Raw genomic sequence first — 53132 nt, forward strand, 5'->3', positions numbered from 1 at the left:
CTCCTCGCCCCCGCGCGCGCCTCGGGCCCTCCCTTGCCGCTCCTGTATACCGGGCCCGCCCCCCGCCCCCCCCCCCCCCGCGGCGGGGGGGGGGGGGCCCCCCCCCCCCCCCAACGCCACATTGGGGCGCTGGGGGCCGGGACCGCGCGGTCGCGCCGGCCCGGCCAGGTTCGCGTGAACGCTCGCGGGGGCTGCGGGCAACAGGGGGCATGCAGGTGATCCAAGAAGGCGCCGAGGTCTGGGGCGACGACCGTCCCGACCTCGGCGGCCTCGATCCCGGGCCGGCGTTCGCCCGGCTCTTCGACGTCCACGCCCCGCAGCTGCGCCGGTACCTCGCACGGCGCGTCGGGCCCGAAACCGCGAACGACCTCGTCGCCGAGACGTTCCTCGTGGCCCTGCGCCGCCGGGAGAGCTACCGGCCCGAGCTCGGCACGGCCCGCTCGTGGCTCTACGGCATCGCGACCAACCTGGTGCGTCACCAGGTGCGTTCCGAGCTGCGGGGCCTGCAGGCCACCGCGCGGCTCGCGCACGCCGGCGAGCTGAGCCACGCGGCACACGACGGCCGCGTCGCCGAGCAGGTCGACGCGCAGACGCGGGCGGCGCAGCTGGCCGGGGCGCTGGCGCAGCTCAGCCCGGCCGACCGCGACACGCTGCTGCTGGTGTCGTGGGCCGGGCTCGACCCCGCCGAGGTCGCGCAGGTCCTCGGCATCCCGCCGGGGACCGTCCGGTCCCGGCTGCACCGGATCCGGCGCTGGCTGCGGACCAATGCTCCGGCTCAGAACACGAAGGAGGCGCAGACCCCGTGACCGAGAAGAACGTCCACCCGATCTGGTCCGACGCCGAGCTGGACGCGGCCCTCGCGGACCTCCACGCCGACCCGGGTCCCGCCGACGGCCTCGCCTTCGCGCGGGCGTCGCTGGTGGCGGCGGCCGGCACGCCGCTCGACCAAGCACCCTTTCAGCAGGCACCGCCGGCACCGCGGAAGTCCCGTGGCTCGTGGCGCTGGATCTCGGTGGCGGCCGCCGTCGCCGCGCTGACCGCCGGCCTGATCGTCGTCACCGACCACAGCTCCACCCCGGTCAGCCCGGCCGCCACGGCTCAGGCCCCGGGGCTCGACCAGCTGAAGGGCGTCGACCTGCCGGTCGGCTCGGCCGGTTTCTTCCACACGGTCATCTCCTTCTGGGGCGTCAGCGACCGGACACCCGACGGGAAGCCGACCCGCTACCTGGGCACGCAGACCGACACGTGGGTGGCGGTCGACACGGCCGCGAAGTGGCGCCGGCATTCCTGGTTCACGAACAGCCCGGCCGGCCTGCAGGTCCCCGCGCCGCACCAGGAGCCGGTGCCGTCGAAGACGACCGACGAGACCGGCCCCGGCGGGATGTTCCCCGCGGTCGAGGACCACTACAAAGGCCAGAACTTCCAGGGCTCGTGGGAGACCCCGACCGCACCGTTCCTCGCCGCCCTGCCCGCCGACGTCAAGGTGCTGCGCGAGCGGCTCGTCAACGACCAGGGCTCGATGTCGAGCGAGCTGTACCCGGGCAAGCCGAACAGCCCGGGCACGGCGATCCAGATGGTGCGGCAGGTGCTGGAACTCGGCGTGCTCCGCGGCAATGTCCGGGTCGCGCTCTGGCGCGCGCTGGCCCAGGTGCCCGGCATCGTGACCACCCCGGGCAAAGCGGGCCCGGACGGCCGGATCGGCATCGGGTTCACGGCGGACGGCACCGGCGAGACGCTCATCGCCGACCCGGAGTCGGCCCAGCTCATCGGTTACACACTGCCCCAGAAATCGTCGATCAAGCCGAAGGCGACGACCACCACGAGCCCGTCGAGCACGACCGGCTCCAGCACGATGACCACCCAGGCGGCTCCGGAACCCACCGGATCACCGCAGAACGAACTCGAGACGATCTACAAGTACTCGTGGACCCAGACCGACCGATGACCTGCCGGCCGGAGGGCGCTCCTGGGGGTGCGTCCTCCGGTCATCGGGCGTGGCTGGCCGCGTTCAGCGCGTCGGCGACGTTCGACACCTCCAGCACCCGGATCCCCGCCGGCGGCTTGCCCGAATCCGGCGGCACCAGCGCGTGTGTGAACCCCAGCCGCGCCGCCTCGGCGAGGCGCCGTCCCACGCTCGGCACCCGCCGGATCTCCCCGGCCAGCCCGACCTCGCCCACCGACACCAGCCGCGGCGACAGGGCGACGTCCTCGAAGCTCGACGTCAGCGCCAGCACCAGGGCCAGGTCGATGCCCGGTTCGGTGATCTTCATGCCGCCGACCGTGGCCGCGTAGACGTCCTTGTCGCCGAGCTTCAGCCCGCCGCGCTTCTCCAGCACCGCCAGGACCATCGCCACCCGCGCGGAGTCGAGGCCGCTGACCGCCCGCCGCGGCTGGGGCGCCGACGTCGCCGACACCAGCGCCTGGACCTCGCCGAGCAACGGCCGCTTGCCTTCCAGCGACACCGTGATCGCCGTGCCGGACACCGCCTCCTCCGTGCGGCTGATGAACAGCCCGGACGGGTCCGGTACCCCGACGATGCCTTCTTCCTGCAGCTCGAAGCAGCCGATCTCGTCGGCGGCGCCGAAGCGGTTCTTGATGCCGCGGACCATCCGCAGCGTCGAGTGCTTGTCGCCCTCGAACTGCAGCACGACGTCCACCAGGTGCTCAAGCACGCGCGGGCCGGCGACCGAACCGTCCTTCGTGACGTGCCCCACGAGCACGACCGGCAGCCCGCGCTCCTTCGCCAGCGCGACCAGCCCGGAGGTCACCGCGCGGACCTGCGTCACGCCGCCTGGTGAGCCGTCGACCTGCGGGGACGCCATCGTCTGCACCGAGTCGACGATCAGCACGCCCGGCTTGACGTCGTCGACGTGCCCGAGGATGGCCGAGAGGTCGCTCTCGGCGGCCAGGTACATCCGGTCGTGGACGTTCCCTGTTCGCTCAGCGCGCAACCGGACCTGACCCGCGGACTCCTCACCCGTGACGTACAGCGACCGGTCGACGGTCTTCGCCCACTGGTAGGCCACCTCGAGCAGCAAGGTCGACTTGCCGACACCGGGCTCACCCGCGAGCAGCACCACCGCGCCCGGCACCAGGCCGCCGCCCAGCACCCGGTCGAGCTCGGAGACGCCGGTGCGGCGCGCCCGCGCGGCCTCGACGTCGACCTCGCCGATCGGCCGCGCCGGAGCGCTCGGCGCCCCGGCCGCGACGCGCTGGATGGCCGGCTTGACCGGCGCCCCGCGCTCCTCGAACGAGCCCCACTCCTGGCACTCCGGACACCGGCCCAGCCACTTGGCCGCTTCGTAACCGCAGCTTCCGCAGCGGTAGGTGGTCCCCTTCTTCACCCCGCGAGGCTATCGGCGACCACCGACAAAACCGGGGACCTACTCCTTGACGTGCGCCGGCGCCGCCACGGGCAGCTCGACGGTGACCGCCCCGGCGTTCTTGAAGACGAACGTGACCTTGATGACCTGACCCGGCCACAGCGGCTGCTTCAGCGCGGCGAGCGTCACCGTGCCCTGGCCGACCTTCTCGGGCGCGGTCGGCGTCGCGGCGCCGGTCGACGGGACCTCGGACGTCTGGCTCGCGGTGGAGCTGCCCGGGGTGTTGGTCGCCGAGCTGGTGCCGGTCGGGGTGGACGGCGACGTCGGCGTGCCCGACGACGAGGTCGGCGTGGCCGGGGGTGTGGTCTGCACCTCGTTGGTGGACTCGACGGCGTCGTCCGGGCCGATCACGAGGGAGTGGGCCGCGACGACGTCCTTGGCGCCGGCGATGGTCGCCTGGCCGCCGCCCTCGGTCGTCACCGAGACGAGCGAGTCGTCGCGGGTGCCGAGGTTCACGATCGTCAGGGTCAGCGCCGGGGTCGCGCCGGCCGGGTAGCCCGGGCCGGAAGTCGGGTACTGCACCGCGGCGTCACGCAGCGCGATGTCCTTGACCTGGGCGTGCGTACCGTTCACCGCGGCCTGCTGCGTCGCGGTCTGGGTGATCTGACCGGCCCCGCATCCGGCGAGCACGAGCGCGGCACCGAGGGCCAGCGCGGCCGCGCCGAGCACCCGGCGATTCTGCAGCCTCACGTCGCAGTCCTTCCCTTTTCACGGCCTCGTCACCGCGAAGACTAGCCGGGGGCGATCACCCGGGCGGAACCGGTGTGCGTTGCCGCGGCACGGCGCCCAAGATCAACCGTCCACAAAGGATTTCGGGGCCTGTGACGAAACGCTTCCCCGCTACCAGCGTGAGCACGGGGGTCCGACGTTTGTCAACCCCCGCTCAGGCCGCTGACCTGCGAGGACGAGTCCGGCCCGCTAGGTGGGCACTGGCGGACCGTGCTAGGATGGAGTCAGCGAAAGGGGCAGAGGACACATGGTTTTCAAGGTCGGAGAGACCGTCGTCTACCCGCACCACGGTGCCGCACTCATCGAAGCCATCGAGACCCGCGTGATCAAGGGCGAGGAAAAGAAGTACCTCGTCCTCAAGGTCGCGCAAGGGGATCTCACGGTTCGCGTGCCCGCAGACAACGCCGAAATCGTCGGCGTCCGCGATGTCGTCGGGCAAGAAGGACTGGACAAGGTCTTCGACGTTCTGCGTGCTCCGCACACCGAGGAGCCCACCAACTGGTCTCGTCGGTACAAGGCCAACCTCGAGAAGCTCGCCTCCGGCGATGTGAACAAGGTGGCCGAAGTGGTGCGCGACCTCTGGCGGCGAGAGAAGGACCGCGGGCTTTCGGCAGGTGAGAAGCGCATGCTTGCCAAGGCGCGGCAAATTCTGGTCAGCGAGCTCGCGCTCGCGGAGGGCACCGACGAGGACAAGGCTGAGGTCCTCCTCGACGAAGTTCTGGAAACCGCGACGGTCTGAGCCCGGGCCATCCCACTCGACGGGCGGGTGGGTGCCTCTACGATCGCGTACCGATGAATGTCGTCGCGATCGTGACCGTCGCACATCATGCCTCCGACGGAGAGCTTGCTCTCACGCCGGTCCATGGTGAGGCGCTACTCACGCACACCGTGCGGGGGCTGCTCGACGTGCCGGAAATCTCCTCGGTGCTCGTGGCGGCCCCCCAGCGGTGTGCGTCGTCGTTTTCCGAGGCCCTTCGCGGCCTCGGCTGCCGGGTGATCCCCGGCTCGCTCCGGCAGGCCTTCGCCGCCGTCGGGCCCGAGCTGTCCCCTGACTCCGTTGTACTCCTACACGACGCTCTGCGGGCTTTCGTTCATGCGCAAACGGTGCGTGACGCGGTGTTCGCGATCCGTGACGGCGCGTCGGTCGTCGTCCCGGTGCTGCCGATGGCCGACACGGTGAAGGTGACCGACGAGAAGTCGCTGCTCCTCGGCACGGAGGACCGGTCACGGCTGCGCACCATCCAGACGCCGATCGGCTTCACGCTCCCGGCGTTCCGCTCGGTGGAGTCGCTCGACGCGCTGGACCTCGCGGGAGCGGCGACGGTCCCCGGCCATGCGGACGCGATGCGCGTCACCACGGAGTTCGAGCTGTCCCTGGCCGAGGCGATCGCGGCGGCACCGAAGAACGAGGAGACGCTGTGAGGATCGGCAACGGAGTCGACGTCCACCCGGTGGAGCCGGGCCGCGAATGCTGGATGGCGGGGCTGCTGTGGCCCGACGCGGACGGCTGCGCGGGCCACTCGGACGGCGACGTCGCGGCGCACGCGCTGTGCGACGCGCTGCTGTCGGCGGCGGGGCTGGGCGACCTCGGCGCGGTGTTCGGCACGGGCGACCCCCGCATGGACGGCGCCCACGGGGCGGACATGCTCGCCGAGGTCAGGAGCCTGATCGAGGCTGCGGGCTGGCGAGTCGGCAACGCTTCGGTCCAGATCGTCGGCAACGCGCCGCGCGTGGGCAAGCGGCGCGAGGAGGCGCAAAAGGTGCTGTCGGAGGCGGTGGGCGGCCCGGTGAGCGTCTCCGGGACGACGTCGGACGGCCTGGGCCTGACGGGCCGCGGCGAGGGCATCGCGGCCTTCGCGACCGCGTTGCTGCTCGCGGCGGAATAGGCCCACGCCGGCGCCGGTTCGCCGTGATATGGCCCTCACTCTGCCGGACGCCGTCCGCGCCCTGATCGACGGGAAGAACTTCGCCACGGTCGCCACCCTCGACCCCGACGGCGGCCCGCAGACCTCCGTCGTCTGGGTCGGCCTCGACGACGGTGACCTCGTCTTCAGCGCCACCGAAGACCGCCGGAAGGTCCGCAACCTGCGGCGCGACCCGCGCATCAGCGTCTCCATCACCGACGCCGAGAACCCCTACCGGCACACCCAGCTGCGCGGCCGGGTCACGATCACCCCGGACCCCGGCAAGACCCTCCCGAAGACCCTGAGCCACAAGTACCTCGCCCAGGACCCGCCGCCCGACGGCGACGACGTCCAGCGGGTGGTCGTGCGCCTGAAAGCCGAGAAAATCGCCGGCAACGTGAAATAGGGTCCAGACCATGGGTGTGACTTTCAACGAAGCCACGAAGGCGCTCTTCGACGGCAAGAACTTCCCGGTCATCGCGACCATCAACGCCGACGGCTCGGTCCAGACCTCCGTCGTCTGGGCCAAGCGGGACGGCGACACCGTGCTCTTCGCCACCGTCCGCGGGCGCCTCAAGGAGCGGAACATGCAGCGTGACCCGCGCGTCTCGCTGTCGGTGTTCGACCTCGAGGACCCGCTCAAGTACGTGGAGATCCGCGGCCGCGCCGAGATCACCGAGGAGGGCGGCCGCGAGCTGATCAACGAGCTCTCGCACAAGTACGACGGCAAGGACTTCCGCACCGAGCCGCCCGAGGTCGTCCGGGTGGTCGTGCGCGTGGTCCCGGAGAAGATCACGGGCTACGCGGCGTGACGTGACGCGGATCGCGGGCGCCGCTCGAGCGCCCGCGCTCTCGCTAGGCTGAACGCCATGACGATCAGGGCCGTGTTGTTCGACTTCTCCGGCACGTTGTTCCGGCTCGAGCAGGACGAGTCCTGGCTCACCGAACTGACGAACCACAACGGCGATCCGCTCGACATCGAGGCGCAGGCCGAGCTGATGCGCCGGATGACCGCCCCGGTCGGGCAGGTCGTCGAGCTCGACGCGGAGCACCTGCACGCCTGGCACCACCGCGACCGCGACCCGGACCTGCACCGGAAGGTCTACCTCGAGGTGCTCAAGAAGTCCGGTGTCCCGCGCGCCGACCAAGCGAAGGCGCTCTACGACCGGCTCATCGATCCCAGCCAGTGGACGCCGTACCCGGACACCGAAGCCGCGTTGAAGGCCACCGCCGAGCGGGGGCTGAAGGTCGGCGTGCTGAGCAACATCGCCTTCGACATCCGGCCCGCCTTCACCGCCCGCGGCTGGGACGCCTACGTCGACGAATTCGTGCTGTCCTTCGAGGTCGGCGCGGTCAAGCCCGAGCTGGAGATCTTCCGCAAGGCCGTCGAGGCCCTCGGCGTCCCGGCCGCCGAGACGCTGATGGTCGGCGACAGCGAGGAGGCCGACGGCGGCGCCCGCGCGCTCGGCTGCGAGTTCGCGCTGGTCGACCCGCTGCCCACGGCCGACCGGCCGGACGCCCTGCTCACGGCGTTACGCGGGTTCGGCGTGGCTTGAGGGTCTGCGACATCCCTCACGTCCGACCCCGTACCCTTTGAGGGTGACCCTTCACCTTTTCGACACGGCGACCCGGAGCGTACGGGAGTTCCACCCCGTCCGTAGCGGAACGGCGTCGATCTACGTGTGTGGGGCCACCGTGCAGGGCGTACCGCACATCGGGCACGTCCGCGGCGTCCTGAACTACGACGTCCTGCGCCGCTGGCTCGTCCACAGTGGACTGGACGTGCTGCTGGTCCGCAACGTCACGGACATCGACGACAAGATCCTGACCAAGGCCGCCGAGAACGAGCGGCCCTGGTGGGAGTGGGGTGCGACGCACGAGCGCGCCTTCGAGACCGCGTACGAGCAACTGGGCTGCCTGCCGCCGTCGATCAACCCGCGCGCGACCGGGCACGTCACCCAGATGGTCGAGCTGATGGAACGCCTCATCGAGAGCGGCCACGGCTACGTCGCGGACGGCGATGTCTACTTCTCGGTGAAGTCGTTCGACGACTACGGCAAGCTCTCCGGCCAGGTCCTGGAGGACGTCCAGCAGGGCGAGACGCCGACGCGCGGCAAGCGCGACCCGCGCGACTTCACCATGTGGAAGAGCGCGAAACCGGGCGAGCCGTCGTGGCCGACGCCGTGGGGACAGGGCCGGCCGGGCTGGCACCTGGAGTGCTCGGCGATGGCGACGGCGTACCTCGGCGCGGAGTTCGACATCCACGGCGGTGGCATCGACCTGGTCTTCCCGCACCACGAGAACGAGCGCGCCCAGTCCAACGCGGCGGGCGACCCGTTCGCGCGGTTCTGGCTGCACAACGCGTGGGTGACCATGTCGGGCGAGAAGATGTCGAAGTCGCTCGGGAACACCGTGTCGATCCCGGCGATGCTGGAGCGCTATCGGGCGCCGGAGCTGCGGTACTACCTGGTCCAGCCGCACTACCGGTCGACCGTCGAGTACTCCGACGCCGCGGTCTCCGAGGCCGCTCAGGGCTATCGGCGGATCGAGACGTTCCTACGCCGCGCCGCGCAGTCGGGCGCGGTGACGCTGGGCACGATCCCCGAGGCGTTCGCGAACGCGCTCGACGACGACCTCGCCACCCCGCAGGCGTTCGCCGTGGTCCACACCACGGTCCGGGACGGTAACGCCGCCCTCGACGCGGGCGACACCCCCAAGGCACTCGAACTCGCCGCGGCCGTCCGCGCGATGACCGACGTGCTCGGCCTCGACCCGCTGTCCGCGCGCTGGTCGGAGGCGGGCGGTTCCGAAACGCCCACCAAGGAGGCGCTGTCCCGGCTCGTCGAGGGGCTGCTGGCCGAGCGTCAGCAGGCCCGGGCCGAGAAGGACTTCGCCCGCGCGGACGCCGCCCGTGACCGCCTCTCGCAGGCGGGCATCGTGGTGGAGGACACCCCCAACGGTCCTCAGTGGACTGTGAAGTCCGACTGAACCGCTTTCTACGCAAGGAACTTTCACGATGGCAGGCAACTCGCGGCGCCAGGGCGCGATCCGCAAGGCGGGCACCAAGAAGGGTGCCGTCGTCGGCTCGGGCGGTCAGCGCCGCAAGGCCCTCGAAGGCAAGGGCCCGACCCCGAAGGCGGAGGACCGCCCCGGGCACAAGGCCTACCGCCAGGCGAACGCCCAGACCAAGCGCGACCAGGCCCGGCAGCGGAAGGCCGACAAGCCGGAGCTGATCGCCGGGCGCAACCCGGTGGTGGAGGCGCTGCGCGCGGACGTCCCGGGCACGGCGCTGTACGTCGCGCTGAACATCGACATCGACGAGCGCGTCAACGAGGCCGTCCGGCTGGCCGGCGACAAGGGCATCTCGATCCTGGAGATCCCGCGCGAGGAGCTGGACCGCAAGACGAACCGGGCCATGCACCAGGGCCTGGGCCTGCAGGTCCCGCCGTTCGAGTACGCCCACCCGGACGACCTGATGGCGGTGGCCCGCAACTCGGGGCAGACGCCCCTGTTCGTCGCGCTCGACGGCGTCACCGACCCGCGCAACCTCGGCGCGGTGATCCGCTCGGCGGCGGCGTTCGGCGCGCAGGGCGTGCTGCTGCCGGAGCGGCGCAGCGCGGGCATGACGGCGGTGGCGTGGCGGACGAGCGCGGGCACGGCGGCGAAGCTGCCGATCGCGGTGGCGACGAACCTGACGCGGCAGCTCAAGGCGTGGGCGAACGAGGGCCTGATGCTGGTCGGCCTGGACGCCGACGGCTCGGTGGACATCGACGAGCTGGAGCTGGCGGCGGACCCGCTGGTCATCGTCCTGGGCTCGGAGGGCCGCGGCCTGTCGCGCCTGGTCCGCGAGACGTGTGACGCGACGGTGTCGATCCCGATGGCGGCGGGCGTGGAGTCCCTGAACGCGTCCGTGGCGGCGGGTGTGCTGCTCGCCGAGGTGGCGCGGCGCCGCCGTGCCGCCGGGCGGGTCTGACACCACCACCCGGTCGGGTTAAGGTCACCGTCGGATAAACCGAGGGGACCCGATGTCGTTCGTTTCGCCGCTCTTCCTGTGGTACTTCATGCCGGCGGTGCTCATCGCCGTGCTGGTGTGCCCGCGGACCTGGCGAAACGGCATCATCGCGGTCGGCAGCCTGCTGTTCTACACGATCGGCGCCGGGGCGTTCGTCTTCCTGCTGCTGGGCTGCATGGTGGTCAACTTCCTGGCGGGCCCGCTGCTGGCGCCGAGCCCCTGGGACGTCCACGGAGTGCGGCGGCGCCGGATCCTGATCGCGGTGGTCTCGCTCGACGTCGCGGTGCTGCTGATCTGGAAGTACGCGGGGTTCGCGACGCAGCAGATAGCGGCGGTGGCGCACTGGTTCGGCGGCAGCGTGCCGGTGGCGAGCCTGGTGGTGCCGATCGGCATCTCGTTCTACACGTTCCACCACATTTCGTACGTGGTCGACATCTACCGAGGCGAGCGCCAGGCCCTGCGCAACCCGGTGTCGTTCGCGGCGTACATCGCGATGTTCCCGCAGCTGGTGGCGGGCCCGATCGTCAGATACCGAGAGATCGCCGACCAGCTCCCGCAGCTGCGTTCGCATCGTTTGGACGACATCGCGGCGGGCTTCCCCAGGTTCGCGCTGGGCCTGTGCAAGAAGACGATCATCGCGGACTCGCTGGGCCCCCTGGTGGAGGCGTGCTTCAAGGTCCCCCCGGACCAGATGACCTTCGCAACGGCCTGGCTCGGCGCGATCGGCTACACGCTCCAGCTGTTCTTCGACTTTTCCGGCTATTCGGACATGGCGATCGGCCTGGGCCGCATGCTGGGCTTCCGGCTGCCGGAGAACTTCGCGAGGCCGTATTCCTCGGTGACGATCACGGAGTTCTGGCGCCGCTGGCACATGAGCTTGAGCCGCTGGTTCCGCGACTACGTGTACATCCCCCTGGGCGGCAACCGCCACGGCGCGGCCCAGACGTACCGGAACCTGTGCATAGTGTTCGTGCTGACGGGCTTCTGGCACGGAGCACAGTGGACGTTCCTGGTGTGGGGCTGCTACCACGGCGCACTGCTGGTGATCGAGCGCCGCTTCGGCTTCGACCTGGACCCGGCGGTCCGCTGGAAGCGGTATCTCCGCCGAGCCCTCACGATGCTCCTGGTGGTGTTCGGCTGGGTGTTCTTCAGGTCCCCGGACCTGGGCCACGCGCTGTCGATGCTGGGCCACATGCTGATCCCGGACTTCGAAGGCCTCGGCGCGGGCGTGGAGCAGGCGTTCACGAACCAGCGCTTGGTCCTGCTGCTGGCGGCACTGGCGGTGTTCGTGTTGCCGGCCCACCCGGTGACAGGCCCGCTGCTGGAGTCGTCCCGAAGCCGCCCGGCAACGGCCATGCGCATCGGCGTGATGACGGTGGGGTTGTTGTACGCGGCGATCCTGATCGCGACGGGCACGTTCAGCCCGTTCTTGTACTACCAGTTCTGATCTACACCTCGCTTGAGCTGGGTCTTTGGGACTAATGGGCCGTCTAGGCCGTCCCAGGACGTGAGACCAGCCCAGGCGGTTGTCGATCATTCACCAAGCGCATCGTGGCTGATGGCACCAGGTGCGTATACATCCGCAGGGTGAAGCCCGGATCCGTGTGCCCGAAGTACTCCGACACGGCCTTTGATCGACCCGCCACCGCCGAGGCGAAGTAGTGCGGAGAGCGTGCGTGCCGTCGGCTCGAGTCGAGTCCTACAGGCCGGCCGCCTTATCCTGCGGCGTCACCGCCACGGGCTGGAACACCTCCAAGTACGCGCCATTCCCAGACAATGGCACGTCTCGGGTCTTCTCCCGCCGAAATTGATTACATTCCAGTCGGGTAAACTCAGACATCGTCCACTCAAGCCCAACCCGCACTTGGCCAACAAATGATGTCAGTCCTTGACTTTTTGGAAATTTACAAAAGTGCACACGGTCTAGTCATTCAACTTACCAGAATCCCGCACAATGACGCAGTTAGCACGACCTTCTCCTATTACACTACGCGCCCACTTTTCCCTCGTTTCTCCACTGTCAAAGAATTCCTTCGCAACAGTGTGATCAACACCCTCACTCTTCCAAATAGCACGCGCAAAATCTTTCGGGTGAGCTCGGTTGACGGCATCGTACTCGATCTTCGTTCCAGCAATTTCGGTTGAAATCTGAACAATGTTAGGTGCAAACATGTTGGACAACTCTTTGAGAGCACTCAGTACATACACAGTATCCCCGTCACTCCGCTCGATGATTCGCAAAAATGTCCGATAGTCGATGATCTCAGTGTCCTCGCGAGCCCGATCGAAGAACATGCCAGAATTTTGGGAAGTGAGAATTATTTTCTTCACCACTATGACGCCATCGTCCAGTGGCTCCGGGTCCATTGACAACACCTTCTCATAAAGAAATACACTTCCCTCCGGACTCTTGAGCACATTCACAACTCGTTCGAGCTGATCGAACGCCTTCGGCAAACTGTCCCCCCTGAGAACTCGCAGGAAATCCTTTGCCCAAACAGCAGGCAAGGGAGACTTAACTTCGCAAATAAAAACATAGTAGCCAAGAGTTGGCTCTCGCGAAACAATAACGAGGTCGATATCTGGCGCAGTTGCATCCAATTCCCTGAGCAAAATATTCGATCGCGTAAAGTACCCATACCCTCCAATTTGCTGCTCAAGGTGTCGAACAAGCCCCGACCCAATCTTATTGCCAATGTGTGCCAAGAAATGTTCGGGCGACTTTAGTGCGTGCACTCGAAGGAACTGTGCAAGCCAATCCGTTCCAATAACTCGATCAGGAATCATTATATATTCACTCGAATTCGGGTGCCTGACGAGCGGAAAGTACATTGGTTGAAGCTGACCGGAGGCTTCCGAGTAGGTCAGGTCCCTTAAAACCGACTCGACCTCCTCATGTTCCAATTCAGTTGCGCAACACACTTCTTCCAACAAGGCGGAGGCCGGAAACAGAAAGGTAGCCCAGGTTGAATTAGATTCAGCGTAGTACCGATGGTACAGCGCCTTGGTGAGCAAATAACGCGACACCTCATAAAACGCCGAGTAAGAGTACCGCTGGAACCGTATTTCAGAGCTTACGTCACCGAGAACGCTAAAGTTCTTTGTAAGACGGAGATCAGCTTCGCTCGAGATTATCTCAAAGCACTCTTGAATATGGTCATCTTCCCCAAACTCAACCGCGCCGCGAAGGAGTTCGCGAACACGAGCACCGCGTTCACGCGTGACGGAATAAACATCGATAGCGTCAAGTATGCTCATGTTGTCGAGTTGCGCAAACTGTCGCGGAATCGAGGGGTCTTGGAAGCTGATGACAACTCGCTCTTCTTTGAAACTCCACTCAAGCGACTGCGCTGAGTTATATGTATAGTACAGGTACTCTCGTAACATATAGTAATGCGCCATAAAAAATAGATCATCGAGCAATGCTTTGGCGTTGCTAGCCTCTACCGCTGATTCGCCAGGCGTCCTGGTCCCAATCAGCACAGGAAGTGCAACATCCATTCCCCTGCTCAATGTAAGCGCCAAGGGTAGAGAAGTTTCGCTTCGCCAGCTATCTGCGAAGGCCAAAGACACTGCTCCTGCGATGTCAACAATCGCGCGGGCAGGTTCGATACCGCCAAATGTCCTGGTAGAGAATTCCGCATCCAGGAAATTCTCGAATTTCTTGACGTGTTTCAGATTTGCCACAGTCATAAGCCCCTGTAAAAATTGTTGCGTCCGAACTATTACCCTCGTAATACGTAACCCTGAATAGTACCGTAGAACGTTGGCGTCCACTACTGAAATTCGAGCATCAGTCGAGCCATGACAGCCACGGCTGCACTTATTCTGCCGAATTCAGCTCTATGGGATCGAGACGGTCCGGCAAGGGCGCGTGGTCGGCTTGCAACACCGGTCACTAAGCTGTATCGCCGGACGAGCGCACCAACGGCCTCAGGCTCGCCAAAGCCAAGCGCCCCTTTCGGCCCTGGCCACTGGCGCGCGCAGGGGGGCCACCGTCGGCGTCGCGACGGCCAGGAGTACCCAGGAGGCGCAGACCCGAGCGGCGGTTCCTAACTGCCACGTACGTCCGGGCGGCACTCCGATACGTCCGTCACCGACTGCGGCCGGCCGTGTATCGGGATCTCGAACTCGCCCGGCTGATCCACCGCTGGCACGCCGATGAGGACCGGACCTGGCGAGACATCGCCGCCCTCGTCATCAGTCATCTCGGCCTGCCGCACGACGCCGGCCAGCTCGCCGGGCGCGACCTGTGCCTCCGGGCAGCACGGCTGCTGGGCGAGAACCCCGATGCCGAACCGTGGGCCTGATCGGCCACAAGATCGGCACGTGAAAGCCTGACCAGGTGCTCTCGACGCGGTACCTGTTCCTCACCCGCCACGGCGAGACAGCACGAAACGGCGGCCTCACCGAAGCCGGGCAACGACAGGCCGTTCTCCTCGGACGACGCCTCCGCGACGTCCCCGTCACGTCGATCCACCACGGCCCCCTCCCACACGCCACCCAGACCGCCGAACTCATCGCCGCCCAGCTCCCCGGCGTCCCCCTCCATGCCGACAATGCCGTGGGCGACTTCGTCCCCTACACACCGATGCGGGAGGAACTCCCCGAGACCTCGGGCGACCTCCTGCTCGCCTTCGCCCGCCAGCTCCCGCCCGCCGACGAGGAAAGAGCCGCCGAGGCCGAACGGCGGTTCACCGGGCCCGTGCTCGCGAGCGAGCCTCGGTACGAAGTGCTCGTCACGCACCACTTCCTCGTCGGGTGGCTCGTCCGCGCCGCACAGGACGCGCCGCCGTGGCGGTGGCTCACCCTCACTCACGCCCATGCCGGCCTCACCGTCATCCAGTACTCGCCGGGCCGGCCCGCGGCACTCCTCACCTACAACGACCTCAGCCACCTACCCGCCGGACTGCGGTGGACCGGCTTCCCGCCTGACTTTTACGTTCCGTAATCGGCAGGCACATAGCGTAACAGCCAAGAAAATTGGTCTCGCCCGAACGGACGAGCGTGTCACGATGACGGGATGAACGTCGTCCCGTCGCCGACGTCCGATCGGCTCAGCGACTACCTCGCCGCCGATGCCGTCGTCGATCACCAGCACCCGGCGATTCGCGCCCAGGCCGGCGCCCTGTGCGCGAAGGACGACGACCCCACCGAAAGCGCGAAAGCCGCGTTCCTCTTCGTCCGCGACGAGGTCGAGCACGTGATCGACGCCCAGGATCCGCGCGTCACCTGGCGCGCTTCGGACGTGCTCCGCGAGCGCGTCGGGATCTGCCACGCGAAAGCGCACCTGCTCGCCGCTTTGCTTCGGGCGCAAGGGATTCCGGCCGGGTTCTGCTACCAGGAACTCTCCGCGCTGCACGGGCTGAATGCCGTGTACCTGCACGGCAGGTGGTCACGACTGGATGCCCGCGGCAACCGCACGGGCGCCGGCGGGGAGTTTTCGCTCGACGAGGAAAAACTGGCCTGGCCGGTCGACGCGACGAACGGCGAGCGCGATCATCCGGAGATCCACCCGGTGCCCGCGCCCGTCGTCGTGGATTTCCTGATGACCGTCGAACCGGGGCCCGGCTGGTACGAAAAGGGGCTCCCGGCCGCGCTGCGACCCGGTTTTCCGCCATTTTCGGAAAACTCGACCACTCGGTGAATTATTGCCCAGAGTGACGTCCGTCCGTCAGCAGTGTCCCCCGAACTTCTTATTTCGCACACCCTGCGAGGCGCGTAAAGTAACTCCCCGCGCTCGAACAGACACTTTCTGCTCTCGTCCGTTCGAGTGATTCAAGGGAGGTGAAGCACGTGGCCGCGGCTGGCGGACGCCTCCGCCGTACTCCGCTGCAGGAGATCTTCTGGACCAGGACGAGTCTGCTCCTCACGGTGCTCGTCGTGGTCGCCGGCCTGAGCTTGTGGATCGCCGGCCTGATGGAGCCCGGCACCGGCAAGAACCTGGTGACGTCCCTGGGCACCGGCACCCTGATCTCCGCCATCGTCGGGTTCGGCCAGACGCTGATCACCGCCAGCGCCTCGCAACGGGCGCTGGTGACGCCGGTCATCGAAGAGAGCAGGCGCGCGCTGGAAGACCTCAGCGCCGAATACCGGGCGCTGAACAAGGAGTTCTTCCCCACCGACGTCTTCGAGGCGACCACCGACCCCGACCCCGCGTTCAACCGCGCGCTGATGGCCGACCTCGACGCGACGCGGCAGTACTTCTTCCGCGGCTTCTCCGGCCGGCACGCGGCCGCGCGCCTGCTGCTTTCCCGCACCGAACGGGAACTGCGGGCCGTCATCGCCGATCCGCGCGACGCGAGCTCGATCAGCGGACGCGCGCGCTACCTGCTGCGCCGCGAGGCGGCCGACGTCGACTACGAACAGATCCAGACCCGGCTCGACGAAGAGATCCGGATCGGGCTCGTCGGCCTCTTCCTGGCGCGCAGCCGCTGCGCGCAGGTCGACATCACCGTGGTCGCCGACCCGCCGCTGGACCGGCTCGAGATGTTCGACGACAGCGTGTGGGTGTCGCTCTACAGCGACGTCCGCGGCGCCACGAAGCTTTACCCGCGGTCCCTGCGATTCACCGAAGGTTCCTTTCTCTACAACATGGAACGCGCCGAATTCGTGCGCGTCTCGCAGTCCCGGACCGGCCGCCACTTCCGCATCACGTCCGCGACGACACGGACGGATTTCCTGGCGCTGTTCGAGAAGATCACCGGATCTCCGTTGTCCGAGGAGCAGTTCCGCGAGCTGGAGGGCAAGTTCCACGCCTTCCGCGCGGAGTTCTCCGCCGTCGCCGAGCTAGGGAGCTGACCTTGCTCACCCGCCTGTCCCCCCTCACCGAACTGGCCACGCGCCTGCGCACGGCCGGGTTCCCGCTCGCCGCGGACTGGCGCGCGGTCGACGGCTGGTTCCGGCCGTGGGCCGGCCAGGCCGGACTGCGGGAGGAGCTGCGCACCCAGCTCCGCACGCTGTCCGCCAAGCAGGCGGCCAAGGTGCTGCGCTCGTCCCGGGAAACGACCACGCACTTCGCCTGGTGCCTGCTCGACGCGCCGTCCGACCCGTTTTCCTTCTGGCTGCACGAATACAAGGCCCAGGAGGACTGGCGGGAGGGCTACGCGGATTCCGTGCACAACCACAGGTACCACTTCTGCACCACCATCCTCCGTGGTGACTACCTGCACGAGAGGTACGAGACGACGATCGACGGCGGCACCGGGCTGATCGCGTCCGCGCGCCTGCGCCGCCGGACGCTGTGCGCGGCCGGGGCCTGCGCCACCATGCTGGCCGACGAATTCCACCGGATTCCCGAGGCGGCCGCCGGAACGATGACTTTCCTCGTGAAATCACGCCCGGTGAGCAGTTTCAGTCTTTCTTTCGACCCAGCCAGCGGAATCGGTCATCGTCACGTTCCGGTGGAGGTCCGATTGGGGGAATTGGCCGACCGCATCTAGCTACACACCGGCGTCAGCGGCGCTTACCATTACTCCACCCGTCTGAACACCACGGCCGGGATGGGAGAGGTGTATGCGCACGCAGGAACGCACGATCGACCAAACCATCGTCGACACCGTCGTCGGTGCCGTCGAAAGAAGGGTGCACCGGCTTTGCCGCGAGTACGCCGAACGACTGCAGTTCCACGGCTGGCACCACGTGGGTTTCGTCCGCGCGAAGGCGGTCGGTTTCGCCGCGCACAACGGCGCCGACCGCAGCGTGGTGGAGGTGGCCGCGCTGGTGCACGACGTCAACTACCTGGTGCGCCGGAACTCGCCGGCCGCCGCGGGCCGGAGCCTGCGCCTGGAGATCCTCGCGGAGTGCGGCGTGCCCGCGGACGTCGCGCGGTGGATCGACGAGATCGTCGACGAGGCGGAAATGGCCACCCGCGGCCGCGACATTTCGCTGGAAGCGCAGGCCCTGAGCGACGCGGACACGTTGTTCAAGGCGCTGCCGGTGACGCCGGTGGTGCTGGCGCACCGGTACCTGCGCGAGAACGGGCTGAGCCTGCGCGAGCTGGCGGACAAGATCGTCGGCGAGCAGTGCGACGTCCACGACGAGGGGTACTACTTCTACAACCCGGAGGCGGCGGCGACGTACTCGCGCTGGGCGACGGCGAACCTGCAGCTGTGGCAGTGCATCAAGGAGGCGGTCGACGACCCGACGGTGGTCGAACTGCTGGACGCCGTCGCTTCTTAGCCCTGCCCGTAACCCCGCAGCCGTTCGACGACGTTGGCCACCTCGGGCGGCGGCAGCAGGCTGGGCCGCCCGGCACTCTGCGCGAGCAGCCACACGCGGCAGGCCCACTCGAGCTGGAGCGCACGGTGGTAGGCGGCCTCGAGTCCGTCACCGTAGGTGAGGGTGCCGTGGTTGGCCATGAGGCAGCCACGACGCCCTTCGAGCGCTTCGAGAACAGCGGCGGCGAGCTCCGGCGTGCCATAGGTGGCGTAGCGCGCGACGCGCACCGAAGGGCCGATCGTGGCGACGATGTAGTGGATGGGCGGCACCTCACGCACAAGCGTGGACACGGCGGTGGCGTGCGGCGCGTGCGTGTGGACGACGGCGGTGACGGGCTCGCTGTCGGGGTCGCGCACGTCCCAGTAGACGGACAGGTGCACGGGCAGCTCACTGGTCGGCTTGAGCGACCCGTCGACGACGGCACCCCCGAGATCGACGACGGGGATATCGGCCGGCGTGAGACTCGAGTAGGCGACACCCGTCGGAGTGACGGCAACGAGCTCACCGGCCCGCAGGGAGACGTTCCCGGAGGTGCCGACGACCAGGCCGTCACCGACCATCCGGCGCGCGTACGCGCACACGGCGGCCCGCTCGGTCTCGAGGATCATGCGCAGGTCCCGTCTCGTCGGCGATCAAGCAGCTGATGTGCACACTGCCAGCAGCCCACGAGCTTCGGCCAGTTCAATCCTCGATGTCCTGAACGACTCGTTCAGGTCGTCCGATGTCCTGAACGAGTCGTTCAGGACATCGCAGCGGCCATGGAGACCCCTCCCACCACCCCGATACGAAGCCAAAACACGGCCGGCAGTGCCGGGTCAAGGCACGCTTTCCCGCCTTGACCCGGCACTACCGTCCGTAGTCACAATCAGGCTTCGGGGTGGCGAGCTAAGCCTTCGCGGGAGCGGCAGCAGCCTTAGGAGCGGGCGCCGGCTTCCGATCCCCGTTCTCCGCACCCGAAGAACCCGAACCCGAAGCATCCGACGCACCCAACGGACCCGAAGGCTCCGGAGCCAGCAACCGCATGGCCTCCTTGACCGCCACGTCCGTGGCCGCGATCCGCTCGGCGACCTTCGTCCGCAGGTCCAGGGCCAGCTTCCGGTTCTGGTCGGCCGTTGCCTGCTTGGCCCGCGCGTCCGCCAGCGCCGCCTCCGTCTCGGCCTTCTTCCGAGCGAACTCCTCCTCGAAGTCCTTCTTGCGGCGGGCCAGTTCCTCCGCGGCCACCCGGTCGGCTTCCTCGCGCGCGGCCGCGGCCTTCGCCTCCGCCGCCGCGTCCGCTTCCTGGCGGGCCCGCTCGGCCGCCGCGGCCAGCTCGACGCGCTTCGCGCCCGCGGCCGCGTTCAGCTTCTCGATCTCGCTCTTCGCCTCCGCCAGCAGGCGGGCGCGCTCCTCTTCCGCGTCCTTCGCCAGCTTGTCGGCCGTGCGGCGGGTCTCGTGCGCGTACTTGTCCGCCTGGTCGCGGGTCGATGCCGCGTCGGCTTCGGCTGCCGAACGCAGGTCCGCGATCTCCTCCTCGGCCAGCTGCATCATCATCCGGACGCGCTCGGCCATGGCGCCCGCGCCCGAGGGGCTCGAGCTCATCCTGGCCAGCGCGGCCTTCGTCTCGGCCAGCTCCTTCTGCGCGTACGCGAGGGCCTTCGACAGGTCCGCGGACGTCGCGACGGCTTCGTCGCGGCTGCGCGACGTCTCGCGGATCTCCTTGGCCAGCTCGGCGAGGCGTTCGTCGACCTGACGCTGGTTGTAGCCGCGGACACCCACGGCGAACTGGGCGGTCTTCGGGGCGGGGTGAGGCTTCTCAGGCGCGACCATCGGGCCACCTTAATGAGCAAGGGTCCTTCAGGACGTACCGCCAAAAGGATGCATCACGGATACGGTAACCCCCGGTGACGCATGGCAGCCTGACCTCGGTTGACCAGCGGAGACCATTGTGGACATCGGAGGGTGAACCGCGGGCGTCGCTACCCGCCGTCGCGGCACCGGGCCGATAACGTGCGCGCGTGGACTTCGGCACGCACTGGCAGGTGTACGTCACCATGCCGTTCATCGCGGCGATGATCGGGTACGTCACCAAGCGCGTCGCCATCGAGATGATGTTCCGGCCGCTGGAGTTCACCGGGATCCGGCCGTTCCTCGGCTGGCAGGGCGTGCTGCCCGCCAACGCCGAACGCATGGCCGCGACCGCCACCGAGATGCTGACGACCAACCTCGTCGACCCGAAGGAGATCTTCGCCCGGCTCGACCCCGCGCAGGTCGCGAAGGAAATCGAACAGCCGCTGCTGCGGGTCGTCGAGGACGTCACCCGCGAGGTGATGGAGACCTACCAGCCGCGGCTCTGGGAAGTGCTGCCGAACGGCGCGCAGCAGCTGCTGCTCAAACGCGTCCAGGCCGAGGCGCCCAAGGCGATCACCAAGATCATGCGGGAGATCGCCGACAACATCGAAGACGTCCTCGACCTCAAGCACATGGTCGTGACGAACCTCGTCCGCGACAAAGCCCTGCTCAACCGGCTGATCCGCGACATCTCGCGGCCCGAGATGCGGTTCATCGCCCGCTCGGGCATCTGGTTCGGCTTCGCCCTCGGCTGCGTGCAGCTGGCCGTGTGGACGCTGACGCGGTCGCCGATCGTGCTGCCGCTGTTCGGCCTCGGCATCGGCTGGCTGACCGACTGGCTCGCCCTGAAGATGATCTTCCTGCCGCGCGAGCCCCGCCGGTTCTTCGGGCTCTACACCTGGCAGGGCGTCTTCCAGAAGCGCCGCGACCAGGTGGCCGCCGACTACGGCGACATGATCGCCCGCGAGATCATCACCATCCCCAACCTCCTGGAAGCGGTGCTGCGCGGCCCGAAGTCCGACCGCCTGTTCGCGATGATCACCCGCGAGGTGCAGAAGACGATCGACGCGCAAGCGAGCGTCGTCAAACCGTTCGTCGCCATCGCCGTCGGCACGAAGAAGTTCCAGGAGATGAAGCAGACCGCGGCGGCGAAGGCCGCGGAGCGCGTCCCGGAGACGATCCGGTTCGCCGAGAACTACGCGATCAACGCGCTCGACGTGCGCAACACGATCGTGGACCGGATGCGGAAGCTGAGCGCCCTGGAGTTCGAGCAGCTGCTGCGGCCGGCGTTCCGGCAGGACGAATGGAAGCTCATCGCCGTCGGCGCGGTGATCGGCGGGCTCGTCGGGGAGCTGCAGGTGCTGGCGCTGCTCGGGTAGGCGGCCCGCCCCGGGAGGGGACCGGGGCGGACCGGGACCTCGTCAGCCGATGATGGCCTTGAACCAGATGTAGGCGAGCTTGACCTTGCTGAGGATGACGGTGTCCACCGCGGCCACGAAGAGCTGGCAGATGATGCTCGCCGAGCACTTCTGGTAGAGCTTCTGCAGGCTGTCGCCGTGCAGCTTCATGCCGGTCTGCAGCGCGTACATGTCCAGCTTGCCCTTGACCTTGCCGTCGTAGGAGCTGATGAACTGGATCACGCCGTAGGAGCACTGGCTGGGCTTGTCGACGTAGAACTGACGGCCGGTCTGCGACGTGCAGTACATGCTGTAGGTGACCGGCTCCGCGCTCGCGGTGCCCGGGACGGCGAGCGAGAACAGGCCGACGGACAGCAGGCCGACCACGAGCGCGACCACGCCGCGCTTCATCTTGGGGAGCAAGACCGAGTTCCTTCCGGGTCGAACCGGGCATCGGGGGCCCGGTGGATCTTTCGTAGGGTCCCCGCCGGGCCTGGCAACCGGATGGCAAATCGATGGCAGACTTCGCCGCGTGGAAATCCGCCTGCTCGGCCCGCTCGAAATTCGCGACAATTCGGGCGCAACCACGCGAATTTCGTCGCCGAGCCAACGCGTCATATTCGCCGCGCTGGCCCTGCAGCCGGGACAGGTGGTCTCGGCGGAAAGCCTCGTCGACTGCCTGTGGGGGGACGAGCCGCCGGTCACGGCCAGGGAGACCGTGCACAGCCACGTCACGCGGCTGCGGAAGAACCTGCCTGTCGCCGAACGTGCGCGCATTGTCACGAGAGCGCCCGGCTATTCACTGGAGATCGAACCGCGGGACGTCGACCTGTTCCGCGTCCGCGAGCTGCACAAGGCCGCCACCGAATGCGTCGATCACGAAAAAGCGGTCATTCTGGTGAGAGAAGCACGAGCGCTTTCCGGCGGCGATTTGCTCGCCGACGTCGATTCGGAGCTGCTGCGGCAGCGCCACGGGCCCGCCTGGGAAGAGTTCCGCACGCTGCTGGCCGAAGCGTGGATCGACGCCGAAACGGCGTCGGGGAACCACACGGGAGTGCTCGGCGAACTGCGTTCGCTGGTCGCCGAGCGGCCACTGGCCGAACACTTCCGCGGCCGGCTGATGCTCGCCCTGCACGCCACCGGGCAGACCGCCGAAGCGCTGCGCGAGTACCAGGACGCGCGACGAGCCCTGGTCGACGGCCTCGGCGTGGAACCGGGCTCCTACCTGCGCTCGGTCCAGCAGCGGATCCTGGCCGCCCCCGAGCCGGTGGCGGTGCCGGCCGCGTCCGCCTCCGGCCCGGCCGAGCTTCCGCACGCCGTCCGCGGGTTCGTCGGCCGGGAGCCGGAACTGGCCGAGCTGGACGCCGCGATCGCGGACGCGGGCATCGTCGTCGTCCACGGCATGGGCGGGATCGGCAAGACGGCGACCGCGATCCACTGGGCCCACGGCGTCCGTGACCGCTTCCCGCACGGCCAGCTGTACCTGGACCTGCGCGGCTTCGACCACACCGAGGCGCCGATGCGCCCGGCCGAGGCGCTGCCCAGGCTGCTGCATTCGATCGGCGTGCCACCCGGTTCGGTCCCACCGACCGCGGACGAGCAGGCCGCACGGCTGCGCAGCCTGCTCGCCGACCGCCGGATGCTCGTGCTGCTGGACAACGCCGCCGACGCGGAGCAGGTCCGCCCGCTGCTGCCGGGCGGACGCCAGTGCCTCGTCCTCGTCACCAGCCGGACCCGGTTGAGCGGCCTGGTCGCGCGGGAGCACGCGGCGACCGTCCGGCTCGGGCCGTTCAGTCCCGCCGAGTCCGCCGAGTTGCTGGCCGGTTACCTGGACACCGACGACGAAGCGGGCGTCGCCGCGTTGGCGGCGTACTGCGGCCACATCCCGCTGGCGTTGAGCATCGTCGCGGCCGGCGCGCTGGAAGAACCCGGCCGGTCGCCCGCCGAGCTGACCGCGCAACTGCGTGCCGGGCAGCGGCTGGACGCGTTCGAGCTGCCCGGGGAGAACCTCCGGACGGTGTTCTCCTGGTCGTACCGGGCCTTGAGCCCGGCCGCGGCCCGGCTGTTCCGGCTGCTGGCCGCGCACCCCGGCCAGACGGTGAGCGTGGCGGGCGCGGCGGCGCTCACCGCGGCGGACCGGATCGGCACCGCGCTGGCCGAGCTGACCCGGGCGAACCTGCTCGACCAGCACGCCGACGGCCGCTACCGCTGCCACGACCTCCTGCGCGCCTACGCCGCGGAGCTCGTCGCCGAAGATCCCGAAGAATCGACGGCCCGGGAGCGCGTGCTGGACTGGTACCTGCACACGACGGTGGCCGCCGAGGACCGGCTGCGTCCCCACCGGCCGCCGTTCGAGCCGGTCGGCACCGCCACCCCGCTGCGGTTCCCGGACCACCAGAGCGCGATGCGGTGGTGCGAAGCCGAGCAGGCCAACTTGATCGCGGCGATCGACAGCGCCGCCGGCCACGGCCTGCACGAGCACGCCTGGCAGCTGGCGCTCGCGCTTTCGTCGTACTGCTACGCGGGCAAGCGGCGCCGCGCCTGGCTGGAGACCAGCGAGATCGGGCTGGCCTCCGCACGGAAGCTCGGCGACCCGAAGGCCGAAGGCGCGTTGCTCGCCAGCCTCGGTTCCGCCTACGCGGTGAACAGGCAGCACGACGCGGCCATCACGCACTTCCGGCAGGCGCTGGACCTGCACCGCGCGACCGGCGACCGCGACCGGGAGCCGGTGACGCTGAACAGCCTGGCCGTCGCCTACGCCGAGACCCGCCGGTTCGAACCGGCGCTGGCGGCGTTCACGCAGGCGAGGGAACTGCACCGCGACCGGGGGAACGCGCTCGGCGAGGCGCTGGCCTTGATGAACATCGCGCTGGCCAACAGCTCGCTGGGCCGGCTGACGGCGGCGACGGCCCACAACCGCGAGGCGCTGGCCGTGTTCCGCCGGCGCGGGGACCGCTACCACACCGCGATCTGCCTGGCGAACCTCGCCGAGACGTACGCCCTGCGGGACGACCACCGCCGCGCCGTCGACCGCTACCGCCAGGCGATCGAGCAGCACGTCCTCGCCGGCAACGCCTACGGCCGGGCACGGACCCTGATGAACCTCGGCCATTCGCTGTCCCGGCTGGGTGAGCCGGAGCAGGCCCGCGACTGCTGGCGGCACGCCCGGACCGTCTTCGAGGAGCTCGGCGACCCGCAGGCGGCGGAGGCTTCGGCCCTGCTCGGGTAGCCCGGTACGGTTTCGATCTCGGCACGGCGAGGGAGGTCGGAATGGACGCTGTCCTGCACGACCTCGCGCTGCACTGGCCGTTGTACGCGGCGATGCCGTTCGTCGCGGCGCTGATCGGGTACGTCACCAAGCGCGTCGCCATCGAGATGATGTTCCGGCCCCTGGACTTCGTGGGGATCCCGCCGTTTCTGGGGTGGCAGGGCGTCGTCCCCAAGCACGGCGGGCGGATGGCCGCGGTGGCGACCGAGCTCCTGACGGCGAACCTGCTCGATCTTCGCGAGGTGATCGGCCGGATCGACCCGGTGATCATCACGACCGAGCTGGAACAGCCGCTGCTGCGCGCGGTCGACCACATCGCGCGCGAGGTGCTCGCCGAGCACCACCCGCGGCTGTGGGAGGTCATGCCGACGCTGGCGCAGGAGATGCTGATCAAGCAGGTCCAGGCGTCGGCGCCGAAGCTGGTGCGGGAGTTCCTCGACGACGTCCGCGAGAACCTCGACGACGTCCTCGACGTCCAGCACATGACGGTCCAGCGGCTGACGCGCGACCGCGCGCTGCTGGTCCGGCTGATCCGCGAGACGTCCCGGCCCGAGATGGCCTTCATCGCGCGGATGGGCATCTACTTCGGCTTCGGGCTGGGTCTCGTCCAGACGATCGTGTGGGCGTTCACGCGCGAGCCGTGGGTGCTGCCGGCGTTCGGCGGCGTGATCGGGCTGTGCACGGACTGGCTGGCGATCAAGCTGATCTTCGTCCCCCGCGAGCCGGTCCGCATCGGCCGGGTGATCTTCCAGGGCAAGTTCCAGCGGCGGCGCGCCGAGGTCGCGCGGCAGTACGGCGAGCTGATCGCGAACGAGGTCCTGACGGTCCAGAACCTCCTGGACGCCGTCCTGCGGGGTCCCCGCGCCGACCGGCTGGCGGCGCTGGTGGAGCACCTGGTTTCGGAGGCGGTCGACGCGCAGATGCCCCTGGCCTGGACGGTCGGGGGAACGCGCCTACGCGAGATGAAGCACGCGGCGGCCCGGAAGGCCCTCGAACAGCTGCCGGACACGGCGAGGTACGCCGAGGGGTACCTGACCGAGGCGATGGACGTCGCGAAGGTGATCGAGCAGCGGATGCTGGCGTTGACGCCGCTGGAGTTCGAGGGCCTGCTGCGGCCGGCCTTCCGCCAGGACGAGTGGAAGCTGATCGCCGTCGGCGGAGTGATCGGGTTCGTCGTGGGTGAGCTGCAGGTCCTGCTGATGCTCGGTTAGAGCCTGTTGGCGAATGATCATGTGGCTGCTTCGACGGTGCGGGGACTGGCTCCGGAGTGCGTGTCGTCCGTTCAATCACGTGTGTCGGCTCCTCAAGCACGCGTGTCGACCGTCTGATCACGCGAGGAGTTTCGATCAGGTGTATCTCGCGTGGCTGGGCGGTCGACACGCGTGATTGGAGGGTCGACACGGTTGTTGGCCCGGCGGCCGAGGCTGGACCATTCGCCAACAGGCACTTAGACCGCCGCGACCAGGTCGGGGGCCGGGTCGACAGAGCGGACCCGCGTCCGGCGGTCGCGCTGCCAGGCGATGACCCGGCACACCACGTAGATCAGGAACGAAATCGCCGTCACGAACGCGCTCACCGGCAGGCCCGGCGCCAGTGACAGCACGATCCCGCCGAGCGCCGACACCTCCGCGAAGACCACCGCCAGCACCGTCGCCCGCAGCGGGGACGCCGTCACCCGGGCCGCGGCCGCGGCGGGCGTCACCATCAGCGCCACCACCAGCAGCGAGCCGACCACCTTCACGCTCAACGCCGTCGACACCCCGACCAGCAGCGCGAACACCACCGTCAGCGTCTTGACCGGGACCCCGCGCGCCACCGCCACGTTCCGGTCCACCGAAGCGAACAGCAGCGGCCGGTACACCATGCCCAGCACGGCCAGCACCACCACCGACGACACCACGAACAACGTCAGGTTCGTCGAATCGATCGTGATGATCTGGCCCGTCAGGATCCCGAACTTGTTCCCGGACCGTCCTTTGTAGAAAGACAGGAACAGCACGCCCATGCCGAGGCCGAACGACAGGATCACGCCGATCACCGAGTCGCGGTCCGCGTCACGCGCGCCGAGGATGCCCAGCAGCAGGGCCGCCACCACCGCGCCGATCAACGCGCCGTACTCGACGCCGATGCCCAGCAGCAGCGCCGCCGCGCCGCCGGTGAACGCCAGCTCCGACGTGCCGTGCACCGCGAACGACATGCGCCGCATCACGATCAGTGGCCCCAGGACCCCGGCCACCAGGCCGAGGATCGCCGCCGCCAGCAGGGCCGTCTGCACGCCGGGCAGCTCGGTGATCAGCTCCCAGGTCTTGCCGAAGTCGAACAGATCCAAGACTCAGCCCACTTGCTCTTCGACGTCTTCTTCGTGGTGGTGCGGCTCGCCCTCGCACAACGCGCTCTGCGCGCCCGCGATGTGGATCTGCCCGCCGACCTTGAGCACCTCGACGCGGGTGCCGTACAGCTCCGACAGCGTCGACGTGGTCATGACCTCGTCCGGCTTGCCGATCCGGAACTGGCCGTTGACCAGGTACAGCACCCGGTCGACGAACGGCAGCACCGGGTTGATCTCGTGCGTCACGAACAGCACCGCCGTCCCGGCCGCGCGCCGCCGGAAATCGATCAGCTCGCTGATCGCGCGCTGGTGCGCCAGGTCGAGCGACAGCAGCGGCTCGTCGCACAGCAGCACCTCGGGGTCACCGACCAGGGCCTGCGCCACCCGCAGCCGCTGCTGCTCACCGCCGGACAGGCGCCCCACCGGCTGTTTCGCGTACCTCGTCGCCCCCACGTGGGAAATCGCCGAAGCGACGAGACGCCGCCGCGCCGCGATGCCGGACAGCCCGAACCCCCAGCGGTGCCCGTCGAGGCCCAGCCCCACCAGGTCTACGCCGCGCAGCGTCAGCGACTCGTCGATCGCGCGCTGCTGCGGGATGTAGCCGATCTTGCGGTTCGCGCCGCCCGGGCGGCCGCCCGCGATTTCGACCGTGCCCGCCGACAGGTCCTGCATGCCGAGCAACGCCTTGAGGAAGCTGCTCTTGCCGGAACCGTTCGGGCCGAGCACGGCGAGGAACTCGCCCGGCTCGACGACGAGGTCCAGCCCGGACCAGAGGGTGCGCGGGCCGAACGCGAGACCCGCCCCGCGGACCCGGACCGCGGGGCGTACGTCGTCTGAGACGGGTGCCATGGCTACTTCAACGCCCCAGCCAGCTCGTCGACTTCCCCGGTCATCCAGCCAATGTAGTCCGTCACACCCTTGGGCAGCGTCTCGGTCACGCCGACCACGCCGATCCCGGCGTCCTTCGCCTGCTTGACGACGTCCTGGGTCAGCGGCGTCACCGTCTGCTCGTTGTTGATCAGGGCCTTGACCTGCTTGGTCGCGATGAGCTGCTTGTACGTGCTGACCGCGTCGGCCGGCACGTCGGTGTCGTTCTCCACCGCGTCCGAGAACGCCTTCGGCGTCGCGTCGGTGATCTTCGCGCTCGCCAGCAGGTAGTGCGCGACCGGCTCGGTGACGACGACCTTCGTGCCCGGGTGCGTGGTCCCCAGCTCTTCGAGGCGCTTCTCCAGCGCGTCGACCTTGGCCTTGAACGCCGTCGCGTTGTCGGCGAACTGCTGCTTCGACGCCGGCTGCAGCTCGCCGAGCCGAGCCGCGAGCTGGTCGGCGACCTTGTCGACGCCCGGCAGGTCGTACCAGACGTGCTCGTTCTCGTCGCCGGTCGCGGCGATGTCGTAGGCGACGAGCTTCTTCGCGTCACCCGCCTGCTCGGTGAGCTTGCCGAAGAACTCGTCGTAGCCGCCGCCGTTGGACAGCAGCAGCTGCGCGCCCTTCGCCGCGAGCGCGTCGTCGGCCGTGGTCTCGTACGAGTGCGGGTCGGCCGACGGGTCGTGGATGATCGACTTGACGTCCACCTTGTCGCCACCGACGGCGCTGACCACGCTGCCCCAGACGTCGGTCGAGGCGACGACCTTGATCTTCCCGGAGCCGCCGGACTGCGCGCCTCCGTCGGAGCCGGACGTCCCGCCGGAGCACGCGGCCAGGGCAAGAACAGACAGAGCCGAAGCGGCGGCGAGCACGCTCTTGGTACGGCGGGACTTCATCGAGGGACTCCTGGAGACGCTAATGGAAACCGTTGTCAGATTCACCTTACCCCATCCGGATGACTTTCTGGCCATGAGTTCCCGCTTTGGTGTATGCATCTCCGCGCATGCGGATCGAGACATCGACCACGCGGGGTGTCTCTTCATGAATTCGATCTGAACCGTTACGGTTTGCTGATGGGCCGTCCTATTCGCACCCGGAGGCAGGCGACGCTGGCGTCGCTCGCGGCAGAGCTCGGTGTGTCCAGGACCACGGTGTCCAACGCCTACAACCGGCCGGACCAGCTGTCGCCGGAACTGCGCCGCCGCGTCCTCGAGACAGCGCGGCGGCTCGGCTACCCCGGCCCCGACCCGGTCGCCCGCTCCCTGCGCACGCGCAAGGCGGGCGCGGTCGGGCTGCTGCTCACCGAGAACCTCTCCTACGCCTTCCGCGACCCCGCGGCCGTCGGCGTGCTCGAAGGACTGGCGCTGGCGTGCGAAGACGCCGGCGTCGGCCTGCACCTGGTGCCGGCCAGCCCGGGCCGCGAGGACGTCGCCGCGGTGCACCGCGCGGGCGTCGACGGCTTCGTCGTCTACTCCGTCCCGGACGACGACCCGCACCTGGCCGCCGTGCTCGAGCGGCCGGTGCCGACCGTGATCATCGACCAGCCGAGCTTCGAAGGCATCGACCGCGTCGGCCCGGACGACGCGGCGGCGGTCGGCAAGATCGCCGAGCACCTCGTCACGCTGGGGCACCGGCAGGTCGGCGTGATCTGCATGCGGCTGGCCCGCGAGCGCAACGACGACTTCGTCTCCGCGACGCGGCAGAGCGGCGCGCACTTCCACGTCCAGCGCACCCGGCTGGAGGCACTGGCCGTGGCGTTCTCGGCGGCCGGTGTCGACTGGGCGGGCGTCCCGGTGGTCGAGCGGTTCGACCACACGGTGGACGACGGCGCGTCCGCGGCCCGCCAGCTGCTGGACGCGTACCCGCAGATCACGGCCGTGATCTGCACCTCGGACATCCTCGCGCTCGGCGCCATGGCGGAGGCCGAGCGGCGTGGTCTGCGCGTACCGCAGGACCTGACCGTCACCGGTTTCGACGGCATCGCCGAGGCCGAACGGATCGGGCTCACCACGGTTCACCAGCCCGTGCTCGAGAAGGGCAAGACGGCCGGGCGGCTGCTGCTCAGCTCGGGCGAGCGGAGCGCGCCGAAGGTGATCACCCTGCCGACCGAGCTGCGCGTCGGGCGCACGTCGGCACCGCCGCGGACGGTCGAGGAGCCCTGGTTCGGCGGCTGAGAGCCCCGTGACATTGCTCGTAGTGCATTGCTCGACGGGGTACTCACCCGGTCAAATGGAGTGGCACGCCCGCGCCGCGGGGCCACTGGCCGGAAGGTGACCGATGACCTCGATCGACGTACTGCTCAAGCGCAACCAGGAACTGGGCGAGGTGACGCCCGGCGACCGCTCGTCCCCGCGGCCGTCGCTGCAGATCGCCGTTCTCACCTGCATGGACGCCCGGATCCGGGTGTTCGAGCTGTTCGGCCTCCTGCAAGGTGAGTCGCACGTCCTCCGCAACGCGGGCGGCGTGGTGACCGACGACATGATCCGCTCGCTCGCACTTTCCCAGCGAAAGCTCGGGACCCGCGAGGTGCTGATCGTCCAGCACACCGAGTGCGGCCTCTCGATGGTCACCGAGGACGACTTCAAGGACGAGCTCGAAGAGGCCAGCGGGCTGCGGCCGACGTGGTCGGTCGAGGCGTTCCGCAACGTCGAGAACAGCGTCCGGACCTCGATGGAGCGGGTGCGGCGCAGTGCCTACCTGCCGCACACGGAGAACGTGCGCGGGTTCGTCTACGACGTCAAGACGGGGAAGCTCACCGAGGTCGCGTAGGCCTTGCGCGTTCTCTTCGCCGGCCTCGCGTCCGCCGGCCACACGTACCCGATGGTCCCGCTCGCGGTCGCGGCGCGAGACCTCGGGCACCAAGTGCACTTCGCCGCCGGTGAGCACGTCCACGCGCCGCTGCGGCGGCTCGGGCTCAACCCGTTCCGGCCCGCGGACTCGTTCTACGAGATCTACGCCGAGGACCTCGAACCGGACCTGAAGCGGCTGCGACCCGACCTGGTCGTGCACGGGTGGGGCGTCCCCGAGGCGGGCGTCGCCGCGCGGCGTGCCGGGATTCCCGCGCTCTGGCACGGGTTCGGCCGGATGTTCCCGCGCGACATCGGGTTCGAGCGGCCCGCCGGCGGTGTGCACCTGGACATCTGCCCGTCGTCGCTGCAGGACGCGGACTTCCTCACGACCGCCGAACGCATTCCCTTGCGTCCGGTGCCGTTCGCCGAGCCGGGCGACTTCCGGCGGCCGCTGGTCTACCTGACCCTCGGCACCGCCTTCGGCACCCCCGAGGTGCTCACGACGGCGATCCGGGGACTGGCCGCACTCGGCGTGCCTCTCGTGGTGGCCACCGGACGAGTGCGGCCCGAGGACCTCGGCCCGGTGCCGGACCACGTCACCCTGCGCGCCTGGGTGCCCCAGGCGGCCGTGATCCCGCACGCCGACCTGGTCGTGCACCACGGCGGCAGCGGCACGACGCTGGGCGCGCTCGCCGCCGGCGTGCCACAGCTCGTCCTGCCGCAGGGGGCCGACCAGTTCGCCAACGCCGAGGCGCTCGTCGCCGCCGAGGCCGCGTTGCGTCTCTTGCCCGGCGAGCTGAGCGCCGACGCTGTCACCGAACAGGCACGGAAGGCGTCGTCCTGCCGCGACGCGGCCCGCGTGATCGCCGCGGAAATCGCCGCCATGCCGTCCCCGGACGAAGTGGCCCGCGAGCGCTTCTCGGCGGTGAAGTAGCCTCCCGGCGTGGCTGTGGACGCTGACGTACTGCTCGACTGGTTTTCCGCACACGGCCGGGACCTGCCCTGGCGCGAGCCCACCTGCTCGGCCTGGGGTGTCCTGGTCAGCGAGATCATGCTGCAGCAGACGCCGGTGGTCCGCGTGCAGCCGATCTGGCACGAGTGGATGGCGCGCTGGCCGGTGCCCTCGGCGCTGGCCGCGTCGTCGCAAGGTGAGGTCGTGCGCGCCTGGGGAAAGCTCGGCTACCCGCGCCGCGCGCTGCGGTTGCACGAGGCCGCCGGGGTCATCGCGAAGGAGCACGGCGACGTCGTTCCGTCCGATGTGGACACTCTGCTCGCGCTGCCCGGGATCGGCGCGTACACCGCGCGGGCCGTCGCCGCCTTCGCCTACGGACGGCGGGCGCCGGTCGTCGACACGAACGTGCGGCGGGTCGTCGCACGGGCCGTGCACGGGGCCGGGGACGCCGGGCCCGCGTCCAACACCCGTGACATGGCCGACGTCGAGGCGCTCCTGCCGGCCGAAGACGCGCCGGCGGCGAAGTTTTCCGCCGCGATCATGGAACTCGGCGCTTTGATCTGCACCGCGCGGTCGCCGAAATGCGCGGACTGCCCGATTTACGACGAATGCGCGTGGCAGCACGCCGGCCGGCCCGAGTACACCGGCCCGGCCAAGCCGGTGCAGCGGTACGCGGGCACCGACCGGTACGTCCGAGGGCGGCTGCTCGACGTCCTGCGCGGCAGCGAAGGCCCGGTCGAGAAGGCGAAGCTCGATCTCGTCTGGCACGACGGCGGCCAGCGCGACCGCTGCCTGGACTCCCTGCTGGTCGACGGCCTGCTGGAGCAGACCCGGGACGGCCTCTTCGCCCTGCCAGGTGAACACTAACGCGCTACGACCAAAGTTGGTCAATAGTTGTCATCGGCGCGTTCCGCGAGTTACCTTCCTCACATGGTCCATGTTGACCGCCGGACCCTGCTGAAGGCGGGGATGACCGCGACCGCGGCCGGCGCACTGGGGATGACGACCACGGGGACGGCCGGCGCGGCCGTGCCGGCACCGGCGATCCACCCGACGTCCGAGTGGGGCGCCCGCCCCGCCGCGGGCACGATCGTGGTGGAGAACCACAAGCCGACCTACATCGTCGTGCATCACGCGGTGGATCCGCCGATGAACGACGACTTCTCGCTGTCACGCGCCTTCTACGTCTCTCGGTTCATCCAAAACCTGCACATGGACTCCAACGGCTGGATCGACAGCGGCCAGCAGTTCACGAACAGCCGCGGCGGGTTCGTCACCGAGGGCAGGCACCGCAGCCTGGAAATCCTGCGCGGCGGCACGCGCCACGTCCAGGGCGCGAACGTCGGCGGCCACAACAGCGAGGTCATCGGCATCGAGAACGAGGGCCTGTACAGCACGGTGGACGTGCCGCCGGCGCTGTGGAACTCGCTCGTGGGGCTGGTCGCCTACATCGCGCACCAGTACGGCATCGCGCCGGAGTTCATCAAGGGCCACCGCGACTTCAACTCGACCGAGTGCCCCGGCCAGGTGCTCTACAACCGGCTGCCCGAGCTGCGGACGGCGGTGGGCCGCGTCCTCGGCGTCGCCGTGACGCGGTCCGAGGCGGAGTGGCCGCTCCTCAAGCCGGGCGACACGGGCCGTCGCGTGCGACTGGCGCAGCAGTTCCTGCGCGACGCCGGGTTCGGCGTCCCCACGGACGGCGTCTTCGGGAAATCGACGCAGGAAGCCGTGACGGCGTTGGTGACACAGGCCGGGCTGCCACGCGACAGCTGCACCGCGGCGAAGGTGTCCGACGAGACCGGGTTCCTCGGCGCGGACGTCTGGCCGCTGATCGTGCCCACGGACCGCTCCACAGCGGCCTGGCGAGCGGACCTCGCCCGCACGTGACCGGGAGGTCGGTACGCCGGGCTCAACGAAGCGCTCGGTGTGCCGTCCTTCTGCTCACGCACGGCCTCAGCGCGCCAGGACCTGGGAGAGGAAGGCCTCGACGGCGCCTCGGTAGGCCTCCGGGGCTTCGTCGTGGGGCAGGTGGGCCGAGCCCGGGACGACCAGGTGCTTCGCCCCCGGGACGCGGTCGGCGACGAGCGCCTGCTGACCGGGCGGCATGGCCGTGTGCTCGCCCTCGACCAGCAGCAGCGGACAGCGGATTCCGTCCACAATGGACCAGAAGTCCCGGCGGCCCCACTCGGCGGCGATGACGTACAGGTCCTCGAGGTCGGCGACCAGGTGGAAGCCGTCCTCGCGCTCCTCGACGCAGTCCGCGAAATACTCGCCCGCGTCGCCGAAGAACTCCCGCACGTGGTCCAGCGACTTGAACGGGACCGGCCAGCTCTCGAAGTACCCCCGCCAGGTTTCGACGGTCCGGCCGCGCTGGTCCGGCGCGAAGTCCTCGGACACGACCGCGCGCACCAGCTCCGGATGGCGCGCCGCGGTCGCCCAGGCGTGCAGGCCGCCCATCGAGTGCCCGATGAGCACGGCGGGACCGGCGTCGAGGGTCCGCAGCGCTTCGGCGACGTCGTCGGCGAAGCGCTCTGTCGTCCACGGCCCGACGCGCGGCGCGTTGCCGTGGCCGCGCGCGTCGAGGCCGTACACCGCGCCGTAGGGCCTGAGCCACTCCGCGACCCGCCACCAGGTCCGCGCCCGGCCCATCAGGCCGTGCAGCAGGACGATCGGCACACCGCTGCCGCCGAAACAGAGCACGCGGCCACCTAACCACATCTTCCCTGGTGCGGAACGTGACGAAGTGATCGCTTTCGATAACCTATGGTGGTCGTATGCGCCGCCGACTCACCGCCCTCGCCGTCTTCGCCGCGGTGATCGTCGCCGCGGCCTGCGGGGGTGACGCCGTCACCGCGGCGCCTCCGCCACCCCCGATGCACCCGGCTCCGGGGGCCGCGGGTGCCGGCGACCCGTACTACCCGGACGACGGCAACGGCGGTTACGACGCGCTCGGCTACCAGGTGGGCGTGACCTACGACCCGCCGAGCGGGCACCTCGACGGCGACACGACGGTCACCGCGAAGGCCACCCAGGACCTCAGCCGGTTCGACCTCGACCTGCGCGGCCTGGACGTGCACGGCGTCGAGGTCGACGGCAAGCCGGCGCGGTTCACCCGCGAAAAGGAGTTCGAGCTGGTCGTCACGCCGCCGGAGCCGATCCGCGCCGGGACGACGTTCCGCACGCGGGTGAGGTACGGCGGCGACCCGGCGAAGACCCCGCACGACGGCGGCAGCGAGAACGGCTGGCAGCACTCGGCCGACGGCGGCGCCTACATGGTCGGCGAGCCGCACTCGGCGGCGTTCTGGTACCCGGTGAACGAAACCCCGCGAGACAAGGCGACCTTCACGCTCACCGCGCACGTCCCGCCGGGCTGGACGGTCATCTCGAACGGCCGCGAGGGGCCGCCGGGCACCTGGACCGAGCCGAACCCGGTCGCGAGCTACCTGACGACCATCGCGATCGGCAAGTTCCAAGTCGACAGGTCGACATTGCCGGACGGGACGCCGGTGGTCTCGGCGTACGCGCCGGGCGCCGAGGCCCGCAGCGCGATCGGCGGCCGGCTGCCGGAGGTGATCGGCTTCCTCAGCGGCAAGTTCGGGCCGTACCCGCAGTCGGCGGCCGGCGGGATCTTCCTGGACGAGAACGTCCCCTTCTCACTCGAGACGCAGACGCGGCCGACGTACGCGAAGTGGGCCGACCTGCCGACGCTGGTGCACGAGAACGCCCACCAGTGGTTCGGCGACTCGGTATCGCTCGAGAACTGGTCCGACATCTGCCTGAACGAGTGTTTCGCGTCGTACGCGCAGTGGCTGTGGGCCGAGCGCGAGGGCCAGAACCTCGACGACCGCTACCGCGCGGCGATCGAAATCACCCACGGCAGCACCGACTTCTGGGCGCAGAAGCTGGTCGGCATGGGCCAGGGCCACGAGTTCGAGGGCGTCTACAACAAGGGCATCCTGGCGCTGCACGCACTGCGCCGCCAGATCGGCGACCCGGCGTTCGACCGCCTGCTGCACGAATGGCCGTCGCGCTACCGCCACGGCAACGCGACCTGGCCGGCCTTCGAGGCGATGGCGACACGGATCAGCGGCAAGAACCTGCGGTCGTTCTTCGACGCCTGGTTCCGCGGCACGGCACTGCCCGCCGACGCAGACCTGTTCCCCGGCTCACTGCGCAGCTGAGCTGCTCGACTCGACGTACAGAGCCTCCCCATCTCGCAAGCGCGCGTCCGGGTTGCCGCTTTGCGGCTCTCGCGAGGACGACAGTTGCACCGGGGGACACACGGACAGTCCCCCGTGTCGTGAGACCTGAGGCAGCCATTGCCTTGACTGTCCGAGTCCGCAATTCATCGGCCGCACGCAGGTCGACTGCTCGCGCAGCGTGGGCAATGGCGCGAGAGAGATCCCTTGCGGCTTCGAGCGCGGCGGCCACCTGGAAGGAGTACGGCCCGAATTCGATTTCGTCCTTGTTCGGGTCATAGCCGAAACGCGAGTACCTGCTCGCTACGGTCCTTCGATCCGTACCGGCCCTGACTTCTTTCTTCTGCGGCCCTTCTCCCGACCCGAGGACCCACTGGTCGAAGTGCAGCAGACCGTTCCGCATCTGCTGAAGATCGGGAACGGCTTTGTCGAACTGTGCCCGGGCACGGCCGAGTTCGGCGATCACAGCCTGGCCCATCTTCAAGTTCCTCAAAGCCGTTTGCTGCAGCTTTTCCGCCACAGCGCCTCCGAAACGGCAATCGCATACGGATTGTCCGCCGGTGACCAAGTGTTGTCCGCGCTCGACATCCAGGTAGTGTCGCCGAAGAACTTCGGGGCACGCCACCTCATTCCGGGAGCGAGGCCCCGGCTCACTGCGCAGCTGAGCTGCCCAGCAAGGACCGCGTCAGCGCACTCCGCGCGTCCTGCATCTCCCGCAACGCCGCCATCAGCTCCTCGTCCCCGACGACGACGTCCTCGTGCGGGCGCGCACCCAGCGCCAGCAGCGACGCGCGGCGCAGCAGCTCCTTCGCGAACGACGCCGTCATCCCCGCCGTCGCCTCGACGACCGGCCCGAGGTCCGCCGTCAGCGTCAGGCCCCGCGCGTACAGGCGCAGCAGTGCTTCACGCCCGGCCGCGTCCGGGAGCGGGATCTCGACGGCCAGGTCGACGCGGCCCGGGCGGTCCGCGAGGGCCTTCTCCAGCTCGCCGGCCCGGTTGGTGGTGAGCAGGAACGTCACGTCCGCGTCGCCGCCCACGCCGTCCATCGCGTCGAGGAGCGTGAACAGCAGTGGCTGGACCATCGGCCCGTAGCTGCGGTCCTGTGCGATCAGGTCGACGTCCTCCAGCACCACCACGCTCGGCTGCAGCCGCCGCGCCAGCTCCGCGGCCTTGCCGATGAACCGCATCGCCGTGCCGGACAGGATGATCACCGTGGTGCCCGGCAGGCGGCCCATCAGGTAGCGGACCGTGTGCGTCTTGCCGGTGCCGGGCAGGCCGTGCAGCAGCAGCCCGCGCTTGAGGTGCTGCCCCGCCGCCAGCAGCCGCTCGCCGTGTTCCGCGATGCCGACCGTGTGCCGCTCGATCGCGTCGAGCACGCCGTCCGGCAACACGACCTCCTCGCCGGTCAGTGCCGGGCGCGGGAGGAACGTGAGCAGCTCGTTGCCGCGGTGCTCGCTCGTGCCGAAGGCCAGCACCTGCCCCCGCAGGAGGTCGTGCTCGGCCATCAGCCGCTCGACGCGGTCGCGTACTTCGGTGGCGGTCACCCGCGACGTCGCCAGGACCTCCAGCCGGCAGTGCTCGAGCCCCCACTGCGGCGTCGCGCCGCGGATGGCGAGCAGCACCGGGTCGCCGTCCGGGGCGTGCGTGCCGACGAGCCCGAGCTGCACCGCCTCGGTCGCGTCGTCCGGACCGGTCGCCGTGGTCGTGTAGTCCACCGAGCCGAGGTCGTACATCCCCTGCCTGCGTGCGGTGGCGAGCATCCCGATCAGGTCTTCGTGCGTGCGCTGGCCGCCCGCGATGCCGAACCAGCCCACGGCCGTGCCGTGCTCGGCGAGGTAGGCGTCGACGCCGCGCTGGATGTTGGCGTGCTCCCACATCGGCCAGTTGCGGGTCACGACCACGACCTCGGGCAGCGGTGCGCCCAGGTGGCCGGTCACGCGCTCGATCAGTTCGTTGCCCCCGCCGCCGTCGACCTGGTCGGCGGTGGCCCGCACGATCCGGGCGAGGTCTGCCGCGAGTTCGCGCTCCGCACTCCCCATGCCACCACAGTGGCACGGATCACACCCGGCGGCCAACGGTTTCGCGCCCGAGGTTCGCCGGCAGCGGGCCGTGAAGCGCCCCAATGTGGCGTTCGGTGCGTCTGACGCACCCAATGTGGCGTTCGGTGCGTCGAACGCAACCAACGCCACATTGGGGCGCTCGTCCCGGACGTCGAACAACTGCGACGCGCGACACTAGTCTGGGGTCATGAGTGTCGTGAAGATCAACGCCATCGAGGTCCCCGAAGGCGCCGGGCCCGAGCTGGAGAAGCGCTTCGCCGCCCGCATGCACGCGGTCGACGAGCAGCCGGGCTTCCTCGGCTTCGAGCTGCTGCGCCCGGTTTCCGGCGAGACGCGCTACTTCGTGTACACGAAGTGGGAGACCGAGGAGCACTACCAGGCGTGGGCGAAGGGCGGCCCGGCCGCGGCGGCGCACTCGGGCGAGCGGGCCAAGCCCGTCTCCACCGGGGCGAACCTGCTGGAGTTCGAGGTCGTCCTCGGCTCGAAGCCGGGTGAGTGACCTCGCTCGGGCCGCGGAGCTCCTGGACGGCGCCGGCGCACTCCTGATCTGCGCCGGCGCCGGGATGGGCGTCGACTCCGGCCTGCCCGATTTCCGCGGCGGGGAAGGGTTCTGGCGCGCGTATCCGCCGTACGCCCGGCTCGGGCTGCGGTTCGAGGAGCTCGCCGACCCGCGGCACTTCGCCGAGGACCCCGAGCTGGCCTGGGGTTTCTACGGGCACCGGCTGGAGCTGTACCGCAAGACCGTGCCGCACGAAGGTTTCCGGCTGCTGCGGTCGTTCGGCTCGCGCACCCCCGGCGGCGCCCGCGTGTTCACGTCCAATGTGGACGGTCAGTTCCAGGCGGCGGGCTTCGAGTTCGTCGCCGAGGCGCACGGCTCGATCCACCACCTGCAGTGCCTCGACGGCTGCACGTCCGAGATCTGGCCCGCCGACATGGACGTCGTGGTCGACGAAGAGACCATGCGCGCGGTGCCGCCGCTGCCGTCGTGCCCCCGCTGCGGCGGGCTCGCGCGGCCCAACATCCTGATGTTCGGCGACTTCTCCTGGGTCCCGGACCGCAGCCAGGCCCAGCTGGACGAGCTGACGGCGTGGCGCCGGACCGCGCGCGACCTCGTGGTGGTGGAACTGGGCGCGGGTCAGGCCGTCCCGACGGTCCGCCGGTACGCCGAACTCGCGAGCGCGGCGACCGGCGCGTTGATCCGCGTCAACCCGCGGGAGCCGGAGATCCGCCACGGCCGCGGGGTGTCGATCGCGGCCGGGGCGCTGGAAACGCTCAGGACCCTGCTCGCAGCCAGAGATCCCGGTTCCCGGCGATGAGCACCCGGCCGTCGGCCAGGGTCGCGGCCGCGTGCACCGGCGACTCGCCGCACCCCAGCTCGCCACGTTGCCAGCCCTGCCCTGCCCGCACCAGCACCGACGAGCAGAAGCGGGTGTTTTCGTTCGGCCGCTGCGGTTCGAAGGTCCGGGCGGCCAGCACCGGGTTGCCGTGCGCGTCGAGCGCGCCCGTCACGACGCCGCCCGGCCCTGGAGCGTCCACAGTGGACCATGCGCCCGGCTTGCCGGTGACCACGAACGGTTTCTGCGAAGACCCGTTCGAGACTTCCCCGTAGAGCAGCCACTCCCCGCCGACCGGCAGGATCCCGTACACCAGCGTCTGGTCCGATGGCGTCGAGAGTTCCGACACCGACCAGCTGCCGCCGCCGTCGTGGGACGCCCAGATCTGCAGCCGCGGGTTCGAATACCCGGCCGCGACCAGCTCGGAGCCGTTCGCCGCCACCGACCAGGGACCGTTCGCGCCGTCCACCCCCGGGGCGACCGGCATGACCACCGTGCGTTCGGACTTGCCTTCGTCGTCCGACACCCAGGCGACCGGCCGGGTCGTCTGCCCGTCGAGGAACGCCGTCCCGACGGCCACCAGGTTGCCGCCCGACCGCGCCAGCGCCCTCGGGTCGCGCTGACCACGCAGCTCGGCGAGTGGGGTGACCGTGCCGTCGGCGTCCCGGCGGGTGAACTTCGTGGAGACGCCGAGCACCGAGCCGTCCGGCCCCGGCACCGCCCCCACGGCGGGCAGCCCGCCGCCACGCCATCCGTTCCCCGCGCGCACGACTTCCGGACCGGGGCCGCCGCTGCCCGGCGCCGGATCGATCTTCAGCTTCTCGCAGCCCGCGTCGCCGGTCCAGTTCGCGTTGACCTCGCGGTAGCCGTTCGAATAGTTGCCGAGGCCGAGCACGCAGCCGCCCACCGGGACCAGCGTCTTCAGCCCGACGTTCGACGCCACCCAGTCGCCGTCGGCCGGGAACTGCACCGCCCCGGCGTGCGCGGTGAAGCCGAGCGCGCTTTTCGGGCCGTCGCCGGTCCCCGAAGAAGCGGCGGGCTTCTGGCCGCAGCCGGCGACGAGCAGGACCAGCAACAACGGCACGAGTCTTCGCATGCCGGTCAGCCTGCCAGGAACTCGTTCACGGCAGGCGCACTTCGGCGAAAACCGCCCGGTGGTCGCTGCCCGGGACGTCGAAGACCCGGTAGTCCAGCACCGCCGCCCGGTTGTCCACCACCACGTGGTCGATCGTCACCACCGGCGTGTGGTCCGCGGGCCACGTCGGCACCAGCGCCTCGCCGCGTTCCTCCGCCGCGTCGTTGTAGCCGCGGGACAGCACGGTCCGGAACGCCGCGTGGTCCAGCGTCGCGTTGAAGTCGCCCGCCAGGATGCGCAGGCCGTGCTCGCCCGCCGCGCGGGACAGGTCCTTCATCTCGCGCTCCCACTGCGGGGTGTCGACGTCCGGGGAGACCGGGTGGACGGCGACGATCTCGGCCACCACGCCGTCGCCGAGGTCGGCCTGGGCACCCGGCTGCTTGGCCGCCGAATCTCCGGTCAGGTTGATCTCCTTCAGCGGGAACCGCGACACGATCCCCGAGCCGAACGCGCCGGGCGCCGGGTGCAGCACCCGGTACGGCAGCGTCTGGAACAGCCCGGCCGCGGCCAGCCCGTCGACCGCGCGGGGTGTCATCTCGACGAGGTTCAGCACGTCGATCCGCTGCTCGCGCACCAGGTCGACGACGGCCTTGGGGTCCGCCCGGCCGTAGAGCAGGTTCGAGGCGAGTATCCGCAGGGTCTTGCCGTGCACCTCGCGTTGCTCGGCCGCCGACAGCCGCGGGACCACGAGAACGGCGAGGACGATCGCCAGCACCAGCGCGACCCCGCCGGTCCACCACCGCCGCAGAGCCAGGGCGAGGACACCGGCGAGGACACCGGCGGCCGTCGCATACGGCGTCAGCGACAGCACGACGATCGTGTACCAGTCGCCGTCGAAGCCGATCAGGCGCAGCGCGACCCACGCGCCCAGCAGCACCACCGGAGCCACCAGCAGGGCCGTGACCAGCGGTTTCTTCCGCCGCGACCGCGTCTCTTCCGCAAGCACCATGCTGCCGAGTATGCCGAGCCCGGCCCCCGGCGGCCCCGGCGGCGACAACTCCTCCACAAGATCTCCACCAGCGGCTGCCAGCGCCTGCCAGTCCGCTGTGCGTGGCTTACCAGCGCCGCCGTCCACAGTGTCCCTCGAAGGCGACAGCGAAGGAGGACGCCCATGTCGCACGCGATCCAGGCCGAGGGCCTGGTCAAGCAGTTCGGGGAGACCAAGGCGCTGGACGGGGTGGACCTCGAGGTCCCGTTCGGCCAGGTCGTGGGGGTGCTCGGGCCGAACGGCGCGGGCAAGACGACCGCCGTCCGGATCCTGGCGACCCTGATGAAACCGGACGCCGGCAGAGCCACGGTCGGAGGCTACGACGTGGTCGCCGACCCGGTGCGGGTCCGCAGCCTGATCGGGCTGACCGGGCAGTACGCGTCGGTCGACGAGGACCTCAACGGCATCGAGAACCTCGTCCTGATCGGCCGGCTGTACGGCTACTCCCGGGCAGCCGCGAAGGCGCGGGCCACCGAGCTGATCGAGCGGTTCGAGCTGACCAAGGCCGCCAAGCGGCCGATCCGGACGTACTCGGGCGGCATGCGGCGGCGGCTCGACCTGGGCGCGAGCCTCGTCGGCCGGCCCGAGGTGCTCTACCTCGACGAGCCGACCACCGGGCTCGACCCGCACGCCCGCAACGAGGTCTGGGACGTCGTCCGCGGCCTCGTCGCCGAGGGCGCCACGGTGCTGCTGACCACGCAGTACCTGGAGGAGGCCGACCAGCTGGCCGACAAGATCACCGTGTTCGACCACGGCCGGGTCGTCGCCGACGGCCGCGCCGACGAGCTGAAGCGCCGCGTCGGCGGGCAGACGCTGCAGGTGCGGCCGACCCAGCTGTCCGACATGGACGCCGTCCACCGGATCCTCGGCGACCTGTCCGGCGTCCGGCCGGTCCGCGACGACGCGACCGGGTTGCTCACCGCGCCGGTCGACGACCCGGTCCTGCTGTCCACTCTGGTCCGCAAGCTGGACGAAGCCGGGATCACCGCGGACGAGCTGGCGCTGCGGCTGCCCAGCCTCGACGAGGTGTTCCTCGCCCTCACCGGGCACACCGCCGAACAGTCCGTTGAGGACAAGACCCTCGAAGGGAGCCTGGCATGACGACGCTGGCCCTCGACCGCCCGGCCCCGCCGCGGCACATCAGCCCCGGTAAGGGGTTCCAGCACGCGCTTTCGCTGGCGTGGCGCGGCATCCTGAAGATCCGCAAGAACCCCGAACAGCTCGCCGACGTCACCCTGATGCCGATCGTCTTCCTGGTGATCTTCGTCTACCTGTTCGGCGGCGCGCTGTCCGGTTCGACCGACGCCTACCTGCAGATGGTCGTGCCCGGCATCATCGTGATGAACATCCTGCAGGCGTGCTTGACCGTCGGCGTGCAGCTCAACACCGACGTCACCAAGGGCGTGTTCGACCGGTTCCGCAGCATGCCGATCGCCCGCTCGGCACCGCTGATCGGCGCGGTGCTCGCCGACGTCGTGCGCTATGTCGTGTGCCTGACCGTCCTGATGATCGTGGCGACGGTCATGGGCTACCGGATCGCGACCAGCCCCGGCGAGTTCGCCGTGGCGATTCTGCTCGCGCTGGCGTTCGGGCTGAGCTTCTGCTGGGGCTCGGTGTTCGTCGGCATGCTGATGAAGACGCCGGGCTCGGCGCAGGCGCTGATGTTCGTCTTCATCATGCCGCTGACGTTCGGCAGCAACGTGTTCGTCCAGACGAACACCATGCCGGGCTGGCTGCGGGCGTGGGCGGACATCAGCCCGGTCAGCCTGATGGCGAACGCGCTGCGCGGCCTGATGAACGGCGGTGCCGTCGCCGGGCCGCTGGCCGGGGCGCTGGCCTGGATGGCCGGTGCGGTGGTCGTGTTCTTCCCGCTGGCGACGTGGGCGTACCGCCGGCGGGTCTGAGGGGCGCGGACGCACGGGGGTGAACCGCGCCAGGGGAAAGCTGAAAGGGACGTTCGCGGGGGCGGACGTCCCTTTCAGCTCGCGCCGTCCAGCAACCAGGCGACCGTGTCCTTTTTGGACACCTGACACGCCTGTTCGTAGATCTCGTCGTAGTCCGGCAGGGCTTCGCGCAACTCGGCGATCAGTTCGCGCAGCTCGGGACTGCCGCGGTCCAGCCGGCCGCGGACGACGGCGGAGGCGGCGACCACCCGCGCGGCCGTCTCGTAGCGGCCCTGCCGCGCGCGGACCATCGCCAGCAGTTCCACCGCGCCGGCCATGTCCGGCATGTCACCACGCCGGTTCGTCGCCTGGATCGCGACGGCGAGGTGGCCCTCCGCTTCTTCGGCGCGGCCCTGGAGCAGCAGGATCCGCGCCTCGAAGACGTGGATGAACTCGTCGCCGATGCCGCCGGGGAACCAGTCGTCGCCGCCCAGCGCCTTGACGCGGTCGAGCAGCGCCCGCGCTCCGGCCAGCTCACCCGTGCGCAGCAGCAGCTCGAGCCGCCCGAACATCAGGATGGCCCGGTGCTGCAGGTTCGTGATGTTTTCGCCGTAGCGTTCCGCGGCCTCCTGGTCGCGCCAGGCGCCCTCGATGTCCCCGGTGCGGGCCCGCTCGACGGCCAGCCGCCACCAGTGCTGCACGGCGTCCTCGTGCGAGCGCAGCTCCATCGAAAGCGCCAGGCCCTCCTGGAAGATCTCGATGGCCTTGGCGCTTTCGCCGTCCTGGGACAACGCGTTCGCCTTGAAGCTCAACGTCATCGCGATGCCCCAGCGGTCGCCGACCGCCGCGAACCCGGCGTGGGCGAGATCGCGTGCCCGGTCGGCCCCCTCGACGTCGCCCAGGTCTTCGAGCAGGAAGCTGTCCACCCAGTGCCCGCCGGCCCGGGTCCACGGGTCCGGGTGCTGCTCGGCCCGGCGCACCTCCCGGACGGCCACCTCGCGGTCACCGCCGAGGAAGGCCAGCATCGGCAGGGCCACCGCGAGCCCGGGGTACCGGGTCACCGCGTCGCTGCGCACGCAGTCGTCGACCAGCTCGAGGATCTCGGCGCGCTCCGAGCGCACCGGGATCTCGTCCATGAGGTAGAGCAGCGCCCGGTAGGCGGCCGCGACCGCGGGCGGCAACCGGTCGCCGAACGCGAGGGCCTCGCGGATCAGCCCGCCGACGCGGCTGCCCTGGCCGAGCACGGTGAGGTACCAGAACATCCCGTCCAGCAACGCGACCGCGTTGTCCACATCGGACATCTCGATCGAGCCGCGCAGGGCCGCGATCATGTTCGCGCTCTCGGTCTCGTACTGGTCGATCGCCCGCAGCTGCTCGCCGGTGCGCAACGTCGGTTCCAGCCGTTGCGCGAGCTCGGCGTAGTACGACGCCACCGCGCGGCGCATCCGGTCGTGCTCGCCCGACTCGGCCAGCCGCTCGGTGGCGTAGGCCCGCAGCGTTTCGAGCATCCGGTACCGCGGCTCGCCGTCAGTGCCGCCCACAGTGTCCACAATGGACTTCTCGACCAGGCTGCCGAGCACGTACGGCACGTCGGCGGCGGGCAGCAGCTCGTCGGCGCACACGGCCTCGACCGACTCCAGCTCGGCGCCGCCCGCGAACACCGCGAGCCGCCGGGCCAGCACCAGTTCCGGCTCGGTCAGCAGGTCCCAGCTCCACTCGACCACCGCGCGCAGCGTCCGCTGGCGCGGCAGGGCCGTGCGGCTGCCCGAAGTGAGCAGCCGGAACCGGTCGCCGAGGCGCCCGGCGATCTGGGCCACGGTCATCGAGCGCAACCGCGCCGCGGCCAGCTCCAGCGCCAGCGGCATCCCGTCGAGCCGGCGGCAGATCTCCCCAACCTGGTCCACAGTGGACTCGTCGAGCACGAAGTCGGGACGGACCGCCGCCGCCCGGTCGAGGAACAGCCGGGTCGAGTCGAGCTCGGCGGCCTCCGCGGGCGCGGCGCGTTCCGCGGGCACCGGCAACGGGCCGAGCGGGCAGAGCGCTTCGCCGGTGATGGCCAGCGGCTCGCGGCTGGTGGCCAGGATCCGCAGCCGCGGCGCCCGGTGCAGCAGTTCGTCGGCCAGCCGCGCGGCCGCGTCGACGACGTGCTCGCAGTTGTCCAGCACCAGCAGCGCTTCCGCGCCGCCGAGCACCTCGACCGCCTGTTCCACCGGGTCCGCCTGGCGCCGGTGGACGTCGGTCTCGGTGCGGATCTCGCGGACCTCGAGTGCGCCCAGCAGCGCGCCGCCGACGTCGTCGGGGTCGCGCACGCCGGCCAGGGCGGCGAACCAGACCCGGCCCCGCTGGTGCGCCGGGTGCCGCGACGCCGCCTCGGCGGCCAGCCGGGTCTTGCCCGCCCCGCCCGGCCCGGTCAAGGTGACCAGCCGGGCGCCGCCGAGCAGTTCCGCCAGCAGCTTGAGCTCGTCGTCGCGGCCGACGAACGTGGTCAGCCGTGTCGGCAGCCGGTCCGCGACCGGTGACGGCGGCGCGAGCTCCCCGCGCAGCGCGGCGACGTGGATCTCCTGCAGCTCGGCCGACGGGTCGACACCGAGCTGGTCGGCCAGCGTGCGGCGGAGCGCCGCGTAGACGGCCAGCGCCTCCGGCTGCCGCCCGGCCGCGCAGAGCGCGCGCATCCGCAGCCCGGCCAGCCGTTCGCGCAGCGGGTCGGCGTCGGCCGCGGCCGTCAGGTCGGCCAGGACGGCGGCGTGCTCACCCAGCCGGATCAGGGCGTCGAACCGGTCTTCGGCGGCCTCCGCCCGCAGCCCGGCGAGCCGCCGGGCGGGCGCGGCCGCGAACGGCGCGTCGAGGACGTCGGCGAGCGCGTCGCCCTGCCAAAGCGCGAGAGCCTCGGTGAGCAGCTCCGCCGCGTGCGCGTCCCGGCCCGCGGCGAGCTCACGGCGGCCGTCGGCGGCGAGCCGTTCGAACCGCTCGGCGTCGACGTCGTCGGCCGTCAGCGCGAGCCGGTAGCCGCCCGGGCCGGATTCGACGGCCACCGGGAGCGCTTTCCGCAACCGGGACACCAGCGACTGCAGGGCATTGGCCGCGTCGGACGGCGGTTCGCCACCCCAGAGCCCGTCGACGAGCGTGTCGGCCGGGACCGCACGCCCCGCGTCCAGGGCGAGCCTGGCCAAGAGCATGCGGAGGCGGGCGCCGCCGATGTCGATCGGCGTGCCGTCGTCTTCCGCCGCCCGCAGCGGCCCCAGTAGCGCAATGCGCATGCGTCCAGCTTTCCAGACTGCCCGACCATGCCGGTTCGGGCCGACGGAAGTGCTGATTATCCGGACAAATCAGACTTGCCCCGCCGAATCATCCGTTCGTGGCGATACGTTGCGGACCGAGGTCCATCCGATACGGACAGGAGCGTTCATGAGGGGACAGAAACCGGTCGTGGTCGCGGCCGCCGTCGTCGCCAGTCTCTGCCTCGGCGCCGGCGTCGCCGCGGCGGGTGACGGCTGGGGCCCGGCACGGCCCGGCAGCGACGGGGCCGGTGACAGCTACTACCCGCAGGACGGCAACGGCGGGTACGACGTCGCCGACTACAACCTCAAGGTCGGCTACGACCCCGCGTCGCACCAGCTCACCGGCGTCCAGGACATCTCGGCGCGGGCGACCCAGTCGCTCAGCTCGTTCGACCTCGACCTGCACGGCCTGACCGTCGATTCGGTCAAGGTCGACGGCCGGGACGCGAAGTTCAGCCGGACCGGGGACCACGAGCTGGTCATCACGCCGTCGCGGGCGCTGTGGCGCGGCCAGAACTTCGCGGTCGAGATCGCCTACCACGGCGTGCCCGCGCCGATCCAGGACCCGCTGCTCGGCCCGAACGGCTGGCAGTACACGCCGGGCGGCGCGACCTTCGTCGCCGGCGAGCCGAAGTCGGCGACCACCTGGTACCCGGTCAACGACACGCCGCTGGACAAGGCCACGTTCCACCTGGCGATCACCGTGCCGGACGAGTGGGGCGTGATCGCCAACGGCCGCGAGAAGCCGTCGGTCAAGGCACCCGGCGGCACCACGCACGTCTGGGCCGAAGAGACGCCGATCGTGCCGTACATGACGACGGTCGCGATCGACAAGTGGACCTTCGACCGCCAGAAGCGCAAGGACGGCACCCCGATCGTCAGCGCGTTCGCCCCCGGCGTGCCCGATTCGGCCAAGCAGGCCGAAGCCCGGCTGCCGGAGATCCTCGACTTCCTCGAGTCCAAGTTCGGCAAGTACCCGGTCGACGCGGCGGGCGGCATCTTCCTCAACGCGCAGATCGGGTTCTCGCTGGAGACGATGAGCCGCCCGATCTACTCCGGCGGCTGGGCCGGGGTCGTCCCGGTGATCGTCCACGAGAACGCCCACCAGTGGTACGGCGACTCGGTGGCGGTCGAGCACTGGAAGGACGTCTGCCTCAACGAGTGCTTCGCCTCCTACGCCGAGTGGCTGTGGGACGAGGCGAAGGAGGGCGCCGACCTGAACAAGCAGTACGCCGACGAGGTCAAGAAGAGGCCGGCGGCGTTCTGGAACGGCAAGCTGTACGACATGGGCCCGGGCAAGGAGTTCACGTCCGTGTACTCGAAGGGCCCGCTGATGCTGCACGCGCTGCGCAACTACATCGGGCAGCCGGCGTTCGACTTCGTGCTGAAGACGTGGCCGTCGCTGCACCGGGGCGGGAACGGGAGCATGCAGGAGTTCCAGTGCTACACCGAGCTCGTCGCGCACCGGAGCCTCAAGGGCTTCTTCGACGCGTGGGTGTACGGCACCGGCAAGCCCGCTGACCAGTACCTCTTCCCGGGTGGCCTGAAGCCGGCCGCCTGACCTCTTGCCACGAGGGGCACCCTGATGGACTTTAGGTCCATGAGGGTGCCCCTCATGGCGTAGCGGGAGGTGTGATGGCCAAGGTGCTGATGACGGGGTTCGCGCCGTTCGGCGGCGAGTCGGTGAACCCGTCGTGGCAAGCGGTCTCGCTGGTGGGCGCGCGGCGCGACGACGTCGCCGCAGTCGAGCTGCCGTGCGAGTTCGCCGCGTCGCTGCCCGCGTTGCGCGGGGCACTCGAAGCGCACCGGCCGTCGCTGGTGGTCTGCGTCGGCCAGGCGGGCGGCCGCTTCGACGTGACGCCGGAGCGCGTCGCGATCAACCTGATCGACGCCCGCATCCCCGACAACGCGGGCGCCCAGCCGGTGGACGTCCCGGTGGTCCCGGACGGCCCGGCTGCCTACTTCACGACGTTGCCGGTGAAGGCCTGCACGGCGGCGATCCGCGCCGCGGGCGTGCCGGCGTCGGTCTCCCACACCGCCGGGACGTACGTGTGCAACCAGGTCTTCTACGGCCTGATGCACCTGCTGGCCACGGACTTCCCCGGTGTGCGCGGCGGGTTCGTGCACGTCCCGTTCAGCCCGGAACAGGTCGCGGCCGCCGGCAAGCAGGCGCCGTCCCTGAGTGTCGAGAAGATCGCCGACGCGCTGGAAGCCTTGGCGGACACGGCATCGGCGGTCACCGAGGATCTGCCGGTCAGCGCGGGCGCGGAGCATTGACGAGAGGCGGTACGGCGGTCCGCTCGTGATCTGGGGCACACCGCCGGCAAACCAGCCTGTCGGCCGATCGAACGATGTTTTCATGTCCGGACTGCGCAGCCTACGAAGAGGTGAGTGATGATCGGATTCGAGACCGACCTGCAGGACCTGCGGGATTCGGCCGGAGCCCTCCAGGGCGCGGCCGACGCCGCGGAAACCGCGTCGAACGGCCTGCGCGGCACCGACGTCCCGGTCTCGCCCGCCGGCGGCGGCATCCTCGGCAGCATGTTCCCCGTGGACAACGCGTTCGGCCGCTCGCTGGGCATGCCGGCCGTCGCGGCGGCCTACAACGACCACCTGGCGAAGATCCAGAAGCTGGTCGCGCGGCTGCACCAGACCACCGCCGACACGAGCCACGCGCTGATGCGGGTCGCCGAGCTGTACGAACAGGCCGACGCGGACTCGAAGCAGCGCGTCAACCGCGCGGCCGCCGGCCTGGAAGGGAACTGAGGACGTGGACGGCTACTTCGACACCGGCCTCGACGCCGAACCGATGTCCAGCGGGGACGACCGCCGCGCCGAACTCCTCGAAGGCATCTCCGACGACCTGAAGGACGGCGCGAACGACGCGCTGGACGCCATCGACGTGCTGCGGCTGACGGACGTCTTCCTGTTCGGCTTCGACGATTCCAACGAGAACGTCCGGAAGATGCAGGACGAGGTCGCCGCCATCTACCGCGAGTTCTCCGACGCCGACATCGACCACGAGTCGGCCTCCGGGCTGCAGCACCTGATCATGAAGCACGACGCCGTCTGGAAGCAGCTGCAGCGCGACTCGAAGCCGAAGCTCGACGACGCCCGGCAGTTCCTCGACGAGTGGCGCGGCTCCGCGGCGAACGCCGTCAAGGCCTACCTGAACCAGCTGGCCGACGCGTTCACCGAGGTCGAAACCAAGATCACCGTGCTGGAGAGCGACATCGTGGCGGCGCGCGAGGCCATCGCGTCGGCCCGGCAGGACCTGAGCAACCTCGGCACGACCTTCCTGGAGACGGCGAAGAAGTTCAAGGAAGACCAGTCCCGCAAGCGGGAAGCCGCGTTTTCGAAAGTGCTCGCGGCGACGTTCGCCGGCGCGGTCGCCGGGCTGCTCACCGTGGCCAGCGCCGGGGTCGCCGCCGGGGCGGGCGCCGCGGTCTTCACGATGGCCAACGGCGCGCTGGTGGCCGGCAACGCCGCCGGCGGCGCGATCACCGCGGCGGTGGCGAACCAGGCCGAGATCACCGGCGACAATGCGTTCGACCTGTACCAGAGCTTCCTCGACAGCGCGGGCAAGATCCGCGACGGCGCCGCCGACGCCGCCCAAACGCTGGCGAACCGCATCGGCGACGAAGCCGTCGACCTGCCGAAGATCCCCGACCCGCCGGACGTCAGCCCGGGCTCGAGCTTCGACCCGTCGAACTTCGAAACCGACCACACCTCGCGGCAGACCGAGAAGAACGTCCGGGACGCGGACGTCGACATCGCGCCCGACGGGCGGGTTTCGCGCGACGACGGCCACCTGGAGCGGATGAATGGCTGATCGCCCGGCCAAACCGGACCGCGACGCTTTGCTGGCCGAGCTGTCCGCGCTGTCGGCGACGGCGACGTCCGCCGACGGCGCGGTTTCGCTCTCGGTCAACACCGACGGCGTGCTGACCCGGCTGCGGCTGACCGACGCCGTCTCGGAGATGTCGCCGTCCGAGATCGCGGACACCGTCCTCCGGACGTACATCGAGGCTCAGCGCGAGTCGGCGAAGCGGACCGGGCAGCTGCTGGCGCCGCTGGGCAGCGGCGGCTACCTGATGGACCGGCTGCGCTGGCGGGTGCAGTACGAGCCCGCGCCGGATGATCCTCCGGCGGTCCCCGCGGCTCCGCGCGCGGAGCAGGACGGCAAGGTGCTGAAGGACCGGTCTTCGGACGCCCCGGCCGCCGCACCGCCGTCCGGCCCGCCGGGCGACGACGACTGGTACGACAAGGGGATGCGGTTCCAGCCGGCCTGGTGAGAGGCGTCAGGCCGGCTTGAGCTGGCCGGTGAAGACGGCGACGAGGTCCTCGGTGCGGCGGGCGTCATGCGAGAGGTAGAGCCCGGCCGCCCGGCGGCCGTCCACGCCGAAGAGCACGATCCCGGCGACAGTACCGAGACCGGCGACGTACCGGCCGTGCAGCCCGCCGCCGTCCCAGGTCCCGCTCACGGCGCCGTTGCCGCCTGGCTGCAGGTGCACGCTCGCCTCGATGTCGTCGATCGTCACGCCCTGGTAGTAGCTGACGTAGTCCTTTCGGCCGTCCTTGAATCCGCAGGTGACCGCCGCTTGGGCGTGCAGCAGCTTGCCCACGCCGTCGGCGGCCTGGCAGGTGGCGCGGTCCGGGACGGTACCGGCCAGCGAGCGCAGGCAGGGGGTGAACCCGGCGCGGTCACGCTCCGCTGTCGACGTGCAGTCCACTGTGGACTCAGCGGCGGATTCGTTCTTGGTCACGAGGACGACGACGGGCACCGCGATCGCGACGACGACGGCGAGCACCGCGAGCCCGACGAGCCACGGCTTGAGCTTCTTGCGCTGCTCCGGTTTCGGTTGCGGCTGCGGTGCGTACTGCTGGGCTGGTTGCTGCCACGCTTGCGGCCGCGGCGGCGTCACGGGTGGTCGGACGGGCGCGAACGCGGGCACGGTGAGGTCGCTGGTGCCCAAAGGCACGTGGTGGAGCCCGAACGCGACGGCCGTCTCGGGCTGGTCCTGCGTGGTGGGGGTGACGCCGAGCTGCCGTCCGAGCAGGGTGGCGAGCAGCGGCATCCGGCTCGGCCCGCCGACGAGGTAGACACCGCCGAGCTGCGCGGGACTCAGCCCGGCACGGCGGATGGTCGCGCCGAGCAGTTCGGCGCTGCGCAGCAGGCTGGGCCGCACGAGGGCTTCGAGCTCGTCCCGGGTGACGAGGACGTCCCCGAAGGGTTCGGGCATCGGCACGTGGGTCTGGGCGTGCCGCGACAGGCTTTCCTTGGCGTCGCGGACATCCTGCAGCAGGGCCCGGCGCGCGCGACGGTCGGCGGTGGTCTGCGGCCGCAGAAGACGTTGCCACTGCGCCGGATCGGCGTGCGACACTTCGCGGCCGATGTGCACGAGCAGCGCCTGGTCGATGTCGAGGCTGCCGAGGTCGGGCAGGCCATCCTCGGCGAGCACGGCGAAACCCTGCTGCGTCACGCCGACGACAGCGCAGTCGAAGGTGCCGGCCCCGAGATCGTAGACACCGATGGGTCCACTGGTCCGGCTCCCGAGACTGGCATAGTGCGCGGCGGCGGCCACCGGCTCGGGAATCAGCCGCACATCACCGAACCCGGCCTTGACGGCGGCGGTCCGGAGCACGTCCTGCCGGTCGGCACCCCAGCCGGCGGGGTGCGAAATCCGCGTCTGCGCGGGCGGCCGGCCGAGCTGCCGTTCGGCCTCCTCGCCGACCCGCCGCAGCACGGCGGCGAAGGCGTCGGGGATCGCGACGGTGGTCTCGCCCAGCTGGAGGACACCCTCGTCGATCCGCCGTTTGGGATGGGGTTCGAACCGGCTGGGATCAAGCCGCGCCCGCCGTTCGGCATCCTGCCCGACGACGAGCATCCCGTCATCGTTGACGTAGACGGCGGAGGACATGGTGACGGACCCGTCGACCTCGATGGCCCTCGGTCCCCGGCCGAAGGCGGAGAGCACCCCCACGGTGCTGGAAGTCCCGAAGTCGATCGACAGCACGTCCAAAGCGGTTCCCTCCCCGAGCCCGCGAGCATCGTCTCACGGGCGAGGGGTACGGCTTCGGTCAGGCAGAGCCGCGCTCCACAGCCGAAACGGTGACGTCGCGATCTTCGAAATCGGCGGCCACACGCATCCGGCCGCCGAGAGCCGTGATGTAGCGGCGGAGAGTGTCCAGCTCCCTCTGCCCGGGGTCACCCTGTTCGAGCCGGCTGATCCGCGGCCGGCTGACCCCCATCCGACGGGCGAGCTCGGTTTGGCCGATGCCGGCGTCCTCGCGAAGCTGAGCCAGGCGAAACCCGAGCACGTAAGCCTCGGTGGCCTCGCGTGCGGAGGCGCGGGCGGCCTCGACGTCCCGACCGGCCTCACGGTCGATGGCGAGCTTGTCGGCCTCCAGTTTCCGGCCTTGTCGCCGGCTACCAGGAGCAACGCGTGTCGAGCGGGGTCGAACGCGCAGAGGGTCGTCTCATGCGCCCCAATGTGGCGGGGGGGGGGGGGGGGCCCCCCCACCCCCCCCGGGGGGGGGGGGCGGGGCACAACCCCAACAACTTGGTTCTGGTGAGA

General features: G+C 70.0%; 51 protein-coding genes. 35 read left to right on the forward strand and 16 right to left on the reverse strand.

Translation table 11 applies throughout. From position 1 onward, the window contains the following. Positions 1 to 209: 209 nt before the first annotated feature. On the forward strand, positions 210 to 806 hold the full coding sequence (locus AB0G28_RS39555) for a sigma-70 family RNA polymerase sigma factor (protein WP_361101876.1): 597 nt from the start codon (positions 210 to 212) through the stop codon (positions 804 to 806). After that, entirely contained in the window at positions 803 to 1945 is a 1143-nt protein-coding gene (locus tag AB0G28_RS39560) for a CU044_5270 family protein (RefSeq protein WP_361101880.1), read from the forward strand. Before AB0G28_RS39555 ends, AB0G28_RS39560 begins: the two co-directional genes overlap by 4 nt. A gap of 40 nt (positions 1946 to 1985) precedes the next feature. Here the strand turns inward: AB0G28_RS39560 and radA are convergent, their stop codons facing one another. Together radA and AB0G28_RS39570 are read right to left on the reverse strand one after the other, a co-directional pair. Continuing rightward, a complete protein-coding gene (gene radA / locus AB0G28_RS39565; RefSeq protein WP_361101883.1) occupies positions 1986 to 3344 on the reverse strand; it encodes a DNA repair protein RadA in 1359 nt (452 codons plus the stop codon). Positions 3345 to 3383: 39 nt separating this feature from the next. Continuing rightward, positions 3384 to 4073 carry a hypothetical protein gene (locus tag AB0G28_RS39570; RefSeq protein ID WP_361101886.1) on the reverse strand — a complete coding sequence of 230 codons (690 nt, stop codon included), beginning with the start codon at positions 4071 to 4073 and terminating at the stop codon, positions 3384 to 3386. 286 nt (positions 4074 to 4359) lie between these two features. On the opposite strand from AB0G28_RS39570, the gene AB0G28_RS39575 reads away from it, so the two are divergent. From AB0G28_RS39575 to AB0G28_RS39615, 9 genes are read left to right on the forward strand one after another with little or no spacing between them, the layout of a single operon-like run. Then, positions 4360 to 4851, forward strand: a complete 492-nt coding sequence (locus AB0G28_RS39575; RefSeq protein WP_004559016.1) for a CarD family transcriptional regulator — start codon at positions 4360 to 4362, stop codon at positions 4849 to 4851. Between the two features lie 53 nt (positions 4852 to 4904). Next, a complete protein-coding gene (locus AB0G28_RS39580; RefSeq protein WP_361101889.1) occupies positions 4905 to 5534 on the forward strand; it encodes a 2-C-methyl-D-erythritol 4-phosphate cytidylyltransferase in 630 nt (209 codons plus the stop codon). Then, complete coding sequence (ispF, locus tag AB0G28_RS39585) at positions 5531 to 5998, forward strand: 2-C-methyl-D-erythritol 2,4-cyclodiphosphate synthase (protein ID WP_361101892.1); 468 nt, start codon at positions 5531 to 5533, stop codon at positions 5996 to 5998. Before AB0G28_RS39580 ends, ispF begins: the two co-directional genes overlap by 4 nt. A gap of 28 nt (positions 5999 to 6026) precedes the next feature. Continuing rightward, entirely contained in the window at positions 6027 to 6422 is a 396-nt protein-coding gene (locus AB0G28_RS39590) for a PPOX class F420-dependent oxidoreductase (protein WP_361101895.1), read from the forward strand. A gap of 10 nt (positions 6423 to 6432) precedes the next feature. Then, entirely contained in the window at positions 6433 to 6828 is a 396-nt protein-coding gene (locus AB0G28_RS39595) for a PPOX class F420-dependent oxidoreductase (RefSeq protein ID WP_361101898.1), read from the forward strand. 57 nt (positions 6829 to 6885) lie between these two features. Beyond that, positions 6886 to 7572: an HAD family hydrolase gene (locus AB0G28_RS39600; RefSeq protein ID WP_361101901.1), complete on the forward strand. Its 687-nt coding sequence runs from the start codon at positions 6886 to 6888 to the stop codon at positions 7570 to 7572. Between the two features lie 43 nt (positions 7573 to 7615). Beyond that, the gene (gene cysS / locus AB0G28_RS39605) at positions 7616 to 9004 is read left to right on the forward strand and encodes a cysteine--tRNA ligase (protein WP_361101904.1); all 1389 of its coding nucleotides are present in this window, start codon (positions 7616 to 7618) and stop codon (positions 9002 to 9004) included. A gap of 28 nt (positions 9005 to 9032) precedes the next feature. After that, positions 9033 to 9989, forward strand: a complete 957-nt coding sequence (rlmB, locus tag AB0G28_RS39610; RefSeq protein ID WP_310968968.1) for a 23S rRNA (guanosine(2251)-2'-O)-methyltransferase RlmB — start codon at positions 9033 to 9035, stop codon at positions 9987 to 9989. Positions 9990 to 10041: 52 nt separating this feature from the next. Continuing rightward, positions 10042 to 11475, forward strand: coding sequence for an MBOAT family protein (locus AB0G28_RS39615; RefSeq protein ID WP_361101908.1), 1434 nt, complete (start codon positions 10042 to 10044; stop codon positions 11473 to 11475). Positions 11476 to 11951: 476 nt separating this feature from the next. Here AB0G28_RS39615 and AB0G28_RS39620 read toward each other — a convergent pair whose 3' ends face one another. Then, positions 11952 to 13805: a hypothetical protein gene (locus AB0G28_RS39620; RefSeq protein WP_361101911.1), complete on the reverse strand. Its 1854-nt coding sequence runs from the start codon at positions 13803 to 13805 to the stop codon at positions 11952 to 11954. A 335-nt stretch (positions 13806 to 14140) separates the two neighbouring features. Between AB0G28_RS39620 and AB0G28_RS39625 the strand changes: the two genes are divergently transcribed. The 6 genes from AB0G28_RS39625 to AB0G28_RS39650 all read left to right on the forward strand — a co-directional run bounded on the left by AB0G28_RS39625 (position 14141) and on the right by AB0G28_RS39650 (position 18209). Further along, positions 14141 to 14338, forward strand: coding sequence for a hypothetical protein (locus AB0G28_RS39625; protein ID WP_361101914.1), 198 nt, complete (start codon positions 14141 to 14143; stop codon positions 14336 to 14338). A gap of 35 nt (positions 14339 to 14373) precedes the next feature. Continuing rightward, positions 14374 to 14979, forward strand: a complete 606-nt coding sequence (locus AB0G28_RS39630; RefSeq protein ID WP_361101917.1) for a histidine phosphatase family protein — start codon at positions 14374 to 14376, stop codon at positions 14977 to 14979. Positions 14980 to 15051: 72 nt separating this feature from the next. After that, entirely contained in the window at positions 15052 to 15675 is a 624-nt protein-coding gene (locus AB0G28_RS39635; protein WP_361101920.1) for a transglutaminase family protein, read from the forward strand. A 140-nt stretch (positions 15676 to 15815) separates the two neighbouring features. Beyond that, positions 15816 to 16829, forward strand: a complete 1014-nt coding sequence (locus AB0G28_RS39640; protein WP_167441361.1) for a hypothetical protein — start codon at positions 15816 to 15818, stop codon at positions 16827 to 16829. 2 nt (positions 16830 to 16831) lie between these two features. Beyond that, on the forward strand, positions 16832 to 17470 hold the full coding sequence (locus AB0G28_RS39645) for a hypothetical protein (RefSeq protein WP_361101923.1): 639 nt from the start codon (positions 16832 to 16834) through the stop codon (positions 17468 to 17470). Between the two features lie 73 nt (positions 17471 to 17543). After that, positions 17544 to 18209 carry an HD domain-containing protein gene (locus AB0G28_RS39650; protein WP_361101926.1) on the forward strand — a complete coding sequence of 222 codons (666 nt, stop codon included), beginning with the start codon at positions 17544 to 17546 and terminating at the stop codon, positions 18207 to 18209. Here AB0G28_RS39650 and AB0G28_RS39655 read toward each other — a convergent pair. After that, positions 18206 to 18856 carry a class II aldolase/adducin family protein gene (locus AB0G28_RS39655; protein ID WP_361101929.1) on the reverse strand — a complete coding sequence of 217 codons (651 nt, stop codon included), beginning with the start codon at positions 18854 to 18856 and terminating at the stop codon, positions 18206 to 18208. The genes AB0G28_RS39650 and AB0G28_RS39655 overlap by 4 nt on opposite strands. A gap of 277 nt (positions 18857 to 19133) precedes the next feature. Next, complete coding sequence (locus AB0G28_RS39660; RefSeq protein WP_361101932.1) at positions 19134 to 20054, reverse strand: hypothetical protein; 921 nt, start codon at positions 20052 to 20054, stop codon at positions 19134 to 19136. A 224-nt stretch (positions 20055 to 20278) separates the two neighbouring features. On the opposite strand from AB0G28_RS39660, the gene AB0G28_RS39665 reads away from it, so the two are divergent. Next, positions 20279 to 21454, forward strand: a complete 1176-nt coding sequence (locus tag AB0G28_RS39665; protein WP_361102014.1) for a DUF445 family protein — start codon at positions 20279 to 20281, stop codon at positions 21452 to 21454. A gap of 42 nt (positions 21455 to 21496) precedes the next feature. On the opposite strand, the gene AB0G28_RS39670 is transcribed toward AB0G28_RS39665, so the two are convergent. Then, positions 21497 to 21895: a hypothetical protein gene (locus tag AB0G28_RS39670; protein ID WP_361101935.1), complete on the reverse strand. Its 399-nt coding sequence runs from the start codon at positions 21893 to 21895 to the stop codon at positions 21497 to 21499. Positions 21896 to 22004: 109 nt separating this feature from the next. Between AB0G28_RS39670 and AB0G28_RS39675 the strand changes: the two genes are divergently transcribed. Together AB0G28_RS39675 and AB0G28_RS39680 are read left to right on the forward strand one after the other, a co-directional pair. Continuing rightward, entirely contained in the window at positions 22005 to 24701 is a 2697-nt protein-coding gene (locus tag AB0G28_RS39675; RefSeq protein WP_361101938.1) for a BTAD domain-containing putative transcriptional regulator, read from the forward strand. A 41-nt stretch (positions 24702 to 24742) separates the two neighbouring features. Further along, on the forward strand, positions 24743 to 25951 hold the full coding sequence (locus AB0G28_RS39680) for a DUF445 domain-containing protein (RefSeq protein WP_361101941.1): 1209 nt from the start codon (positions 24743 to 24745) through the stop codon (positions 25949 to 25951). Between the two features lie 236 nt (positions 25952 to 26187). Here AB0G28_RS39680 and AB0G28_RS39685 read toward each other — a convergent pair whose 3' ends face one another. From AB0G28_RS39685 to AB0G28_RS39695, 3 genes are read right to left on the reverse strand one after another with little or no spacing between them, the layout of a single operon-like run. Then, positions 26188 to 27069 (reverse strand): metal ABC transporter permease, encoded by an 882-nt coding sequence (locus tag AB0G28_RS39685; protein WP_361101944.1) that lies wholly within the window; start codon positions 27067 to 27069, stop codon positions 26188 to 26190. Positions 27070 to 27072: 3 nt separating this feature from the next. Beyond that, positions 27073 to 27918, reverse strand: coding sequence for a metal ABC transporter ATP-binding protein (locus tag AB0G28_RS39690; RefSeq protein WP_361101947.1), 846 nt, complete (start codon positions 27916 to 27918; stop codon positions 27073 to 27075). A gap of 2 nt (positions 27919 to 27920) precedes the next feature. Beyond that, the gene (locus AB0G28_RS39695) at positions 27921 to 28832 is read right to left on the reverse strand and encodes a zinc ABC transporter substrate-binding protein (RefSeq protein WP_361101950.1); all 912 of its coding nucleotides are present in this window, start codon (positions 28830 to 28832) and stop codon (positions 27921 to 27923) included. 177 nt (positions 28833 to 29009) lie between these two features. Here AB0G28_RS39695 and AB0G28_RS39700 point away from each other — a divergent pair, with 177 nt between their 5' ends. The 5 genes from AB0G28_RS39700 (at position 29010) to AB0G28_RS39720 (ending at position 33564) form a co-directional block, all read left to right on the forward strand. Next, positions 29010 to 30110, forward strand: coding sequence for a LacI family DNA-binding transcriptional regulator (locus AB0G28_RS39700; protein ID WP_361101953.1), 1101 nt, complete (start codon positions 29010 to 29012; stop codon positions 30108 to 30110). Positions 30111 to 30213: 103 nt separating this feature from the next. After that, positions 30214 to 30705 carry a carbonic anhydrase gene (locus AB0G28_RS39705; RefSeq protein ID WP_361101956.1) on the forward strand — a complete coding sequence of 164 codons (492 nt, stop codon included), beginning with the start codon at positions 30214 to 30216 and terminating at the stop codon, positions 30703 to 30705. Between the two features lie 3 nt (positions 30706 to 30708). After that, entirely contained in the window at positions 30709 to 31659 is a 951-nt protein-coding gene (locus AB0G28_RS39710) for a nucleotide disphospho-sugar-binding domain-containing protein (RefSeq protein ID WP_361101959.1), read from the forward strand. Positions 31660 to 31668: 9 nt separating this feature from the next. Beyond that, positions 31669 to 32544, forward strand: coding sequence for an A/G-specific adenine glycosylase (locus AB0G28_RS39715; RefSeq protein ID WP_361101962.1), 876 nt, complete (start codon positions 31669 to 31671; stop codon positions 32542 to 32544). A 63-nt stretch (positions 32545 to 32607) separates the two neighbouring features. Continuing rightward, positions 32608 to 33564, forward strand: a complete 957-nt coding sequence (locus AB0G28_RS39720; RefSeq protein ID WP_361101966.1) for an N-acetylmuramoyl-L-alanine amidase — start codon at positions 32608 to 32610, stop codon at positions 33562 to 33564. 66 nt (positions 33565 to 33630) lie between these two features. Here AB0G28_RS39720 and AB0G28_RS39725 read toward each other — a convergent pair whose 3' ends face one another. Then, positions 33631 to 34377: an alpha/beta hydrolase gene (locus AB0G28_RS39725; protein ID WP_361101969.1), complete on the reverse strand. Its 747-nt coding sequence runs from the start codon at positions 34375 to 34377 to the stop codon at positions 33631 to 33633. A 74-nt stretch (positions 34378 to 34451) separates the two neighbouring features. Here AB0G28_RS39725 and AB0G28_RS39730 point away from each other — a divergent pair, with 74 nt between their 5' ends. After that, a complete protein-coding gene (locus tag AB0G28_RS39730; protein ID WP_361101972.1) occupies positions 34452 to 35858 on the forward strand; it encodes a M1 family metallopeptidase in 1407 nt (468 codons plus the stop codon). Between the two features lie 668 nt (positions 35859 to 36526). On the opposite strand, the gene AB0G28_RS39735 is transcribed toward AB0G28_RS39730, so the two are convergent. Continuing rightward, positions 36527 to 37915: an ATP-binding protein gene (locus AB0G28_RS39735; protein ID WP_361101975.1), complete on the reverse strand. Its 1389-nt coding sequence runs from the start codon at positions 37913 to 37915 to the stop codon at positions 36527 to 36529. 208 nt (positions 37916 to 38123) lie between these two features. Here AB0G28_RS39735 and AB0G28_RS39740 point away from each other — a divergent pair, with 208 nt between their 5' ends. After that, positions 38124 to 38435, forward strand: coding sequence for an antibiotic biosynthesis monooxygenase (locus AB0G28_RS39740; protein WP_020641917.1), 312 nt, complete (start codon positions 38124 to 38126; stop codon positions 38433 to 38435). After that, positions 38428 to 39252 (forward strand): Sir2 family NAD-dependent protein deacetylase, encoded by an 825-nt coding sequence (locus AB0G28_RS39745; RefSeq protein ID WP_361101978.1) that lies wholly within the window; start codon positions 38428 to 38430, stop codon positions 39250 to 39252. Before AB0G28_RS39740 ends, AB0G28_RS39745 begins: the two co-directional genes overlap by 8 nt. Here AB0G28_RS39745 and AB0G28_RS39750 read toward each other — a convergent pair. Both AB0G28_RS39750 and AB0G28_RS39755 read right to left on the reverse strand, forming a co-directional pair. Further along, positions 39209 to 40366, reverse strand: a complete 1158-nt coding sequence (locus AB0G28_RS39750) for a hypothetical protein (RefSeq protein WP_361101980.1) — start codon at positions 40364 to 40366, stop codon at positions 39209 to 39211. The two genes, AB0G28_RS39745 and AB0G28_RS39750, sit on opposite strands and share 44 nt — an antisense overlap. Before the next feature lie 25 nt (positions 40367 to 40391). Then, positions 40392 to 41411, reverse strand: a complete 1020-nt coding sequence (locus AB0G28_RS39755) for an endonuclease/exonuclease/phosphatase family protein (RefSeq protein ID WP_361101983.1) — start codon at positions 41409 to 41411, stop codon at positions 40392 to 40394. Between the two features lie 105 nt (positions 41412 to 41516). Between AB0G28_RS39755 and AB0G28_RS39760 the strand changes: the two genes are divergently transcribed. Together AB0G28_RS39760 and AB0G28_RS39765 are read left to right on the forward strand one after the other, a co-directional pair. Further along, on the forward strand, positions 41517 to 42494 hold the full coding sequence (locus AB0G28_RS39760) for an ATP-binding cassette domain-containing protein (protein WP_361101986.1): 978 nt from the start codon (positions 41517 to 41519) through the stop codon (positions 42492 to 42494). Beyond that, positions 42491 to 43297, forward strand: coding sequence for an ABC transporter permease (locus AB0G28_RS39765; RefSeq protein ID WP_361101989.1), 807 nt, complete (start codon positions 42491 to 42493; stop codon positions 43295 to 43297). Before AB0G28_RS39760 ends, AB0G28_RS39765 begins: the two co-directional genes overlap by 4 nt. Before the next feature lie 74 nt (positions 43298 to 43371). Here AB0G28_RS39765 and AB0G28_RS39770 read toward each other — a convergent pair whose 3' ends face one another. Beyond that, positions 43372 to 46533 carry a BTAD domain-containing putative transcriptional regulator gene (locus AB0G28_RS39770; RefSeq protein ID WP_361101992.1) on the reverse strand — a complete coding sequence of 1054 codons (3162 nt, stop codon included), beginning with the start codon at positions 46531 to 46533 and terminating at the stop codon, positions 43372 to 43374. Between the two features lie 148 nt (positions 46534 to 46681). Between AB0G28_RS39770 and AB0G28_RS39775 the strand changes: the two genes are divergently transcribed. The 5 genes from AB0G28_RS39775 (at position 46682) to AB0G28_RS39795 (ending at position 50849) form a co-directional block, all read left to right on the forward strand. After that, positions 46682 to 48115, forward strand: a complete 1434-nt coding sequence (locus tag AB0G28_RS39775) for a M1 family metallopeptidase (RefSeq protein ID WP_361101995.1) — start codon at positions 46682 to 46684, stop codon at positions 48113 to 48115. Positions 48116 to 48189: 74 nt separating this feature from the next. Then, positions 48190 to 48831 (forward strand): pyroglutamyl-peptidase I, encoded by a 642-nt coding sequence (gene pcp, locus AB0G28_RS39780; protein ID WP_361101999.1) that lies wholly within the window; start codon positions 48190 to 48192, stop codon positions 48829 to 48831. Between the two features lie 117 nt (positions 48832 to 48948). After that, positions 48949 to 49320, forward strand: a complete 372-nt coding sequence (locus AB0G28_RS39785; RefSeq protein ID WP_361102002.1) for a hypothetical protein — start codon at positions 48949 to 48951, stop codon at positions 49318 to 49320. 4 nt (positions 49321 to 49324) lie between these two features. Next, positions 49325 to 50386, forward strand: coding sequence for a hypothetical protein (locus AB0G28_RS39790; RefSeq protein WP_361102005.1), 1062 nt, complete (start codon positions 49325 to 49327; stop codon positions 50384 to 50386). Continuing rightward, positions 50379 to 50849: a YbaB/EbfC family nucleoid-associated protein gene (locus AB0G28_RS39795; RefSeq protein WP_361102008.1), complete on the forward strand. Its 471-nt coding sequence runs from the start codon at positions 50379 to 50381 to the stop codon at positions 50847 to 50849. Before AB0G28_RS39790 ends, AB0G28_RS39795 begins: the two co-directional genes overlap by 8 nt. A 6-nt stretch (positions 50850 to 50855) precedes the next feature. On the opposite strand, the gene AB0G28_RS39800 is transcribed toward AB0G28_RS39795, so the two are convergent. Beyond that, positions 50856 to 52577 (reverse strand): Hsp70 family protein, encoded by a 1722-nt coding sequence (locus AB0G28_RS39800; protein WP_361102011.1) that lies wholly within the window; start codon positions 52575 to 52577, stop codon positions 50856 to 50858. 58 nt (positions 52578 to 52635) lie between these two features. After that, positions 52636 to 53025, reverse strand: coding sequence for a helix-turn-helix transcriptional regulator (locus AB0G28_RS39805; RefSeq protein WP_361102016.1), 390 nt, complete (start codon positions 53023 to 53025; stop codon positions 52636 to 52638). Positions 53026 to 53132 lie beyond the last annotated feature (107 nt).

Source organism: Amycolatopsis sp. NPDC021455 (assembly GCF_040640995.1).
Lineage (GTDB): Bacteria > Actinomycetota > Actinomycetes > Mycobacteriales > Pseudonocardiaceae > Amycolatopsis.

Excerpts from the sequence above, each read along its gene's own strand:
- AB0G28_RS39595 (WP_361101898.1), top strand. The coding sequence starts at position 6,433 with ATGGGTGTGACTTTCAACGAAGCCACGAAGGCGCTCTTCGACGGCAAG.
- AB0G28_RS39785 (WP_361102002.1), top strand. The coding sequence starts at position 48,949 with ATGATCGGATTCGAGACCGACCTGCAGGACCTGCGGGATTCGGCCGGA.
- AB0G28_RS39750 (WP_361101980.1), bottom strand. The coding sequence starts at position 40,366 with ATGCGAAGACTCGTGCCGTTGTTGCTGGTCCTGCTCGTCGCCGGCTGC.
- AB0G28_RS39615 (WP_361101908.1), top strand. The coding sequence starts at position 10,042 with ATGTCGTTCGTTTCGCCGCTCTTCCTGTGGTACTTCATGCCGGCGGTG.
- pcp (WP_361101999.1), top strand. The coding sequence starts at position 48,190 with ATGGCCAAGGTGCTGATGACGGGGTTCGCGCCGTTCGGCGGCGAGTCG.
- rlmB (WP_310968968.1), top strand. The coding sequence starts at position 9,033 with ATGGCAGGCAACTCGCGGCGCCAGGGCGCGATCCGCAAGGCGGGCACC.
- AB0G28_RS39730 (WP_361101972.1), top strand. The coding sequence starts at position 34,452 with ATGCGCCGCCGACTCACCGCCCTCGCCGTCTTCGCCGCGGTGATCGTC.
- AB0G28_RS39740 (WP_020641917.1), top strand. The coding sequence starts at position 38,124 with ATGAGTGTCGTGAAGATCAACGCCATCGAGGTCCCCGAAGGCGCCGGG.
- AB0G28_RS39580 (WP_361101889.1), top strand. The coding sequence starts at position 4,905 with ATGAATGTCGTCGCGATCGTGACCGTCGCACATCATGCCTCCGACGGA.
- AB0G28_RS39590 (WP_361101895.1), top strand. The coding sequence starts at position 6,027 with ATGGCCCTCACTCTGCCGGACGCCGTCCGCGCCCTGATCGACGGGAAG.
- AB0G28_RS39695 (WP_361101950.1), bottom strand. The coding sequence starts at position 28,832 with ATGAAGTCCCGCCGTACCAAGAGCGTGCTCGCCGCCGCTTCGGCTCTG.
- AB0G28_RS39665 (WP_361102014.1), top strand. The coding sequence starts at position 20,279 with ATGCCGTTCATCGCGGCGATGATCGGGTACGTCACCAAGCGCGTCGCC.
- AB0G28_RS39680 (WP_361101941.1), top strand. The coding sequence starts at position 24,743 with ATGGACGCTGTCCTGCACGACCTCGCGCTGCACTGGCCGTTGTACGCG.
- AB0G28_RS39650 (WP_361101926.1), top strand. The coding sequence starts at position 17,544 with ATGCGCACGCAGGAACGCACGATCGACCAAACCATCGTCGACACCGTC.
- AB0G28_RS39660 (WP_361101932.1), bottom strand. The coding sequence starts at position 20,054 with ATGGTCGCGCCTGAGAAGCCTCACCCCGCCCCGAAGACCGCCCAGTTC.
- AB0G28_RS39765 (WP_361101989.1), top strand. The coding sequence starts at position 42,491 with ATGACGACGCTGGCCCTCGACCGCCCGGCCCCGCCGCGGCACATCAGC.
- AB0G28_RS39770 (WP_361101992.1), bottom strand. The coding sequence starts at position 46,533 with ATGCGCATTGCGCTACTGGGGCCGCTGCGGGCGGCGGAAGACGACGGC.
- AB0G28_RS39720 (WP_361101966.1), top strand. The coding sequence starts at position 32,608 with ATGGTCCATGTTGACCGCCGGACCCTGCTGAAGGCGGGGATGACCGCG.
- AB0G28_RS39690 (WP_361101947.1), bottom strand. The coding sequence starts at position 27,918 with ATGGCACCCGTCTCAGACGACGTACGCCCCGCGGTCCGGGTCCGCGGG.
- AB0G28_RS39635 (WP_361101920.1), top strand. The coding sequence starts at position 15,052 with ATGAACGTCGTCCCGTCGCCGACGTCCGATCGGCTCAGCGACTACCTC.
- AB0G28_RS39795 (WP_361102008.1), top strand. The coding sequence starts at position 50,379 with ATGGCTGATCGCCCGGCCAAACCGGACCGCGACGCTTTGCTGGCCGAG.
- AB0G28_RS39555 (WP_361101876.1), top strand. The coding sequence starts at position 210 with ATGCAGGTGATCCAAGAAGGCGCCGAGGTCTGGGGCGACGACCGTCCC.
- AB0G28_RS39775 (WP_361101995.1), top strand. The coding sequence starts at position 46,682 with ATGAGGGGACAGAAACCGGTCGTGGTCGCGGCCGCCGTCGTCGCCAGT.
- AB0G28_RS39700 (WP_361101953.1), top strand. The coding sequence starts at position 29,010 with ATGGGCCGTCCTATTCGCACCCGGAGGCAGGCGACGCTGGCGTCGCTC.
- AB0G28_RS39655 (WP_361101929.1), bottom strand. The coding sequence starts at position 18,856 with ATGATCCTCGAGACCGAGCGGGCCGCCGTGTGCGCGTACGCGCGCCGG.
- AB0G28_RS39705 (WP_361101956.1), top strand. The coding sequence starts at position 30,214 with ATGACCTCGATCGACGTACTGCTCAAGCGCAACCAGGAACTGGGCGAG.
- AB0G28_RS39600 (WP_361101901.1), top strand. The coding sequence starts at position 6,886 with ATGACGATCAGGGCCGTGTTGTTCGACTTCTCCGGCACGTTGTTCCGG.
- AB0G28_RS39735 (WP_361101975.1), bottom strand. The coding sequence starts at position 37,915 with ATGGGGAGTGCGGAGCGCGAACTCGCGGCAGACCTCGCCCGGATCGTG.
- AB0G28_RS39575 (WP_004559016.1), top strand. The coding sequence starts at position 4,360 with ATGGTTTTCAAGGTCGGAGAGACCGTCGTCTACCCGCACCACGGTGCC.
- AB0G28_RS39760 (WP_361101986.1), top strand. The coding sequence starts at position 41,517 with ATGTCGCACGCGATCCAGGCCGAGGGCCTGGTCAAGCAGTTCGGGGAG.